Origin of the sequence: Sphingomonas sp. Leaf22 (genome assembly GCF_001421715.1) — a bacterium.
Taxonomy (GTDB): Bacteria; Pseudomonadota; Alphaproteobacteria; order Sphingomonadales; family Sphingomonadaceae; genus Sphingomonas.
The window spans coordinates 1-56,669 of record NZ_LMKP01000002.1 but is presented as its reverse complement, the minus strand read 5'-3'; the positions used below and the strand labels follow the sequence as shown (position 1 = coordinate 56,669).

63 protein-coding genes and 1 tRNA gene (1 of these 64 running past the window's edge) are annotated in these 56,669 nt (G+C 64.6%); 20 read left to right on the top strand and 44 right to left on the bottom strand.

Translation table 11 applies throughout. The annotated features are described in order from the left end of the window. Together ASE70_RS02200 and eno are read right to left on the bottom strand one after the other, a co-directional pair. Positions 1-242 carry the beginning of a hypothetical protein gene (locus tag ASE70_RS02200; protein ID WP_156355917.1) on the bottom strand. Its footprint begins 640 nt before the window's first position, so only the first 242 of its 882 coding nucleotides appear in the window; the start codon lies at positions 240-242; the stop codon falls past the left edge of the window. 149 nt (positions 243-391) lie between these two features. Further along, complete coding sequence (eno, locus tag ASE70_RS02195) at positions 392-1,666, bottom strand: phosphopyruvate hydratase (RefSeq protein ID WP_056500977.1); 1,275 nt, start codon at positions 1,664-1,666, stop codon at positions 392-394. 145 nt (positions 1,667-1,811) lie between these two features. Here eno and ASE70_RS02190 point away from each other — a divergent pair, with 145 nt between their 5' ends. The 5 genes from ASE70_RS02190 to ASE70_RS02170 all read left to right on the top strand — a co-directional run bounded on the left by ASE70_RS02190 (position 1,812) and on the right by ASE70_RS02170 (position 3,792). Beyond that, positions 1,812-2,348, top strand: a complete 537-nt coding sequence (locus ASE70_RS02190; RefSeq protein ID WP_056400566.1) for a hypothetical protein — start codon at positions 1,812-1,814, stop codon at positions 2,346-2,348. Between the two features lie 8 nt (positions 2,349-2,356). Then, a complete protein-coding gene (locus tag ASE70_RS02185) occupies positions 2,357-2,689 on the top strand; it encodes a phage holin family protein (protein ID WP_056500975.1) in 333 nt (110 codons plus the stop codon). Further along, a complete protein-coding gene (locus tag ASE70_RS02180; protein ID WP_056500972.1) occupies positions 2,689-2,994 on the top strand; it encodes a hypothetical protein in 306 nt (101 codons plus the stop codon). The genes ASE70_RS02185 and ASE70_RS02180 overlap by 1 nt, the downstream gene beginning before the upstream one ends. A gap of 4 nt (positions 2,995-2,998) precedes the next feature. Next, positions 2,999-3,478: a DUF883 family protein gene (locus tag ASE70_RS19035; protein ID WP_082450541.1), complete on the top strand. Its 480-nt coding sequence runs from the start codon at positions 2,999-3,001 to the stop codon at positions 3,476-3,478. Between the two features lie 92 nt (positions 3,479-3,570). Next, positions 3,571-3,792: a DUF4170 domain-containing protein gene (locus ASE70_RS02170; protein WP_056004110.1), complete on the top strand. Its 222-nt coding sequence runs from the start codon at positions 3,571-3,573 to the stop codon at positions 3,790-3,792. 181 nt (positions 3,793-3,973) lie between these two features. On the opposite strand, the gene ASE70_RS02165 is transcribed toward ASE70_RS02170, so the two are convergent. The 5 genes from ASE70_RS02165 to carA all read right to left on the bottom strand — a co-directional run bounded on the left by ASE70_RS02165 (position 3,974) and on the right by carA (position 10,122). After that, positions 3,974-4,633 (bottom strand): rhomboid family intramembrane serine protease, encoded by a 660-nt coding sequence (locus ASE70_RS02165; RefSeq protein WP_056500969.1) that lies wholly within the window; start codon positions 4,631-4,633, stop codon positions 3,974-3,976. Positions 4,634-4,639: 6 nt separating this feature from the next. After that, positions 4,640-5,116 carry a transcription elongation factor GreA gene (greA, locus tag ASE70_RS02160; protein WP_056500965.1) on the bottom strand — a complete coding sequence of 159 codons (477 nt, stop codon included), beginning with the start codon at positions 5,114-5,116 and terminating at the stop codon, positions 4,640-4,642. 97 nt (positions 5,117-5,213) lie between these two features. Next, entirely contained in the window at positions 5,214-8,534 is a 3,321-nt protein-coding gene (gene carB, locus ASE70_RS02155) for a carbamoyl-phosphate synthase large subunit (RefSeq protein ID WP_056400578.1), read from the bottom strand. Then, a complete protein-coding gene (locus tag ASE70_RS02150; protein ID WP_056500963.1) occupies positions 8,534-8,926 on the bottom strand; it encodes a hypothetical protein in 393 nt (130 codons plus the stop codon). Before ASE70_RS02150 ends, carB begins: the two co-directional genes overlap by 1 nt. Beyond that, on the bottom strand, positions 8,923-10,122 hold the full coding sequence (carA, locus tag ASE70_RS02145) for a glutamine-hydrolyzing carbamoyl-phosphate synthase small subunit (RefSeq protein ID WP_056500959.1): 1,200 nt from the start codon (positions 10,120-10,122) through the stop codon (positions 8,923-8,925). Before carA ends, ASE70_RS02150 begins: the two co-directional genes overlap by 4 nt. 145 nt (positions 10,123-10,267) lie before the next feature. On the opposite strand from carA, the gene ASE70_RS02140 reads away from it, so the two are divergent. From ASE70_RS02140 to ASE70_RS02105, 8 genes are all read left to right on the top strand, one after another. Continuing rightward, positions 10,268-10,720, top strand: a complete 453-nt coding sequence (locus ASE70_RS02140; protein ID WP_056400590.1) for a GatB/YqeY domain-containing protein — start codon at positions 10,268-10,270, stop codon at positions 10,718-10,720. A gap of 46 nt (positions 10,721-10,766) precedes the next feature. Next, positions 10,767-12,572, top strand: coding sequence for a DNA primase (gene dnaG / locus ASE70_RS02135; RefSeq protein WP_056500956.1), 1,806 nt, complete (start codon positions 10,767-10,769; stop codon positions 12,570-12,572). A gap of 164 nt (positions 12,573-12,736) precedes the next feature. Beyond that, complete coding sequence (gene rpoD / locus ASE70_RS02130) at positions 12,737-14,776, top strand: RNA polymerase sigma factor RpoD (protein WP_056004133.1); 2,040 nt, start codon at positions 12,737-12,739, stop codon at positions 14,774-14,776. 187 nt (positions 14,777-14,963) lie between these two features. Then, positions 14,964-15,623, top strand: coding sequence for a DUF6975 family protein (locus ASE70_RS02125; protein ID WP_235519523.1), 660 nt, complete (start codon positions 14,964-14,966; stop codon positions 15,621-15,623). A 50-nt stretch (positions 15,624-15,673) separates the two neighbouring features. Continuing rightward, positions 15,674-16,519: an AAA family ATPase gene (locus ASE70_RS02120; protein ID WP_056501137.1), complete on the top strand. Its 846-nt coding sequence runs from the start codon at positions 15,674-15,676 to the stop codon at positions 16,517-16,519. Between the two features lie 85 nt (positions 16,520-16,604). Further along, on the top strand, positions 16,605-17,147 hold the full coding sequence (locus tag ASE70_RS02115; RefSeq protein ID WP_056500953.1) for a CHAP domain-containing protein: 543 nt from the start codon (positions 16,605-16,607) through the stop codon (positions 17,145-17,147). 43 nt (positions 17,148-17,190) lie between these two features. Further along, entirely contained in the window at positions 17,191-18,558 is a 1,368-nt protein-coding gene (locus ASE70_RS02110) for a hypothetical protein (protein ID WP_056500950.1), read from the top strand. 198 nt (positions 18,559-18,756) lie between these two features. Beyond that, a complete protein-coding gene (locus tag ASE70_RS02105; RefSeq protein WP_056500947.1) occupies positions 18,757-19,935 on the top strand; it encodes a vWA domain-containing protein in 1,179 nt (392 codons plus the stop codon). Between the two features lie 475 nt (positions 19,936-20,410). Here ASE70_RS02105 and ASE70_RS02100 read toward each other — a convergent pair whose 3' ends face one another. Continuing rightward, complete coding sequence (locus tag ASE70_RS02100; protein WP_056400608.1) at positions 20,411-20,701, bottom strand: hypothetical protein; 291 nt, start codon at positions 20,699-20,701, stop codon at positions 20,411-20,413. 97 nt (positions 20,702-20,798) lie between these two features. On the opposite strand from ASE70_RS02100, the gene ASE70_RS02095 reads away from it, so the two are divergent. Together ASE70_RS02095 and ASE70_RS20270 are read left to right on the top strand one after the other, a co-directional pair. Further along, complete coding sequence (locus ASE70_RS02095; RefSeq protein WP_056500944.1) at positions 20,799-23,072, top strand: hypothetical protein; 2,274 nt, start codon at positions 20,799-20,801, stop codon at positions 23,070-23,072. A gap of 131 nt (positions 23,073-23,203) precedes the next feature. After that, positions 23,204-23,476: an AAA family ATPase gene (locus tag ASE70_RS20270; RefSeq protein WP_200925585.1), complete on the top strand. Its 273-nt coding sequence runs from the start codon at positions 23,204-23,206 to the stop codon at positions 23,474-23,476. A gap of 221 nt (positions 23,477-23,697) precedes the next feature. Here ASE70_RS20270 and ASE70_RS02090 read toward each other — a convergent pair whose 3' ends face one another. The 32 genes from ASE70_RS02090 to tkt form a co-directional block, all read right to left on the bottom strand. Then, the gene (locus ASE70_RS02090; protein ID WP_056500941.1) at positions 23,698-23,958 is read right to left on the bottom strand and encodes a DUF1467 family protein; all 261 of its coding nucleotides are present in this window, start codon (positions 23,956-23,958) and stop codon (positions 23,698-23,700) included. Positions 23,959-23,968: 10 nt separating this feature from the next. Then, on the bottom strand, positions 23,969-25,609 hold the full coding sequence (locus ASE70_RS02085) for a ribonuclease J (protein WP_056500939.1): 1,641 nt from the start codon (positions 25,607-25,609) through the stop codon (positions 23,969-23,971). 45 nt (positions 25,610-25,654) lie between these two features. Then, the gene (locus ASE70_RS02080; protein ID WP_056500936.1) at positions 25,655-26,446 is read right to left on the bottom strand and encodes a type III pantothenate kinase; all 792 of its coding nucleotides are present in this window, start codon (positions 26,444-26,446) and stop codon (positions 25,655-25,657) included. A 107-nt stretch (positions 26,447-26,553) separates the two neighbouring features. After that, the gene (locus ASE70_RS02075) at positions 26,554-27,282 is read right to left on the bottom strand and encodes a biotin--[acetyl-CoA-carboxylase] ligase (RefSeq protein WP_235519522.1); all 729 of its coding nucleotides are present in this window, start codon (positions 27,280-27,282) and stop codon (positions 26,554-26,556) included. Further along, a complete protein-coding gene (gene nuoN / locus ASE70_RS02070) occupies positions 27,249-28,694 on the bottom strand; it encodes an NADH-quinone oxidoreductase subunit NuoN (protein ID WP_056500934.1) in 1,446 nt (481 codons plus the stop codon). Before nuoN ends, ASE70_RS02075 begins: the two co-directional genes overlap by 34 nt. Then, positions 28,694-30,262 (bottom strand): NADH-quinone oxidoreductase subunit M, encoded by a 1,569-nt coding sequence (locus ASE70_RS02065; protein ID WP_056500931.1) that lies wholly within the window; start codon positions 30,260-30,262, stop codon positions 28,694-28,696. The genes nuoN and ASE70_RS02065 overlap by 1 nt, the downstream gene beginning before the upstream one ends. A 37-nt stretch (positions 30,263-30,299) precedes the next feature. Further along, entirely contained in the window at positions 30,300-32,387 is a 2,088-nt protein-coding gene (nuoL, locus tag ASE70_RS02060; protein WP_056500928.1) for an NADH-quinone oxidoreductase subunit L, read from the bottom strand. A gap of 34 nt (positions 32,388-32,421) precedes the next feature. Continuing rightward, positions 32,422-32,727: an NADH-quinone oxidoreductase subunit NuoK gene (gene nuoK, locus ASE70_RS02055; protein ID WP_055755914.1), complete on the bottom strand. Its 306-nt coding sequence runs from the start codon at positions 32,725-32,727 to the stop codon at positions 32,422-32,424. Next, entirely contained in the window at positions 32,724-33,335 is a 612-nt protein-coding gene (locus tag ASE70_RS02050) for an NADH-quinone oxidoreductase subunit J (protein WP_056400637.1), read from the bottom strand. Before ASE70_RS02050 ends, nuoK begins: the two co-directional genes overlap by 4 nt. A 112-nt stretch (positions 33,336-33,447) precedes the next feature. Beyond that, on the bottom strand, positions 33,448-33,933 hold the full coding sequence (nuoI, locus tag ASE70_RS02045) for an NADH-quinone oxidoreductase subunit NuoI (RefSeq protein WP_055999366.1): 486 nt from the start codon (positions 33,931-33,933) through the stop codon (positions 33,448-33,450). Beyond that, a complete protein-coding gene (gene nuoH, locus ASE70_RS02040; protein WP_414882173.1) occupies positions 33,930-34,955 on the bottom strand; it encodes an NADH-quinone oxidoreductase subunit NuoH in 1,026 nt (341 codons plus the stop codon). Before nuoH ends, nuoI begins: the two co-directional genes overlap by 4 nt. A 26-nt stretch (positions 34,956-34,981) precedes the next feature. Continuing rightward, positions 34,982-36,997, bottom strand: coding sequence for an NADH-quinone oxidoreductase subunit NuoG (gene nuoG / locus ASE70_RS02035; RefSeq protein WP_056400640.1), 2,016 nt, complete (start codon positions 36,995-36,997; stop codon positions 34,982-34,984). Beyond that, positions 36,997-38,301 carry an NADH-quinone oxidoreductase subunit NuoF gene (gene nuoF, locus ASE70_RS02030; RefSeq protein ID WP_056500923.1) on the bottom strand — a complete coding sequence of 435 codons (1,305 nt, stop codon included), beginning with the start codon at positions 38,299-38,301 and terminating at the stop codon, positions 36,997-36,999. The genes nuoG and nuoF overlap by 1 nt, the downstream gene beginning before the upstream one ends. 2 nt (positions 38,302-38,303) lie before the next feature. Further along, positions 38,304-38,474 carry a hypothetical protein gene (locus ASE70_RS02025; protein ID WP_156355915.1) on the bottom strand — a complete coding sequence of 57 codons (171 nt, stop codon included), beginning with the start codon at positions 38,472-38,474 and terminating at the stop codon, positions 38,304-38,306. Continuing rightward, a complete protein-coding gene (locus tag ASE70_RS02020) occupies positions 38,471-39,151 on the bottom strand; it encodes a complex I 24 kDa subunit family protein (protein WP_056500920.1) in 681 nt (226 codons plus the stop codon). Before ASE70_RS02020 ends, ASE70_RS02025 begins: the two co-directional genes overlap by 4 nt. After that, a complete protein-coding gene (locus tag ASE70_RS02015) occupies positions 39,151-39,492 on the bottom strand; it encodes a nuclear transport factor 2 family protein (RefSeq protein ID WP_443024821.1) in 342 nt (113 codons plus the stop codon). The genes ASE70_RS02020 and ASE70_RS02015 overlap by 1 nt, the downstream gene beginning before the upstream one ends. Next, positions 39,480-40,703, bottom strand: a complete 1,224-nt coding sequence (locus ASE70_RS02010) for an NADH-quinone oxidoreductase subunit D (protein ID WP_056500919.1) — start codon at positions 40,701-40,703, stop codon at positions 39,480-39,482. Before ASE70_RS02010 ends, ASE70_RS02015 begins: the two co-directional genes overlap by 13 nt. Beyond that, positions 40,703-41,560, bottom strand: a complete 858-nt coding sequence (locus ASE70_RS02005; protein ID WP_056500918.1) for an NADH-quinone oxidoreductase subunit C — start codon at positions 41,558-41,560, stop codon at positions 40,703-40,705. The genes ASE70_RS02010 and ASE70_RS02005 overlap by 1 nt, the downstream gene beginning before the upstream one ends. Further along, positions 41,557-42,126: a NuoB/complex I 20 kDa subunit family protein gene (locus ASE70_RS02000; RefSeq protein WP_055999390.1), complete on the bottom strand. Its 570-nt coding sequence runs from the start codon at positions 42,124-42,126 to the stop codon at positions 41,557-41,559. The genes ASE70_RS02005 and ASE70_RS02000 overlap by 4 nt, the downstream gene beginning before the upstream one ends. After that, positions 42,117-42,491, bottom strand: a complete 375-nt coding sequence (locus tag ASE70_RS01995) for an NADH-quinone oxidoreductase subunit A (protein ID WP_055999393.1) — start codon at positions 42,489-42,491, stop codon at positions 42,117-42,119. Before ASE70_RS01995 ends, ASE70_RS02000 begins: the two co-directional genes overlap by 10 nt. 206 nt (positions 42,492-42,697) lie before the next feature. Then, complete coding sequence (locus tag ASE70_RS01990; protein ID WP_056500917.1) at positions 42,698-43,513, bottom strand: inositol monophosphatase family protein; 816 nt, start codon at positions 43,511-43,513, stop codon at positions 42,698-42,700. A 132-nt stretch (positions 43,514-43,645) separates the two neighbouring features. After that, positions 43,646-44,209 carry an elongation factor P gene (efp, locus tag ASE70_RS01985; RefSeq protein WP_056400666.1) on the bottom strand — a complete coding sequence of 188 codons (564 nt, stop codon included), beginning with the start codon at positions 44,207-44,209 and terminating at the stop codon, positions 43,646-43,648. 38 nt (positions 44,210-44,247) lie between these two features. Then, positions 44,248-44,832: a M23 family metallopeptidase gene (locus ASE70_RS01980; RefSeq protein ID WP_056500915.1), complete on the bottom strand. Its 585-nt coding sequence runs from the start codon at positions 44,830-44,832 to the stop codon at positions 44,248-44,250. A gap of 12 nt (positions 44,833-44,844) precedes the next feature. After that, on the bottom strand, positions 44,845-45,870 hold the full coding sequence (locus tag ASE70_RS01975) for a L,D-transpeptidase family protein (protein ID WP_056500913.1): 1,026 nt from the start codon (positions 45,868-45,870) through the stop codon (positions 44,845-44,847). 58 nt (positions 45,871-45,928) lie between these two features. Beyond that, on the bottom strand, positions 45,929-46,612 hold the full coding sequence (gene thiE / locus ASE70_RS01970; protein WP_056500911.1) for a thiamine phosphate synthase: 684 nt from the start codon (positions 46,610-46,612) through the stop codon (positions 45,929-45,931). A gap of 301 nt (positions 46,613-46,913) precedes the next feature. Further along, positions 46,914-47,819, bottom strand: coding sequence for a fructose bisphosphate aldolase (locus ASE70_RS01965; RefSeq protein WP_056500908.1), 906 nt, complete (start codon positions 47,817-47,819; stop codon positions 46,914-46,916). Positions 47,820-47,847: 28 nt separating this feature from the next. Further along, positions 47,848-48,180 (bottom strand): type II toxin-antitoxin system PemK/MazF family toxin, encoded by a 333-nt coding sequence (locus ASE70_RS01960; RefSeq protein ID WP_235512322.1) that lies wholly within the window; start codon positions 48,178-48,180, stop codon positions 47,848-47,850. After that, positions 48,171-48,407 carry a ribbon-helix-helix protein, CopG family gene (locus ASE70_RS01955; protein ID WP_055755911.1) on the bottom strand — a complete coding sequence of 79 codons (237 nt, stop codon included), beginning with the start codon at positions 48,405-48,407 and terminating at the stop codon, positions 48,171-48,173. Before ASE70_RS01955 ends, ASE70_RS01960 begins: the two co-directional genes overlap by 10 nt. A 387-nt stretch (positions 48,408-48,794) precedes the next feature. Continuing rightward, entirely contained in the window at positions 48,795-49,985 is a 1,191-nt protein-coding gene (locus ASE70_RS01950; RefSeq protein ID WP_056500905.1) for a phosphoglycerate kinase, read from the bottom strand. An 88-nt stretch (positions 49,986-50,073) separates the two neighbouring features. Beyond that, entirely contained in the window at positions 50,074-50,535 is a 462-nt protein-coding gene (locus tag ASE70_RS01945; protein ID WP_056500903.1) for an MOSC domain-containing protein, read from the bottom strand. A gap of 4 nt (positions 50,536-50,539) precedes the next feature. Next, entirely contained in the window at positions 50,540-51,547 is a 1,008-nt protein-coding gene (gene gap, locus ASE70_RS01940; RefSeq protein WP_056500901.1) for a type I glyceraldehyde-3-phosphate dehydrogenase, read from the bottom strand. A 13-nt stretch (positions 51,548-51,560) separates the two neighbouring features. Beyond that, positions 51,561-53,540, bottom strand: coding sequence for a transketolase (gene tkt / locus ASE70_RS01935; RefSeq protein ID WP_056501134.1), 1,980 nt, complete (start codon positions 53,538-53,540; stop codon positions 51,561-51,563). Positions 53,541-53,662: 122 nt separating this feature from the next. Here tkt and ASE70_RS01930 point away from each other — a divergent pair, with 122 nt between their 5' ends. The 4 genes from ASE70_RS01930 (at position 53,663) to ASE70_RS01915 (ending at position 55,104) form a co-directional block, all read left to right on the top strand. Then, entirely contained in the window at positions 53,663-53,854 is a 192-nt protein-coding gene (locus ASE70_RS01930) for a hypothetical protein (protein ID WP_056400694.1), read from the top strand. Then, positions 53,854-54,153 (top strand): cell division protein ZapA, encoded by a 300-nt coding sequence (locus tag ASE70_RS01925; protein ID WP_056400696.1) that lies wholly within the window; start codon positions 53,854-53,856, stop codon positions 54,151-54,153. The genes ASE70_RS01930 and ASE70_RS01925 overlap by 1 nt, the downstream gene beginning before the upstream one ends. 184 nt (positions 54,154-54,337) lie before the next feature. Continuing rightward, a complete protein-coding gene (locus ASE70_RS01920; protein WP_235519520.1) occupies positions 54,338-54,892 on the top strand; it encodes a 5-formyltetrahydrofolate cyclo-ligase in 555 nt (184 codons plus the stop codon). Then, positions 54,889-55,104: a DUF2842 domain-containing protein gene (locus tag ASE70_RS01915; protein WP_056500896.1), complete on the top strand. Its 216-nt coding sequence runs from the start codon at positions 54,889-54,891 to the stop codon at positions 55,102-55,104. The genes ASE70_RS01920 and ASE70_RS01915 overlap by 4 nt, the downstream gene beginning before the upstream one ends. A 21-nt stretch (positions 55,105-55,125) precedes the next feature. Here ASE70_RS01915 and ASE70_RS01910 read toward each other — a convergent pair. Next, positions 55,126-55,202: transfer RNA gene (locus ASE70_RS01910), tRNA-Asp, on the bottom strand. Positions 55,203-55,293: 91 nt separating this feature from the next. Continuing rightward, positions 55,294-55,755 carry a carbohydrate porin gene (locus ASE70_RS01905; protein ID WP_235519528.1) on the bottom strand — a complete coding sequence of 154 codons (462 nt, stop codon included), beginning with the start codon at positions 55,753-55,755 and terminating at the stop codon, positions 55,294-55,296. Between ASE70_RS01905 and ASE70_RS20495 the strand changes: the two genes are divergently transcribed. Beyond that, a complete protein-coding gene (locus ASE70_RS20495) occupies positions 55,669-55,851 on the top strand; it encodes a hypothetical protein (RefSeq protein WP_056500890.1) in 183 nt (60 codons plus the stop codon). The two genes, ASE70_RS01905 and ASE70_RS20495, sit on opposite strands and share 87 nt — an antisense overlap. 31 nt (positions 55,852-55,882) lie before the next feature. Here the strand turns inward: ASE70_RS20495 and ASE70_RS01895 are convergent, their stop codons facing one another. Then, on the bottom strand, positions 55,883-56,299 hold the full coding sequence (locus ASE70_RS01895; protein WP_268795534.1) for a carbohydrate porin: 417 nt from the start codon (positions 56,297-56,299) through the stop codon (positions 55,883-55,885). 33 nt (positions 56,300-56,332) lie between these two features. Next, positions 56,333-56,518, bottom strand: coding sequence for a hypothetical protein (locus ASE70_RS01890; protein WP_056500884.1), 186 nt, complete (start codon positions 56,516-56,518; stop codon positions 56,333-56,335). Between the last annotated feature and the right edge of the window lie 151 nt (positions 56,519-56,669).

The following is a 56,669-nucleotide window of genomic DNA, read 5'->3' as shown; positions in this document are numbered from 1 at the left end:
GCCGCCTGGAAAGCAGCATCTGCTCTCGCGCTCAGTTCGACCGCAACTAGCACTCGCTCGCCTCGCTTCGCCAGCGCACAAGCGAAATTGCCGACAAAGGCCGGAGACTCCCTTGATCCGTGAATTTCACCGAAGACCACGTAGCGTGGATTACGCTGGAGGACCTGCTGCCACCCTTTAGGAAGCGAACATTGCTCGCCGGCTAACGCCGGAGCGGAAAAAGCCAGCACGGAGGCCGCCAAGGCGAATCGAATAGTGCGCATGGCCCGATGGTATTCGCAGGCACATTGGCGACAAGTCCTGTTCGACTAATCCGATAGAACGACACAAGCGATAAACGACAAGGAGCGCCGGCTCGCACCGACGCTCCCTTCCCCGACCGACGATTAGCTCAGCGCAGAATCGAACGCCCCGCATAGCGCGCGGCTCCTGCCAGTTCTTCCTCGATCCGGATGAGCTGGTTGTACTTGGCAAGCCGGTCCGACCGCGCCAGCGAGCCGGTCTTGATCTGGCCGCAGTTGGTCGCGACCGCGAGGTCGGCGATCGTCGCGTCCTCGGTCTCGCCCGACCGGTGCGACATGACCGCGGTATAGCGGTTGCGCTGCGCCAGGTTCACCGCCTCCAGCGTTTCGGTCAGCGTGCCGATCTGGTTGACCTTCACCAGCAGCGAATTGGCGAGGCCCTGTTCCAGACCCATCGCCAGCCGCTTCGGATTGGTCACGAACAGATCGTCGCCGACCAGCTGGACCTTGTCGCCGATCTTGTCGGTCAGCGCCTTCCAGCCTTCGAAATCGTCCTCGCCCATGCCGTCCTCGATCGACAGGATCGGATAGCGCGCGGCGAGATCGGCGAGGTAATCGGCCATTTCGTGCGGGGAGAGCGACTTGCCCTCGCCGACCATCTCGTACCGGCCGCCCTTGAAGAATTCGGTCGCGGCGCAATCGAGCGCCAGCATGACGTCCTCGCCCGGCTTGTACCCGGCGCGCTCGATGCTCTGCATGATGAAGTCGAGCGCGTCGATCGTGCTGTTGAGCGCCGGGGCAAAGCCGCCTTCGTCGCCGACCGAGGTGGCGAGGCCCTTTTCGGACAGGCCCTTCTTCAGCGTGTGGAAGATTTCCGAGCCGCACCGGACCGCTTCGGCGATGCTGTCGGCACCGACCGGCATGACCATGAATTCCTGGAAATCGATCGGGTTGTCGGCATGTTCGCCGCCGTTGATGATGTTCATCATCGGCACCGGCAGCAGATGCGCCGACACGCCGCCGACATAGCGGTACAGCGGCAGGCCACGGGCATCCGTCGCCGCCTTCGCCACGGCGAGGCTGACGCCGAGGATCGCGTTCGCGCCCAGCCGGCCCTTGTTCTCGGTACCGTCGAGTTGGATCATCGCCTCATCGATGTCACTCTGGTCCTCTGCATCCATGCCCAGCACCGCTTCGGCGATGTCGCCGTTCACCGCTTCGACCGCGCCCAGCACGCCCTTGCCCAGATAGACGCTCTTGTCGCCATCGCGCTTCTCGACGGCTTCGTGCGCGCCGGTCGACGCGCCCGACGGGACCGCGGCACGGCCGAAGCTGCCATCCTCCAGCAGCACATCGACCTCGACGGTCGGATTGCCGCGGCTGTCGAGGATCTGGCGGCCATGCACCTGAATGATTGCGGTCACGTAACGACTCCTTTGATATCCGTGCGGGACGGCGTGGTCGCCGCCCCTCTATCCATTCGGCCCGCCGCTCGCAAATCCTTGCGTGCCGCACGGAACCCGACCTGTGCGACATGGTTTTCCTACCGAAACGAAGAAAGGATTCGTTATGACCGACTTCAATCGGCCCGGCAGTTCGCCGGCCACCAGCGATACCGCTGTCGACTTCAACGCCGATATCAACCCGACCACCGGCGGCACCGTCGAGTTCTCCCCGGCCGCCACGACGTCGTTCGATTCGGAAGCGAGCGCGACCGGCAGCACCACCCAGACGCTGAAGGACGAGGCATCGAAGCTGTCGGCCAAGGCGACCGAAAAGGCACGCGGCCTCGCCGATGAAGGCAAGGCACGCGCGACCGGGGCGCTCGACGAATTCTCGAAGTTGATGGAAGATGCCGCCGGCACCGTCGATGAGAAGCTGGGCGAGCAATATGGCCAATATGCTCGCTCGGCCGCCAAGGCGATTTCGGGCTTCTCGGACAATCTGCGCGGCAAGGAAGTCGACGATCTGATCGCCGACGCCAGCGATTTCGTCCGCAAGAGTCCGGCCGTCGCCATCGGCACCGCTGCAGCCCTCGGCTTCCTGCTGGCGCGCATCGTGAAGGCCGGCACCGATGCCGACACCCTCCCCGTGGTAAAGGGCTGATCCCGATCATGGGGGACGAGGGGCTGGGAACGGTTGTCGGCCGGGTCGTCGAGGACGCAAAGGCCTATGCCAAGGCCGAGGTGACGCTGTGGAAGATGGTGGCCAGCACGCGCGGGTCGCAGGCCGGCATCGCCATCGGCCTCGCGGCCGGCGCGGTGGTCATCGCCTTGTCGGCGGTTACCGCCCTGCTGATCGGTGCAATCCTGTCGCTGCGGCCGATCATGGGGCCGGGCTGGGCTACATTGCTGGTCGTCGTCGTGGCGCTGGTCGTCGCCGCGATCCTCGCCAAGGTTGCGTTGTCGAGCTTCAAGCGCGTCGTCGCACCGTTGGGAGACAGCTGATGATCCCGCCGACCCTCGCCGCCGCCCGTGCCGATGCGCTGATAAAGCGTGCCCGGTTGCAGGCCAGCGTTGCCGAAGCAAAGCATCGCCTGTCGCCGTCGACCATCGCCTCGGGCGTCGCCGACGACCTGCGCGACAAGGCGGAGGACGGCGTCGCGATCGTGATGGAACGGCCGGGTGTCGCCGCCGGCATCGCGACCGGCGTCGTCGCCCTGCTCGCCCGCAAGCGCATCGCCCGGCTGTTCCGCAAGGCGCCACCCCCGCCCCCCATCGCCCCGCCCCCGCCCGTCCCGAACAAGGAATGACATCATGAGCGAACTCAAGACCGTCCCGCACGAAACCGCGGGCACCATCGACACGCTGAAGGAAAAGGCGTCGACCGCCGCCCACGCGACCAGCGACGCCGCCCACGACGCCGCCAAGCGTGCGTCGGACGCCGCACACGAAGCCGCCCAGCGTGCGTCGGAAGCGGCGCACGAGGCCGCCAAGCGCGCATCGGACACGATCGAGACCAATCCGCTCGCGGTCCTCGCCGGCGGCCTTGCGCTCGGTGCCGTCGTCGGTGCCTTGCTGCCGCGCACCGCGCAGGAAACGAAGACGCTCGCCCCGCTCGGCAAGAAGCTGGCCGCAGCCGCCACCGCCGCTGCCGCGACGGCACGCGACGTCGGCAAGGAGCAGCTGACCGCCGCGCTGCCGAGCAAGGACGGTGCCAAGGAACAGATCCGCGCCGCCTTCGGCACGGTGGTGCAGGCGGCCAAGGACAGCGGCAAGGCTGCCGTCAAGGGCTGACCTCCGCCACGAATCCGAGTTTATGGGTTGAAGGGTACGCTCCGTCCGCTATGCGACGGGGCGTATCTTTTTTTTGCACTGCGGGAGCGATCATGAGCAAACTCCACCTCGTCTTCGGCGGCCGCGTCGCCGATCCGCGCACGCTCGATTTCGCCGACCTGAAGGCGATCGACGTCGTCGGCATCTTCGGCGACTATGCCAGCGCCGAAAAGGCATGGCGCGCCGCTGCACAGCGGACCGTCGACGATGCCGAGATGAAGTATGTGGTGGTCCATCTCCACCGCCTGCTCGAACCGGAACTGCCGGCGGCATAAGGCCCCCGATCCCGAACGGCTCCCTGTACCCCGTTCGGTTCGAGCAGCTTCGAGCCTGTCGAGAAGCGTCCGTCGAGAACTTGGTCGTTTGGGGCACTGCCTTCTCGACTACCGTTCTCGACAGGCTCGAACCTCCGCTCGAAGCAAATGGGGAGGTGTGGACAGGGAACGGTGCCGCGGATCAGTCGGCCCGAGCCACCCGCACCCCCCAGCGCCACCGCAACAAGGGCCGCAGCAACACCATTCCGGCAATGAACCCGCCGGCATGTGCCGCCCCCGCGACCGGCATGCCGCTGCCCGCACTCGCCCAGCCGATCGCCAGATTCAGCAGCGTCCAGCTGACCCCCAGCCATATCGCATGGACGACATGCGCCGGCACCGGTCCGATCGCCTTCGCCTTGCCGCCGCCGAACAGCAGCGCATAGGCCCCGATCAGCGCCGAGATCGCCCCACTCGCCCCGATCATCGGCGCGGGCGAAGTCGGTCCGGCCAGCCACTGCGCCGCCACCGACGCATAGGCGCCGACCAGCAACAGTACCAATACTCCGCGCAATCCGACCGCGCGCTGCGTCGGGGTGCCGACGATGGCGAGGGTCAGCAGATTGAAGCCGAGATGCAACCACCCGTCATGGATGAATGCGGCGGTAATCGGGGTCAGCCATACCGGCACGAACGGCGCAAACCCCTCGATCGATGCGACATTGCTGGTCATCCGCAACGGCACGAAGCCCGCCGCGATCGCCGCGCTCCATACGCCACCGGTCAGGATCAGCCACGCGCTGACGCACACGATCAACCCGCCGATCACCACGATCGACGGGGAAGGACGCCGTTCGAACATGGGCGTTTAGATGAACTCGATCTTCGAGATCTGGTAATACCGGTCGCCCGACGGCACGGTCACCTCGACATCGTCATCGATCTTGCGCCCGATCAGCGCGCGGCCCATCGGCGAATTGTACGAAATGCGGCCCGACTTGGCATCGGCCTCGGTCTGGCCGACGATCTGGTAGGTGACCGCCTTGTCATCCTCGTCGAGCAGGGTGACGGTCGCGCCGAACACGACCTTGTCGCCCGACAGCTCTTTCGGATCGATCACCTGTGCGCGGGACAGCTTGTCCTCGATATCGGCGATCGACGCCTCGATCTGGCCCTGCCGTTCCTTCGCAGCATGATATTCGGCGTTTTCCGACAGATCGCCATGCGCGCGCGCTTCCTCGATCGCGTCGATGATCTGTGGCCGTTCGACCTTCAGTTGCTTGAGATGCACCGTCAGGCGATCATAGCCCTCTTGCAACATCGGCATCTTTTCGACCGTCGCCATCGCGCGCGCGTCCCTTTTCGTAAGTAGCCCCCTCACACGGCCGGGCCTCCCTGCCCGTCCGTGCGCAACTATTCGTTGATGGGGATCAGTTGTGCGATCAAGAATAATAGGACTGCAACGGCCGCACTTCAAGGGAGCGGGCGGCCAGTGCCTGAATGGCCTGTGCCACCGCCACGCTGGCCGGGGCGGTCGTGAAATACGGGACCTTCTGCGACTGCGCCGACGCGCGGATCGATTCGGAGTCCTTCAGCGACTGCCAGCCTTCGGTCGTGTTGAAGATCATCGCGATCGCACCGTCGAAAATCTTGTCGACGATATGCGGACGGCCCTGCGCCACCTTGTTCACGCGTTCGACCGGCACGCCATGTTCGGCCAGATAATCGGCGGTGCCGGCGGTCGCGACGATCCTGAACCCCATCTCGACCAGCAACTGCACGCCGGGCAGGATCACCGGCTTGTCGCCCGACTTGACCGAGACGAACACCGTGCCACCGGTCGGCAGGACGATGCTCGCGCCCATCTGTGCCTTGGCAAACGCGGTCGCGAAATCGCTATCGATTCCCATGACTTCGCCGGTCGACTTCATTTCCGGTGACAGCACCGGATCGACACCGGGGAAGCGGCCCCATGGGAACACCGCTTCCTTGACCGCGACATGGTCTATGTGGCGGTCGATCATCGGCAGGTCGGCCAGCTTCTCGCCCGCCATCACCCGCGCCGCGATCTTGGCGACCGGCGTGCCGATCGCCTTGGCGACGAACGGCACCGTGCGGCTGGCGCGCGGATTGACCTCGATCAGATAGACCTTGCCGTCCTTGACCGCGAACTGGATGTTCATCAGCCCCTTGACGTTCAGTGCCTTGGCCAGCGCCACCGTCTGCCGCTCGATCTCGGCGATGACGTCGGCGGTCAGCGAATAAGGCGGCATCGAACACGCGCTGTCGCCCGAATGGACGCCCGCTTCCTCGATATGCTGCAACACGCCCGCGACGACGACATCGTCGCCATCGGCGATCGCATCGACATCCACCTCGATCGCGTCGCGCAGATACTGGTCGATCAGCACCGGCGAATCGCCCGACACCTGCACCGCCGTCTGGATATAATCGTCGAGCTGCCCCAGCGAATCGACTATCTCCATTGCGCGCCCGCCCAGCACATAGCTCGGCCGCATCAGCACCGGATAGCCGATCCGCTCGGCGATCACCGCCGCTTCGTCGCGGCTGCGCGCCAGACCATTGGCCGGCTGGAGCAGGCCAAGCGAGGTGACCAGATCGGCGAACCGCTCACGATCCTCGGCCAGATCGATCGAGTCCGGCGTGGTGCCGAGGATCGGGATACCGGCCGCTTCGAGTGCGCGGGCGAGGTTCAGCGGCGTCTGCCCGCCAAACTGCACGATCACCCCGACCAGTTCGCCCTGCGACGCTTCGACGTGCAGGATTTCCAGCACGTCCTCGGCGGTCAGCGGCTCGAAATACAGCCGGTCCGACGTGTCGTAATCGGTCGACACCGTTTCGGGATTGCAGTTGACCATGATGGTTTCATAGCCGGCGTCGCTCAACGCAAAGCAGGCATGGCAGCAGCAATAATCGAACTCGATCCCCTGCCCGATCCGGTTCGGACCGCCGCCGAGGATGACGATTTTCCGCGCGTCCGACGGCGCGCTTTCATCCTCCGGCTCGCCGAACGTCGGCGCTTCGTAGGTCGAATACATGTACGGCGTCTTCGCCTCGAACTCGGCCGCACAAGTATCGATCCGCTTGAAGACCGGCCGCACGCCCAGCTTGTGGCGATGCGCGCGCACTTCTTCCTCAGTCACGCCGCCAGTCATCATCTTGACGACCTCGTGGATCAGGCCCGAGCCACGCGCGATGCCACGCTCCATGCCGCGCAGATTGGCCGATTGCAGCGCCAGCCATGCCAGCCGCTTGTCGCTGAATCCCATCGACTTCAGCCGGCGCATCCCCGCGGCGTCCTGCGGCAGGCCGTTGGTGCAGACTTCGGTTTCCGCCGCGACGATTTCGGCAATGCGTTCGAGGAACCACGGATCGTACTTCGCGATGGCGTGGACTTCGGCGACGCTGAAGCCTTCGCGCAGCGCCTGTGCCGCGACCAGCAGCCGGTCGGGGGTCGCCACGGCCAGCGCCGCCTCGATTTCCGCACGCGGCGCACCGGCAAGGCGCTCGACGGTGTTGAAGCCCGACAGCCCGGTTTCCAGACCACGCAGTGCCTTCTGCATCGACTCATGAATATTACGGCCGATCGCCATGACCTCGCCGACCGACTTCATCGCGGTCGACAGCACCGCCTGCGACCCCTTGAACTTTTCGAAGGCGAAGCGCGGAATCTTGGTGACGACATAGTCGATCGTCGGTTCGAACGACGCCGGCGTGGCGCCGGTGATGTCGTTGGTGATCTCGTCGAGCGTATAGCCGACCGCCAGCTTCGCCGCGACCTTTGCGATCGGGAAGCCGGTCGCCTTCGACGCCAGTGCCGACGACCGCGACACGCGCGGGTTCATCTCGATGACGATCAGGCGGCCGTCCTTCGGATTGACCGCGAACTGTACGTTCGAACCGCCTGTTTCGACACCGATTTCTCGGAGTACCGCGATCGATGCATTGCGCATGATCTGATATTCCTTGTCTGTCAGCGTCAGCGCGGGGGCGACGGTAATCGAATCGCCGGTGTGGACGCCCATCGGATCGATATTCTCGATCGAACACACGATGATGGCATTGTCCGCGCGGTCGCGGACGACTTCCATCTCATATTCCTTCCACCCGAGCAGCGATTCCTCGATCAGCACCTCGGTGGTCGGCGACGCGTCCAGCCCTTCGCGAACGATCTTCAGAAATTCGTCACGGTTATAGGCGACGCCGCCGCCGGTCCCGCCCAGCGTGAAGGACGGGCGGATGATCGCCGGCAGCCCGACATGTTCGAGGCCCGCCAGCGCCTCCGCCTCGCTGTGCGCGATATGGCTGCGCGCCGATTCGAGGCCGATCTTGTCCATCGCGACCTTGAACTTCTGACGGTCCTCGGCCTTGTCGATCGCCTCGGCATCGGCGCCGATCATGGTCACGCCGAACTTTTCGAGCGTCCCGTCATTCGCCAGCGCCAGCGCAGTGTTCAGCGCGGTCTGCCCGCCCATCGTCGGCAGCACCGCATCGGGGCGCTCCTTCTCGATGATCTTGGCGACGACCGCCGGGGTGATCGGCTCGACATAGGTCGCGTCGGCCAGGTCCGGATCGGTCATGATCGTCGCGGGGTTGGAGTTGACGAGGACGATGCGATAGCCCTCCTCCTTCAACGCCTTGATCGCCTGCACGCCCGAGTAATCGAACTCGCAAGCCTGACCGATGACGATCGGCCCCGCGCCGATGACGAGGATGGACGAAATGTCGGTGCGTTTTGGCATCAGCGTTCCTGAACAACTTGTATCGGGTTGCCGAAGCAACTTGAGTTCTGAGCGATCACATCCGCGGCTGGCGCGTTATGCGTAATTTTCAGGCCGCCATCACTACGCGGATCTAGGCGTAGCTGCGGCTGGCCCCGTAATGCCAGGGCGTGGCATTCGCGATCCCACAGTCCAGGCTTGGTGACGATGACCACACGGGAAAAGCCGGTGGTGGCGCCGCAATCCGTCATCTGGACCCGAGCGATCGCGCCGTTCGAAAGGCGCGCATGCTGGTAATAGGTCGTTTCGCAACTACCGCCTCCCGCCATCCAGATTAACAGCCACAAACCACCGCCGATCAGGACGGCCAGAACGATCACGAGGATCGCGAACCCTTTGAGGGCTCGCTTCAATTCGATCCCCGCATCATCCCCACAAACCGCTCGAACAGATAGAAGCTGTCCTGCGGTCCGGGCGATGCCTCGGGATGATACTGGACCGAAAACGCGCGACCGCCGTCCACTTCGATGCCGGCATTCGATCCGTCGAACAGCGACACATGCGTTTCGCGGACATTCGCCGGCAGGCTGTCGCGTTCGACCGCGAAGCCATGGTTCATGCTGGTGATCTCGACCGCGCCATCCGACAGCCGCTTGACCGGATGGTTCGCGCCGCGATGGCCCTGATGCATCTTGCTGGTGGTCGCGCCCAGCGCGAGGCCGAGCAACTGGTGCCCCAGGCAGATGCCGAACAGCGGTTTGCCCGTCTCCAGCAACTGCCGGATCACCGGCACCGCATAGTCGCCGGTCGCGGCGGGATCGCCCGGACCGTTCGACAGGAAGATGCCGTCGGGGTTGGCCGCCATGACCTCGTCATAGGTCGCGGTAGCTGGTAGCACGGTTACTTCGGCACCCGCATGAACAAGATTGCGGAAGATATTGCGTTTGCTACCATAATCGATCGCAACGACATGCGGACGCGCGTTCGCCTGCGTGGTACCTTCGCCAACTTCGACACCGGTGCTGTCATCATAGCCCTTGCCCAGATGCCATGCCCCGCCGGCCCAGCCATAATGGGTCTCGCACGACACGGTCTTGGCAAGGTCCATGCCCTCCAGCCCCGGCCACGCCTGCGCCTGTGCCAGCAACACGGGAATATCGAACTCGCCGGTCGCCGAATGCGCGATGACGCCGTTCGGCGCGCCGCCCTGCCGGATGCGGCGGGTCAGCGCGCGGGTGTCGATTCCCGCGAGGCCGATCCGGTTGTGCCGCGCCATCCACGCATCGAGATGCTCGTTCGACCGGAAATTCGACGGCTCGGTCACATCCTCACGGACGATCATGCCCAGCGCATGCGGATCGTTCGCCTCGACGTCGTCGACATTGGTGCCGACATTGCCGATGTGCGGAAAGGTGAAGGTGATGATCTGCCCGGCAAAGGACGGATCGGTCATGATTTCCTGATACCCGGTCATCGCGGTGTGGAAGCACACCTCGCCCACCGCTGCGCCTTCGGCACCGAAGCCACGGCCCCACAGCACGTCGCCATTGGCAAGGACCAGAACACCCGTAGCTCCGTCGGGCATGGCGAATGGCTTGGCGTCGGCCATGATGGGCGGGCACTCCTGGGTAAATCTGATGATGTCGCTAAGCGGTGGCGGCTAGTCCCAACCCCGGCCCCCGTCAATCCTGTGATCGTCGGACGATTGCGGCTAAGGGTGATCGCTTATCCGAACGAACGACATTGGAACCCGCATGATTCGCGACACCATCAAGGACGCGCTGGTCACCGCCATGAAGGGCGGCGACAAGGAAGGCACGGCCACGATCCGGCTGATCCAGTCCTCGATCAAGAACCGCGATATCGAGGCGCGCACCGGCAAGGCTCCCGACAGCGACGACGCGCTGGTCGTCGAAGTGCTCCAGAAAATGGTCAAGCAGCGCCGCGAATCGATCGAGATGTATGAAAAGGGCAATCGCCCCGAACTGGCCGCCGCCGAGGCGCGCGAAGTCACCGTCATCGAACGCTTCCTCCCGCAACAGATGGACGAAGCACAGACGGCCGCCGCGATCGAGGCGATCAAGGCCGATCTGGGCGCGACGGGCATGAAGGACATGGGCCGGGTGATGGCCGAGCTGAAGTCGCGCCACGGCAGCGAGCTCGACATGAGCAAGGCCAGCGCGGCGGTGAAGGCGGCGCTGGGCTGACGCATAAGCGGTTGCCGACCCCGTTCCGTTCGGGGCATATGGTCCCATGACCCTTTCGCCCCAGTTCCTCGACGAGTTGCGCACCCGCACGACGCTGTCGGCGCTGGTCGGCAAGTCGGTGAAGCTCCAGCGGTCGGGCAATGAGCACAAGGCGTGCTGCCCGTTCCATACCGAGAAGACGCCGAGCTTCTGGGTCAATGACGACAAGGGCTTCTACCATTGCTTCGGCTGCGGCGCGCATGGCGATGCGATCCGCTGGATGACCGACCAGCGCGGCCTGCCCTTCATCGACGCGGTGAAGGAACTGGCCGCCGCCGCCGGCCTCGAAATGCCGGCGCAGGATGCACGCTCGGCCAAACAGGCGGAGCGCGCCAAGGGCCTGCACGACTTGATGGCCGACGCGCAGACCTGGTTCGCCGACCGGCTCGGCGACGAAGGCGGCATCGCCCGCGACGCGCTGGCCAAGCGCGGCATCAAGGCGGAAACGGCGCGCGCCTTCGGCATGGGCTTCGCACCCGATGCGCGCGGGCGGTTGAAGGCGGCACTGGCGTCGTACGGCGATCCGATGCTGGTCGAATCGGGGATGCTGATCTCGGTCGAGGGCAAGGAGCCCTATGACCGGTTCCGCGGACGGCTGATCATCCCGATCCGCGATGCACGCGGCCGGACGATGGCGTTCGGCGGGCGCATCCTTGGCGATGGCGAACCGAAATATCTGAACTCGCCCGAAACCCCGCTCTTCGACAAGGGGCGGACGCTCTACAATATCGACCGGGCCCAGACCGCTGCGCGTAAGGCGAAGCGGGTGATCGCGGTCGAGGGTTATATGGACGTCATCGCGCTGGCGCAGGCCGGTTTCGATGAGGTCGTCGCACCGCTCGGCACCGCGCTGACCGAGCATCAGCTCGAACGGCTGTGGCGGATGGCGGACGTGCCGATCCTGTGTTTCGACGGGGATGCCGCGGGGATCAAGGCGGCCCGGCGTGCGGCCGAACGCGCACTGCCGTTGCTGCAACCGGGCAAGAGCATTTCGATCGTCACCATTCCCGACGGCATGGACCCCGACGATCTGGTCCGCGCGGAAGGACCGCAGGCGTTCGAGGATTTGCTCGCACGCCGCGAATCGCTGTCCGATTTTCTGTGGCGGCTGGAACTGGCGACGCTGCCGCCCGGGGCCGGTCCCGATGAGCGGGCCGCGTTCGAGCATGAGCTCGCGCGCCTTGCGGGTACGATCACCCATGAAGGCATTCGCCGCGAATATTTCCGGACGTTCAAGGACCAGTTCTTCGCGCTGTTCGGTGCCAAGGACCGGCGGCTGCGCATCGTCGCCAACGACATGGCGGCGGCGGCGGACGTCAAGGAAGTCGATCTGGTCTTCGCGTTCCAGCGGGCGGTGCTGATGGGGCTGATGCAGCATGTCGACGTGCTCACCCGCCACTGCGAGCTGATCGCGCAGCTGCCGATCAAGAACCAGCAGTTGCAGCGTTGGCGCAACCACCTGATCGACCTTGCCATCTATCGCAGCGACCTGAGCGAAAGCCTGCTGACCGACACGATCGCCGCCGACCGGCAGCTGGTCGACATGGCGCGGCGGAACAAGGAAACCGACCTCGCCTTCACCTTCTGGCTGCGCGACGCCGAGCGGGAAACGGCCGAGACCGACCTGTTGCGCGTGATCCAGATCCTGGTCGACGAACAGGCCTGTCGCCGCGCCGAGAATGCGGCCGCCGAACGGTGCCGTCAGGAAACGACCGAACGGACCTTTGCCGAGTATCAACAGGCCCGGTCCGACCATGCCGCCGTGCAGGCGCGTATCCGCAGCTGGATGGAGGAACTGGACGAGGCGGCTTGATCCCTCGCCGCCGTTTCCCATATCGCCGTCTTAGAATTGCCCGAAATCCACGATCGAACCGCCGGAATGCGCGCTCTTGGCTTGCAAAAGGTACGGTGTCGGACGAAGACGACGGGTAAAATAGCGCTGGGCAGACGCGCTGCGTAAATTTCTGAGGGTTATTGATGGCCAAGGCGAATGGTGGCGGCGACGACACGATCGATACCGGCGACGCGCCGCTGATCGACCTGAACGAAGGGTCGATCAAGAAGCTGGTCGCCCGCGCGAAGAAGCGCGGCTACATCACCGTCGACCAGCTGAACGAAATGCTGCCGCAGGATCAGATGACCTCGGAGCAGATCGAGGACATCATGTCGGCGCTGAACGACATGGGCGTCAACGTCGTCGAGAATGAGGACGCGGGCGAGGACGGCGAAGGCGAGGAACGCGCGAAGCAGGAAGACGACGACGCCGACGACAGCGCCGCCGAACAGGACGAGGCGTCCGCAGCTTTCGAACCGGTCAAGAAGAAGGAAACCGTCGACCGCACCGATGATCCGGTGCGGATGTATCTGCGCGAGATGGGCGCGGTCGAACTGCTGAGCCGCGAGGGCGAAATCGCCATCGCCAAGCGGATCGAGGCCGGTCGCGACACGATGATCTTCGGCCTGTGTGAATCGCCGATCACCTTCAACGCGATTATCGGCTGGTCGACGGCACTGAACGAAGGCACGATGCAGCTGCGCGAGATTCTCGATCTCGACGCGATGCTGTCGAAGGACCCTGCGCCGGAATCGCTGTCCGACGACGAGGACGCCGACGACAATGGCGAGATTTCGTCGAAGAACGCTGGTCCCAGCTTCAAGGAAGAGGAAGAGCCCGAGGAACCGTCGGTCGACGAGGACGAGGATGGCGAACGCCGTGCGCCCCGTCCGAGCGACGACGATGAGGAGGACAACACCCTCAGCCTCGCGCAGATGGAAGAACAGCTCAAGCCGCAGGCGCTGGAGAAGTTCGCCAACATCACCGCGATCTTCAAGAAGTTCTCGAAAATGCAGTCGCAGCGTCTCGACGCGATGGCGACCGGCGATGGCCTGAGCAATGCCGAGGAGCGCAAGTATCAGAAGCTGCGCGAGGAGCTGACGGCCGAGGTCGAAAGCGTCCAGTTCCATCAGGCGAAGATCGAATATCTGGTCGATCAGCTATACGCCTATAACCGGCGCCTGACCGCGCTGGGCGGGCAGATGCTGCGTCTGGCCGAGCGTCACAAGGTGCCGCGCAAGGCGTTCCTCGACAGCTATGTCGATCACGAGCTGGACGAACAGTGGCTGACCTCGGTCGCGACGATCGACAAGAAGTGGAAGGCGTTCGTCGATAACGAAGGCGCTGCAGTCGATCGCATCCGCACCGAGATCGCCGAGATCGCGCAGCAGACCGGCATGGCGCTGGGCGAGTTCCGGCGCATCGTCAACATGGTCCAGAAGGGCGAGCGCGAGGCGCGGATCGCCAAGAAGGAAATGGTCGAGGCCAATCTGCGCCTCGTCATCTCGATCGCCAAGAAATACACCAATCGCGGCCTGCAATTCCTCGACCTGATCCAAGAGGGGAATATCGGGTTGATGAAGGCGGTCGATAAGTTCGAATATCGTCGCGGTTACAAGTTCAGCACCTATGCGACGTGGTGGATCCGGCAGGCGATCACCCGCTCGATCGCCGATCAGGCGCGGACGATCCGCATCCCGGTGCATATGATCGAGACGATCAACAAGCTGGTCCGCACCAGCCGCCAGTTCCTGCACGAACAGGGCCGCGAACCGACGCCGGAGGAAATGGCCGAACGGCTGTCGATGCCGCTCGAAAAGGTTCGCAAGGTGATGAAGATCGCCAAGGAGCCGATCAGCCTCGAAACGCCGATCGGCGACGAGGAAGATTCGCATCTCGGCGACTTCATCGAGGACAAGAACGCGATCATCCCGGTCGATGCCGCGATCCAGGCGAATTTGAAGGAAACGGTCACCCGCGTCCTTGCCAGCCTGACTCCGCGCGAAGAACGCGTGCTGCGCATGCGCTTCGGCATCGGCATGAACACCGACCACACGCTCGAAGAAGTCGGACAGCAGTTCAGCGTGACCCGCGAGCGTATTCGCCAGATCGAGGCGAAGGCGCTGCGTAAGCTGAAACATCCGAGCCGCAGCCGGAAAATGCGGTCCTTCCTCGACCAGTAGGTTTCTCCGCCCCGACGCTTCACCAGCGCCGGGGCGTTTCGTTTCGGCGGCAGACCGAAGCCCGAATAGCGGCGTTAAGCGCGGTTAAAGTGCTGGAAACCCTGTTCCTACGCGCTTGAGTTATCTCTTGCGGGCATACCATCGGTCGAGCGGGGATTACCCGGTCAGACGAAAATGGGGGCCGTCGGTGATAGTTGCGATTGCGAACGACACGAATGACAGCGGGGTAGCCGACAGGCTGGCGCAGATCGTTCATGCCGATGGAAGCGGCACACACGCCACACCGGAACGGCTGGCCCATGCCGGCGTCGCCGTGCGCGACATCGCCGATGCGCTGCATCAGCTATGTACGTTGCACGGACGCCATCCGGGCGTGGTCGATCTGGCGAGCAGCGCCACCAACAATCCGGCGGCAGAAGACTGGCTGGCCCGTGCCGGTGCCGCGTTCGTCGAGGAACGCGCCTATCTGATCCGGGTCGCCGCCGCGGCGGGACCGCCGCCGGGCACCCCCGGGCAGGCCGCGACGGAAGCGGCGCTGGCGACGCAACGCAATGCCATCGACCTGCTGTCGCGCTCGGTGCGACCCGGCTGCGCGCTGGGTGCAGCGATTGCGGTGACCCTCGACTGGCCGGTGATCCGCCGCCCTCTCGATGCCGCCGCCGAGCGGATGGGGATCGACGTCATCCCCTGCACCCTGCCCTCGCCTGCGCAAACCCGGCAGCTGATCGCAGCGGTCGCCATGAACGCAGCGGTCGAACGCGCGATGACCTTCGGCATCCAGCAGTTGCTGGCCCAGCATCGCGGCCTGTGGGACCTGATCGCCGCGCGCGCCGAAAGCCGCGGCTAGCGTTCGGCAGAATCTGTCCGTATCGCTTGGCCATGAGTCAGGAACAGGCGATGCGGTTCGAGGGAACCAGGGGCTATGTCGCGACCGACGACCTGAAGGTCGCGGTCAATGCCGCGGTGACGCTGCGCCGCCCGTTGCTGGTCAAGGGCGAACCGGGCACCGGCAAGACGGTATTGGCGCAGGAGATCGCCCGCGCGATCGGTGCCCCCCTGATCGAATGGAACGTCAAATCGACCACGCGCGCGCAGCAGGGCCTGTACGAATATGACGCGGTGGCGCGGCTGCGCGACGGACAATTGGGCGATCCCCGCGTCCACGACATCGCCAACTATATCCGCCAGGGGAAATTATGGGAGGCGTTCGTCAGCCCGACCCTGCCGGTGCTGTTGATCGATGAGGTCGACAAGGCCGATATCGAATTCCCCAACGATCTGCTCCATGAACTCGATCGGATGGCGTTCGACGTGTACGAGACCGGCGAGCGGGTGACGGCCCGCGAACGGCCGATCGTGGTCATCACGTCGAACAACGAGAAGGAGCTGCCCGACGCGTTCCTGCGCCGCTGCTTCTTCCACTATATCCGCTTTCCCGACCGCGCGACGATGCAGGCGATCATCGACGTGCATTTCCCCGGCATCCAGACGTTGCTGGTCAACCGCGCGCTCGACCTGTTCTTCGCGGTGCGCGAGACGCCGGGGCTGAAGAAGAAACCGTCGACCAGCGAACTGCTCGACTGGCTGAAACTGCTGCTGCACGACGACATGCCGCTGGAGGTGCTGGCGTCGCACGATCCGGCCAAGGCGATCCCGCCGCTGCATGGCGCGCTGCTCAAGAACGAACAGGATGTGATGCTGTTCGAACGGCTGGCGTTTCTGCATCGGCGCAAGGGCGGCTGATAGCGCAGGGGGTTGCGTGGACTTTACGATCCGGTAACCATGTTCGCTCATCAATTGGCGACCATCGTTCGGCAGGATCGTCATCATGTTCGGTTCGCTTCTCCGGGGCACGCTGCTCCTCGCCTTTGCCGCTATCGTCAGCGTGCCGGTCGGCGCGCGTTCGCTGCTCGACTATGTCGGGCAATGCGTTCCGTTTGCGCGCGCGGCGTCGGGCGTCGAGATCTATGGCGACGCGTGGACGTGGTGGGATCAGGCGGACGGCCGCTATCCGCGCGGGCACAGGCCGAAGGTCGGTGCCGTTCTCGCCTTTGCCAAAACCGATCGCCTGCCGCTCGGCCATGTCCTCGTCATCAGCCACGTCGTCGAACCGCGCGTCGCGATGGTCACCCACGCGAACTGGTCGCGGATCAACGGGGTGCGCGGCGGCGTCGAGCAGGACGTCACTGTATTCGACGTCTCGGCGAAGGGCGACTGGACGCGGGTGAAGGTCTGGTATCGCGATACGCAGGGGCTGGGCGGTTCGGAATATCCGACGCACGGCTTCATCTACGGCCCCCGCCCCGCTGCCGAACTGGGTGGCAAGGCACCCGATTATGTCGGGTCGCTGATCGACGCCTACGGCCGTTGAGCGCGTCGCACCCGCCCGCCACCGTTCTTTAGGGACTGTCGCGATGACGACCGGGAAGCAGCGCGGCGTCTGGACGGCGGTCGCGCTCATCACGATTGCCGGCCTGATCCTGCGCATTCTCGCCGCGCGGGGCGGCTTGTGGCTCGACGAGGCATGGTCGGCGGTGACCGCGCAGGACGTGGGGACCCCCGCCGGGGTGTTCGTCGGGATTAATCACGACAACAACCACCATCTCAACAGCCTGTGGCTGCAATGGGTAGGTAGCGGTGCCCCGCCACTGCTGCAGCGCGCGCTGTCGATCGCCACCGGCAGCGCGACCATCCCGCTGGCCGCCACGATCGCGCTACGACGGGGGAAAGCGGCGGCGATCCTTGCCGCCATTACCTTCGCCGTTTCGCCGTTTCTGGTGACCTTCGGATCGGAAGCGCGCGGCTATGCGCCGATGCTGTTTGCCTGGGTCGCCGCGATCGGCGTGGCTGACCGCTGGCTTGCCGATCCTGCCGCCCGATCACCGGCGACCGCCATCGCGCTGGCTGCAATCTTCGGGTGCCTGTCACAGGCGACGATGGTCTTTGCCCTTGCAGCACTCGGTCCATGGGTTGCGATCCAGCGATGGCGCGCGGCGGGCTGGCGATCTGCGGTACGCGACACCGCCCGCCTGTTCGTCCCGGCCGCCATCGCGGTCATGCTGCTGATCGCCATCGCGTGGACGGCGGCCGCGACCAGCAAGGCCGGGTTCCAGTTCGGTGCGCGCGAACCGCATGACGACTGGAGAATGCTGCTCGGCCTCGAACAGTTGTGGACATGGAGTTGCGGGCTGTGGGTCATCGCCCCGGCAGTCGCCATCGCCGGCTGGTTCGTCCGCGACCGGTTCACCGGCCTCGTCCTGCTGACGGCAGTCGCGCTACCGTTGATGGTCGCGCTGCTCGCGCTGCCGAACAGCGGCGCGTCCCGTTACTATATCGTCGCCGTTCCGCCCTTGCTCCTGTCGGCCGCGTGCATCCTGCCCGTCCTGTGGGCGAGGCGGGGCGTCTGGCGTCTGCCTGTGCTGATTGCCGGCACGGTCTTCGTCTGGACTGCGGTCGAACGCGACGGAGCATTGGTGACCAATTTGCGGGGAGACCCCGGTCAGGCGATTTCGAAGCTGACCGAAGTGGCACCGGACGGCGCACGGGTCTCCGTCGCGCTGTCGCGTTCGACCGCGATCCTGATCGCCGCCGCACGGTCGCGCGGCTATCGACTGACCATCGACGACAGCCGCTGCGCGCCGTTTCGCTTTATCGAACGCGACGGCGGCAATCGCTTCCCCGATCCGCTCGTCCATTGCGGCCGGCAATTCGAGGAGATCGCGCGCGGCGACCCGAACGGCCTGTCGGGCAGCCACTGGCGCCTCTACGCCCGATCGCGCTAGAGCATGACCGGACCATGTTGGATCATCGGCACGGCGGTGATTTCGGCGTGCGGCAAGGCGCGAGGAGGGAGCGATGCCGAAGCATCGTAACCGACGAGCAACGCAGCATCACGTCGACAGCAGCCCGCCGCGCAGCGGTCGCCCGCAGGGCGATGACGGTGGTTCAACATGGTCCGGTCATGCTCTAAGACATCGGCCATGTTCCATTCGTTCGTCGAGGCGCTGCGCACCGCCGGCATCGCGGTCAGCATCCGCGAGCATCTGGTCCTGCTCGAAGCGATCGAGCGTGGCGTGATCGACCGGACGCTGGACAGCTTCTATCATTTAGCCCGTACGACCTTCGTCAAGGACGAGAGCCTGATCGACCGGTTCGACCGGGTGTTCGGACAGGCCTTTGCCGGCATCGACGGCACGGCGGGCGTCGATCCGGTCTCCATGCCCGACGAATGGCTGCGTCGCATCGCCGAACGCTATCTCTCACCCGACGACATGGCGAAGGTCGCGGCGACGGGCGATTGGGACGCACTCATGGACCGGTTGCGGCAACGGCTGGCCGAACAGCATGACCGGCATGAAGGCGGATCGAAATGGATCGGTACCGGCGGCACCAGTCCGTTCGGCCATGGCGGCTATAATCCCGAAGGCGTCCGGATCGGCGGAGAGAGCCGCCATCGCCGCGCGGTCAAGGTCTGGGAACAGCGCGCGTTTCGCAACCTCGACAACCAGCGCGAACTCGGCACCCGCAACCTGAAGGTCGCGCTGCGTCGCCTGCGACGCTTCGCCCGCGAAGGGGCCGCCGACGAACTCGATCTCGACGCGACGATCGCGGGAACGGCGCGACGCGGCTTTCTCGACGTTGCGATGCGGCCGGAACGGCGCAATGCCGTCAAGCTGCTGCTGTTCCTCGATGTCGGTGGATCGATGGACCCGTTCGTCGAGCAGGTCGAGGAGTTGTTCTCCGCCGCCACTGCCGAATTCCGGCATCTCGACTTCTTCTATTTCCACAACTGCATTTACGAAGGCGTCTGGCGCGATAACCGCCGTCGCTGGACCGAACGGACCCCGACTGCCGACCTGCTGCGGACCTATGGTCCGGACTACCGCCTTGTCCTGGTCGGCGACGCGGCGATGAGCCCCTACGAGATCCTGCAGCCCGGCGGATCGGTCGAACATGGCAATGCCGAAGCCGGCGCGGTCTGGCTGCAACGCCTGACCGCCCATTGGCGATCGGCGGCGTGGATCAATCCCGCGCCGCCGGACCATTGGCAATGGTCGCACTCGACGCAGTTGATCCGCGACCTGTTCGCCGATCGGATGTACCCGCTGACCCTCGACGGGCTGGACGCCGCCATGCGCGAATTATCGCGCCGGCGATAAGCGTGAGATGCTGTTTGAAAACGCGCCGAAGCGCGTTTCCAAACGAACTCCCAGGACCGATCGACAGTCAGGTGTCAGGCCAGCAAACTGCTCCCCTCCCTGACAAGGGAGGGGCTGGGGGTGGGTAGGTTTGGGGCTGGCGGTACGCTCCCTCGCGGGCCAACCCACCCCCGACCCAGCTTCGGGTAAACAGTGCCCCGCACTGTTTAGGTCATGCCGGGGGCATGACCGGCCCGACGCTCTTGTAAGGGAGGGGAGAAGTTGAAACCTTACCGAATGTCGATCGGCCCTAGGCGGGATCGACATTCAGTTCGTTGGGCGCAGGAATCGTGTTCCATCCCCTCTCGTCACTTCCGCGCAGGCGGGAGTCCATATACGCCAGCGTCGCGGATAGAGCCCAACCGTCGGCGTCTATGGATTCCCGCCTGCGCGGGAATGACGAAATTCCGTGGTTATCGCTGAATGTCGACCGGCCTTAAAGATCGTCGATCGCCTCGTGCAGCTTCGCCAGCACGACCGTATCGCCGGCCGGAGCCGCCGCAGCCGCCGCCGACAGCCCCATCAGGTCGACCGCGCCGAAGCTCGCCGCCAGTCCCTTCAGCCGGAGTGCCGCCGGCTGCCACCCTTCGGCATCGGCGGCATCCAACGCGCTGAGCGCCTTCTTCGCGCTTTCGGTAAAGGCACGGCGAAGCTCCGCGATCAGTTGGGGTTCGTCGCCCAACGCCGCCGCCAGCGCCGCATCGATTGCTCCGGGATCATAGACCATGGGTTAAGAATACGCCCCAAAAGGTTAAAAGAAGGTTACCGGGCCACCGGTTCGACCGCTCTGTCGTTCGGATGACGACCATGATAGACGGTCAGTTATGAATGGGGGTTCGATCACGGAGCTGCAACAGCACCACCAGCATTCCGACGGCGAACATGTCGCGCAGGACGAGGCGCAACACTGGTTGGCGGAGGCTGTCCCCGAACCCGAACCGATCCGGCGCAACTGGATCGGACCGACGCTTGCCGGCATCGCGGTGCTCGGCTGGACCGGCGGGATGCTGGCATGGAGCGCGCCGTCGCTGCCGGCGCTGGGGCCGATCGGGCTGGTATCGTTCATTGCCGCGCTGTGCGTGCCGCCGATGCTGCTCGGCGTCGGCTGGCTGCTGCTTCGTCGGAACAGCCGGGCGGAGGCACGGCGGTTCGCCGCAACCGCGCAGGCGATGCGGGCCGAGGCACAAGCCTTGGAGGTCGTGATCGCCCGCGTTCGACAGACATTGTCGGAATCGCGCAGGGAACTGGCCGAACAGACGCAATCGCTGCTGACGCTGGGCGACAGTGCGACCGATCGGCTGCGCGGCGTCAGTGCCGGGATGGGCGAACAGGTCGAGGCGATCGGCATGACCGCCGGCCGGCTCGATCGGGTGGCCGATGCCACGCAACAGCGGCTGGCGACGGTGCTGTCCTCCCTGCCCCGCGCCCGTGCCGAAGCAGCGGAAATGGCCGCGCTGGTCGAGGCCACCGGCCTGTCGGCCAGCGAACGGGTTGCGGCGCTCGACGCGCAACTGGTCGTCGTCGCGCAACGCTCGCGGGAGGCCGATCAACTGGCCGGGGGCGCGGCGCAGCGGCTGGCGGCGCATATGAACCGGATGGAAGCGACCAGCGAAAGTGCCGGCGTCCGCCTCGAATCGGTCATCGCCACCATGTCCGAAGCGATCGACGCGGTGCTCGAACGCGCTGCCGCCGCCATCGACGAATCGCGCAAGGCGATCACCGCGCAGGGCGATGCGACGATCGCGATGATCGAGGCGAATGGATCGGCGATCGAACGCGCCGGACGCGAGGGTGCCGAACAGCTCGCCGATCGTGTCGGCAGGATCGACGCCGCCATCCACCTGCTCGCCGAACGGCTAGACGATCGGCGTCGCGACGGCGAGGCGCTGCTGACCCTGCTGAACGACGGGCTGGCGGGGGTCGATGATCGCTTCGAACGCTTGCGGGTGACGGGGGTCGAACGGACTCAGGCGGTGGCCGGATCGGTCGCTGCCCTGACGCAGGTGGCCGATGCCCTTGCCGACGCGCTGGCCAATGGCGACGGTACCGCCCGCCGCGTGATCGCCAGTGCCGAGGAAGTCCTGACCGCGCTCGACGCGGCGGCGCGCGAGATGGACGAAACGCTGCCAGGTGCGCTCGACCGGCTCGACAGTCGCATCGCTGCCAGTCGCGCCGTCGTCGCCCAGTCCAAGCCCGAACTGCTCGCGCTGGTCACCGCCGCCGAAAGCACGCACGACGCGATCGAGGCGATTGCCGGGGTCGTGGCGATGCAGCGCGACACGCTGTCGACGGTGCAGCAATCGCTGCTCGACACGCTCGACCGTGGTGCCGACCGGATCGAGAATGTCCGTACCATCGTCGACGAGACCATCGCGACGACGATCCACTTCGCCGAAGACGCCGCGCCGCGCCTGACCGAAGCGATGCTCCGCATTCGCGATACCGCCGAAGCGGCGAGCGAACAGGCTCGCGAGACGCTGGCGAAGGTCCTGCCCGATGCTGCCCGCGATCTGGAAATACGCGGTGCGCGCGCGCTCGCCAACGCCGTCGACAGCGCGGTGACGGGACAGGTCGCGGAATTGTCCGCCATCGCCAATCACGCCGTCGCCTCGGCGATCGAGGCATCGGAACGGCTGTCGCGGCAGATGCTCGACATCGTCGACAACAGTAAACAATTTGACGAACGCATGGCCACGGCCCGCGCCGAACAAGAAACCGCCAACAGCGACCAATTTTCGCGCCGCGTTTCGCTGTTGATCGAGGCAATGAACTCGGCCGCGATCGACATCGCACGGTCGCTGTCGACCGATGTCTCCGATACGGCATGGGCCGCTTATCTAAAGGGTGATCGCGGCGTCTTCACCCGGCGTGCGGTGCGGCTGGTCGACGGGACGCAGGCACGCGAGATCGCCGCCTTGTACGATGCCGATCCCGGCTTCCGCGATCAGGTGAACCGATACATTCACGATTTCGAGACGATGCTGCGTCAGATCCTCGGCTTGCGCGACGGATCGCCGATGGGTGTGACCCTGTTGTCGTCGGACATGGGCAAGCTGTACGTCGTGCTGGCGCAGGCGATCGAGCGGTTGCGGAACTAACGGTTTTGCCGGGGACGTGATGGCACGCCGAACGTGCGTGTCTGGCTGACCGACGATGCGCTGGCGGCACAGGACCCGAGCGCCTATCCCTTTTCGCTGCCGATCATGTTCGACGGCGGCTTCGAGGTTGTTTGAAAACTCGTGGTAAAGCGAGTTTCGCAGGCGGTGCCTTTTCAAACGGACTCTTCGATCTGACGTTCGAAAAACCGATCACCATTCTCGTCGACGAGAATGGTTCGGGAAAGTCGACGCTGCTCGAAGCGATCGCGACGATGGCCGGTTTTGGCGAAGGCGGCGGTGCGCAGGGCACGACGAAGGCTTCCTCTATGTCTTCGAGGAACGATTGTGCGAAGGGGGACTGTTCCTTCTCGACGAACCGGACTCCAGGCAGTTCGATTTCCTGAAGCTGCTCCGTACCCTGCAACGCGGGGGCACCTGTCAGGTCATCATGGCGACCCACTCGCCGATCTTGATGGTACTGCCCGACGCCGATCCATGAGCAAGCCAAGCACTTCGGCGTGCGCCCGACGACGCTGGAGGAAACCAGCCATTTTCGCCTGTATCGTGAAATCACTTGCGACCCGCACGCACGACCTGGTCGAAACCATGATCGATTGGACGTCGCCTAATTGTAGAGATTCAGCATGTCGGCGGTCACCCAACCATAAACGTAGTTGAGGTAGAAGCCGCCGAACAGCACTGCGGATACCAATGTCGTCCGCCACGCCATCTGCCCGAAGTGGAACCCCGATGGTGCGCTGTCGGCCTGTCCCGGCACCGGGGGTTCGCCCGCTTCCTGCGTCGTGCGAACCCCGAACGGCAACACCAGAAACATCGCCAGCACCCAGAACAGCAGGTAGATGGCGAGCGCCGATTGCCAGGTCATGCGTCGCTCGTCAGGCCGGAATGATCAGCACGTCGACGACCGGCTTCTTGCCGGTCCAGCGCGTTGCGACGCGGCGAACCGCAAGGCGGATCGCTTCCGGCAGCTTGGACCGCTCCCGCCCCTTGGCCGCGACCGTCTCTGCCGCTGCATCGACCGCTTCCTCGAGGAAGGGTTCGCGGTCTTCTTCGACCGGTACGCCCTGTACCCGGATCTGCGGCTGACCGATCAACTGCCCGCGCCGGTCAATCGCGACCGCTACCGACATATGGCCGAACGCCGCCAGTTTGCGGCGTTCGTTGATCGTCGTGCCGTCCGCCGGCAGAATGACGTCGCCATCCAGCGCCAGTCGCCCAACGGCCGCCTGTCCGACCTTGGTCGGATTGCCCGGCGCGAGACGTACGATATCGCCATTGGTCTGAACCAGCGTCTGACCGATGCCCTGCGACAGGGCGAACCGGGCATGCTCCATCAGGTGGCGCATCTCGCCATGGACTGGCACGAGAACCTTCGGACGCAGCCAGCCATAGAGCTTGGCCAGTTCCGGCCGACCGGGATGGCCCGAGACATGGACATGCGCCTGCCGATCGGTGACCATTTCGATCCCGGCCGCAGCAAGCTGGTTCTGGATGCGACCGATCGCGACTTCGTTGCCGGGGATCTGCTTCGACGAGAAGATGACCCGGTCGCCGGACTGGAGGCTGAGCTGATGTTCCCGATTGGCGATCCGGGCCAGCGCCGCGCGCTGTTCGCCCTGCCCACCGGTCGCGATGATCAGGACCTGATCGCGTGGCAGCCGCATCGCCGTGTCGAAATCGACGGTCTGCGGGAAACTCTTCAGATAGCCCGTCGCCTTGGCGACCTTCAGAATGCGGTCGAGCGAACGGCCCGCCACGCAAACCTTGCGGTTGGTGTCGCGTGCGACCTCGCCCAGCGTATGCAGTCGCGCGGCATTGGACGCGAAGCTGGTGACCATCACCCGCCGCCCTTCGGCAGAGGCGATCTGTTCGAACAGCCCCTTGCGAACGTCGGCTTCCGATCCCGATGCCTCGGTATTGAAGACATTCGTCGAATCGCACACTAGCGCGAGGATGCCCTCATCGCCGATCGCGGTGAGTTCGGCCGGGCTGGCCGGCGTCGCGACCATCGGTTGATCGTCGAGCTTCCAGTCGCCCGAATGGAATACCTTGCCGTGCGGCGTGGAAATGACCAGCGAGGTCGACTCGGGGATCGAATGCGCCATCGGTACGAAGCGGACGCCGAACGGACCGACATTAACGTCACCACCCAGCTGCACGATCTTCAGCTTCACCCGATCGGCAATGCCTTCTTCGTCCAGCTTGCCGCGGATCAGACCGGCCGTGAACGGCGTCGCATAGATCGGCACGCCGAGATCGGCGGCCAGATAGGGCAGCGCGCCGATATGGTCCTCATGGCCATGGGTGATGACGATGCCGAGCAGCTGATCGCCGCGTTCCTCGATGAATTGCAGGTCGGGCAGCATCACGTCGATGCCGGGATAGCCCGGATCGGCGAACGTCACGCCGCAATCGACCATCAGCCATTTGCCGGCGGTCCCGTACAGGTTGACGTTCATGCCGATTTCGCCCGACCCGCCAAGCGCGACGAACAACAGTTCTTTCTTTGGTGTCACTCAATCTCTTTCAATGCCCGCGCCCATTCGCGGGTTGGGTTTCGTTCAGTACGTTGCTGCAGAAATATGGGTGCGGCGCCACAGCATCGCCAGTCCCGTGATCGTCAGGTCTTGTTCGATCGAATCGAAGACCTGCGTATGTTTCTCGAACAGGATCGCCAGCCCGCCGGTGGCGATCACACGAACCGGGCGGCCGATTTCCGCCTTCATCCGCGCGACCAGCCCCTCGATCATCGCGATATAGCCCCAATAAATGCCGATGTGCATCTGATCGGCGGTATTGCGGCCGATCACCGTCTTCGACGCTGGCGCTTCGATCGCAATGCGCGGCAGCTTGGCCGCCGCCGTCACCAGCGCATCGAGCGACAGGTTGATACCCGGCGCGATGATCCCGCCTTTATACGCTCCGGTATAAGCAACTACGTCGAACGTCGCGGCCGTGCCGAAATCGACGACGATCAGATCGCCCGGATGGGCCGCATGCGCCGCGATCGCATTCAACGCGCGATCGGCACCGACCGTATGCGGCTCTTCGACATCGAGCGCGATGCCGAATGTCGCCGCGCCGCGCCCGGCAACGAGGGCCTCGACTCCGAAATACTTGCTGGCGAGCACTTCGAGGTTATGCAGCGCGCGCGGGACGACCGTGCCGATAATCACTGCCTCTACCACCGACCGGTCACGACCGCCCAATGCCAGCAGCTGGCTCAGCCATACCGCATATTCGTCCGCCGTCCGTCGCGGATCAGTCGCGATGCGCCAGCGCGCGACGATCACCTCGCCATCGACCAGTGCGAAGACGATGTTGGTATTGCCGGCATCGATCGCAAGCAGCATCGAACTTCCCCGTCACGCCCGACCGGCGTGGTTCTCCTTCCCGCTAGAGCGTGCGGCGGGCCACGACAAGCGCTCCGCAAGGCCGCACACGCATTGTAACGATCGCGTCACGCCGAAACATCGCCGGCGTGGACGATCACCGGCTTGCCGCCCTCATCGATCAGCCGCAACGCTCCATCGGCTTGGAGGCCGTCGAACCGTCCCGACTGCTGACGACCGTCGGGCAAGCGTACCCGAAGCACAGTGCCGGCGGGATGGGCCATTTTTTCCCAGGCGATGCGGACAATCGACGGATCGTCCGTCCGCCATAGTGCGACCCAGGCCGAAAAACGGTCGCGCAGTTCCGCGAGCAACGCGTCCGACCCAACGCTTAAACCTTCCGCCGCGAGACAAGTCGTCGGACGATCGTGAAGCATCGGATGCGAGGAAAGATTGACGCCGAAGCCGATGACCACCGCATTGCCGGACCGTTCGAGCAGGATACCCGACAGCTTCGCATCGCCAACCATCAGATCATTCGGCCATTTGATCGTCGCGATCCCCGGCGCAAACGCCGCAACCGCTTCGGCCAGCGCGACCGCGGCGACCAGCGTCAGGGTATGCGCTGGCGGGTCATGCGGGCGCAACCGGACGATCGTGCTGGCGAACAAATTGCCCGCACCGTCCGCCCATTTCCGCCCCAACCGCCCTCGTCCGGCCGATTGACGTTCGGCCCGCAACCAGAGGCCTTCCTCCGCCCCGGTCGCGGCAGCGGCGATCAGGTCGGCATTGGTCGACCCGGTCTCGCCGACAACGCGGATCGTCAGAACAGTGCCCGAGCCGCCGTCAGCGACCACGCCGACAGTGCCGGGATCAGGAACAGGCTGACCGGCGAGATCACGACCGCCGCCGCAAGCGTCAAGCCTCCCTCGACCAGTGCCGGTTCACGCAGGAACTCGGGTGCCGGCTCATCGAAGTACATCGTCTTGACGACGCGGAGATAATAATAGGCACCGATCGTCGACGCCGCGATACCGATGACCGCCAGCGGGAACAGGCCGGCCTGCACCGCCGCATCGAACACCGCGTATTTGGCCCAGAAGCCGAACAGCGGCGGGATACCGGCGAGCGAGAACATGAAGATCGCCAGCGCCAGCGCGAGCGCCGGACGCGTCCGCGACAGACCCGAAAGGCTGGCCAGCGTTTCCAGCGGCTGCCCATCGCTGCCCCGCATCTGCAGGACGACGAGAAACGAGCCCAGCGTCATGACGACATAAACCGCCAGATAGAACAACACACCCGCCACGCCCTGCGACGACCCCGCGGCCAGGCCGATCAGCGCGAAGCCGACATTGTTGATCGACGAATAGGCCAGCAGCCGCTTGACGTTCGTCTGACCGATCGCGCCGACCGCACCGAGCACGATCGAGGCGAGTGCCGCAAAGACCACAATCTGCCGCCACTGGTCCACCGCCGGGCCCATCGCCTCAACCGCAACGCGCAACGCCATCGCCATCGCCGCGACCTTGGGTGCCGACGCGAAGAACGCGGTCACCGGGGTCGGTGCGCCCTCATACACGTCCGGCGTCCACATGTGGAACGGCACCGCCGCCAGCTTGAAGGCAATCCCGGCGAACACGAATACCAGCCCGAACAGCAGGCCCATGTTCCGCGGCCCGGCATAGGCCGTCGCGATATCGGTGAACAACGTTGTGCCGGAGAAGCCATACACCAGGCTGATGCCATAGAGCAGGATGCCCGACGCCAGCGCACCCAGCACGAAATACTTCAGGCCCGCCTCGGCCGAACGCGTGTCCCGGCGCATGAAGCTGGCCAGCACATAGGCCGCAAGGCTCTGCAGTTCGAGCCCGACATACAGCAGCAGCAGATCCGACGCCGACACCATCATGCCCATGCCGCAGGCCGACAACAGGATCAGCACCGGATATTCAGGCTTCAGGTCGTCGCCGCTGGTCCGTTCGAAAAAGCGGGGCGCGATGATGATCGCGACGGCCGATGCGAAATAGATCAGTACCTTGGCAAACGCGGCAAAGGCATCGGCGCGATACATGCCATCAAAGGCCGTACCACCCGACGATCCGTTACCGATCAGCGCGACGCCGGCCCCCGCCAGTACGAAGACCGCCGCGATGCTGACGCCGCGCGTTGCCGCCTGTTTGCCCCATGCCGATACGAGCATCAGGACGATCGCCCCGACCGCGAGCACCAGCTCGGGCAGGGTCATCGAAAGTTGTTCGGCGTAGCTCATCAGTGCGATTCCCCGTGCGCCGCTTCACCGCCGCCCGTTCCATGTTCCGCGGCCTTCGCCGCCGCCGCCGCCGGGTTGCCCGGGGTCGGCCGTGAGTCCGAAGCCGGCGCCGCGCGTTCGATCCGCGCCAGCAACAGCGTCACGTCGTTGCGCATCGGGGCAATGAAGCTTTCCGGGTACACGCCCATCCACAACACCACCGCCGCGATCGGGGCCAGCATCGCCAGCTCGCGCATCGACACATCGGGCATCGCCTTCACATCGTCATGGACGAGGTCGCCCAGCGCGATCCGGCGATACAGGTACAGCGAATAGGCCGCGCCCAGAATGATGCCGGTCGTGCAGATCAGCGCCGCCCAGGTCGACACCCGATAGGTGCCGGCAAGGCTCAGAAACTCGCCGACAAACCCTGACGTCCCCGGCAGACCGATCGACGCCATGGTGAACAGCAGGAAGAACACTGCATAGCGCGGCATGTTGATCACCAGACCGCCATAGCGCGCGATCTCCCGCGTGTGCAGTCGGTCGTAGATGATGCCGACGCACAGGAACAGCGCGCCCGATACCAGCCCGTGGCTGAGCATCACGATCATCGCGCCTTCGATGCCCTGCTGGTTAAAGGCGAACAGACCTATGGTCACGATCGCCATGTGCGCGACCGACGAGTAGGCGATCAGCTTCTTCATGTCCGACTGCACCAGCGCAACGAGCGACGTGTAGACCACCGCGATCGCTGACAGCGTCAGGATCAGCCAAGTTAGCTGACCCGAGGCCTCCGGGAACATCGGCAGCGAGAAGCGCAGGAAGCCATATCCGCCGAGCTTCAGCAACACGCCCGCCAGAATGACCGAACCGGCGGTCGGTGCCTGCACGTGCGCGTCGGGCAACCAGGTGTGGACCGGCCACATCGGCATCTTGACCGCGAACGACGCGAAGAAGGCGAGCCACAGCCACGTCTGCACCTGCACCGGGAAATCATACGCCATTAGCGTCGGAATATCCGAGGTACCGGCCGTGCGGATCATGTAGATCATTGCGATCAGCATCAGCAGCGAGCCGAGCAGCGTGTACAGGAAGAACTTGTACGATGCGTAGATGCGGTTCGCCCCGCCCCAAATCCCGATGATCAGGTACATCGGGATCAGGCCGGCTTCGAAGAACACGTAGAACAGCAGCAGATCCTGCGCCGCGAAGGTGCCGATCATCAGCACCTCGACGCTCAGGAACAGCGCCATATATTCGGGTACGCGATTGGTCACCGACTTCCACGATGCGCCGATACAGATCGGCATCAGGAAGACGCTAAGCATGATCAGCATCAACGCGAAACCGTCGATCCCCAGCGCGTAGCGGAATACGCCGAAGTCACCGAGCGCCGGTGCCTCGACAAACTGCCACTGCGCGCCGCCGATATCGTAACTGGCCCAAAGTAGGACGCCCAACACGAAGTTGACCAGCGTGGCGATTAGCGCCGTCCAGCGTGCTCCGTTCGCCGATACGAACAGGCACAGCATCGCTGCGACCGCCGGTACCAGCAGCATCACCGACAGGATCGGGAAGCCGTTCACGAGTTATTCCCCCGAACCAATTGCTTGAAACCGCGCATCACGACGCGATCGCCCAGGTAACTGCCGCCGTCAGGCCGATCAGCATGACGAAGGCATAGGTGTAGAGATAGCCGGTCTGCATCCGGACCGTGAGGCGGCTCGAAAAGCCGACCAGCGCCGCCGAACCATCTGGACCGAAGCGGTTGATCGTCTGTTCGTCGCCACGCTTCCAGAAGAAACGGCCAAACGCAAAGGCCGGGCGGACGAACAGCAGATGATACAGCTCGTCGAAATACCATTTGTTGAGCAGGAAGCGGTGCAGCACGCGGAACGTGTCTGCAATCGCCGCCGCCGTGCCCGGCCGCAGGATATAGACGTAAAATGCACTCGCCAGACCGATCAGCATCACGATCGTCGCGGCCAGCTTCACCAGCAACGGCACCTGGTGCATCGCGTGCATCAGATGCTCGTTGTAGAACAGGCTGCCCTTCCAGAAGGCCTCGCCGGCGTCACCGCCGATGAACCAATGGTTGAACACATAACCGGCAGCGACCGCGCCGACCGTCAGCACGATCAGCGGGATGAGCATCACGATCGGGCTCTCATGCGGATGATAGCCCGCCGTACCTTCGACGACATCGGTGGCATGGGCGTCGTGCGTCGACGGGGCATGACCCGCGTCTTCGGCTGCCGGATGCGCATCGTGATGGGCATGATCGTCATGCCCATGATGACCGTGCGCATCATGGACCGCATGCTGGATATGTTCCGACCCGGCCCAGCGCGGTTTGCCGAAGAAGGTCAGGAACATCAGCCGCCACGAATAGAAGCTGGTGAGCAACGCTGCGAAGGTACCGACATAGAAGGCACCATAGCCGCGCGGACCCGCCGCCCACGCCGCTTCGAGGATCGCGTCCTTCGAGTGATAGCCGGCAAAACCGCCCACTTCGTAGATGCCGACACCGGTGATCGCGAGTGTGCCCGCCATCATCGCCCAGAAGGTCAGCGGAATATGCTTCCGCAGGCCCCCGTAATAGCGCATGTCCTGTTCGTGGTGCATCGCATGGATAACCGAGCCGGCACCGAGGAACAGCAACGCCTTGAAAAAGGCGTGCGTGAATAGGTGAAACATCGCCGCGCCGTAAGCCCCGACACCCGCCGCAAAGAACATATAGCCGAGCTGCGAGCAGGTCGAATAGGCGATGACCCGCTTGATGTCGGTCTGGACCAACCCGATCGTCGCCGCGAACAGGCAGGTCGCGGCACCGACACCGGTTACTACGGCCAGCGCGGTCGGCGAGGTTTCGAACATCGGCGACAGACGGCACACCATGAACACGCCGGCGGTAACCATCGTCGCGGCGTGGATCAGCGCCGACACCGGGGTCGGACCTTCCATCGCGTCCGGCAACCAAGTGTGAAGTCCGAGCTGTGCCGACTTGCCCATCGCGCCGACGAACAGCAGCAGGCAGAGCACCGTCATCGTGTCGGCGCGGAACCACAGGAAACCGATCGTCGAGCCGGCCATCGACGGCGCGGCCTCGAGGATCGCCGGGATCGAGATCGTGCCGAACACCAGATAAGTGCCGAAGATGCCGAGCATGAAGCCCAGATCGCCGACGCGGTTGACAACGAACGCCTTGATCGCCGCGGCATTTGCCGATGGCTTGCGGAACCAGAAACCGATCAGCAGGTACGATGCCAGACCGACACCTTCCCAACCGAAGAACATCTGTACCAGGTTGTTCGCGGTCACCAGCATCAGCATCGCGAAGGTGAACAGCGAGAGATAGGCAAAAAAGCGCGGCTGATCGGGGTCCTCGCTCATATAGCCCCAGCTATAGAGGTGGACGAGCGCCGACACGCTGGTGATGACGACCAGCATAACCGCGGTCAGCGGATCGACCCGCAATTCCCACGCGATGTCCATGCCGCCCGACAGAATCCAGGTCGACACCTGCGCGACGTTCGCCTGCGCCGCGCCGGTCAGGAACGGAATGAAGATCGACCACGACAGCGCGGCCGCGATCAACAGTCCGGCGGTCGTGATGATTTTCGGCACCGCGATACCGAAGGCGCGGTTGGCCAGCCCCGCGACGATCGACGCCAGCAGCGGCAGGAACACGACGATATGGATGGCGCTCACGAAAGCACCCCCGAAAACCGAAAAGCCACCGGCATCACCCCTTCATCCGGTTGACGTCGTCGACCGCGATGGAACCGCGACCACGGAAATAGATGACCATGATGGCCAGACCGATCGCGCTCTCCCCCGCGGCGACCGCCAGCACGAACATCGCGAAAATCTGACCGACGAGGTCGCCCAACTGCGCCGAGAAGGCCACGAAATTGATGTTCACCGCCAGCAGGATCAACTCGATCGACATCAGGATGACGATCAGATTTTTGCGGTTCAGGAAGATGCCGAGCACCCCCAGCGTAAACAGGATCGCCGCGACGACCAGATAATGGGTCAGTCCGATCACAGCTCCACCCCCTGCCCGATGGGCTGATTGACGTTGCGGATGGCATCCTTCGCCCGACGATTGATCTGGCGATTGATGTTCTGCGCCTTGGCATCCGCCCGCTTGCGCTGGGTCAGGACGATCGCACCGATCATCGCGACCAGCAGCACCAGCCCGACGCCTTCGAAGACGTAGAGATATCGCGAATAGAGCAGCCGCCCGATCGCCTCGATATTCGGCACCGCCGCTTCGGTGGGCGCGATGCGCCGCGCAAGGTCGATCCGGGCGGCCGTCCACGCATAGGCACCGACGATGAGTTCGACCGCAAGCAGCACCGCCAGCGCAAGGCCCGCTGGCAGATAGCGGACGAAGCCGGCGCGCAGTTCGGTGAAGTCGATGTCGAGCATCATGACCACGAACAGAAACAGGACAGCGACCGCGCCGACATAGACGATGACGAGGAGCATCGCGATGAATTCAGCCCCGCAAAGGACCATCAGGCCCGCCGCGTTGAAGAAGGCGAGGATCAGCCACAGCACCGAATGGACCGGGTTGCGCGACGTGATCGTCAGCGCAGCCGATGCCACCACGACCGTGGCGAACAGATAGAAGGCGAGTGTCTGGATCACGAGCGCTGCTCTTCCCCCTGCCCGCCCCGCGTGATGCTGCGGGACGAAACGCTAATCGATTGGCCGGCGAAGCGAGGTCTCTCGTCCCCGCCGGTACGGAATATGCGCGCCATTACCGATAGGGCGCGTCGCTCGCAAGGTTCGCAGCAATCGCGCGTTCCCAACGGTCACCATTCGCGAGCAGCTTGTCCTTGTGATAGATCAACTCTTCGCGCGTTTCGGTAGCGAATTCGAAATTCGGGCCTTCTACGATCGCGTCGACCGGGCAGGCCTCCTGACACAAGCCGCAATAGATGCACTTGGTCATGTCGATGTCGTAGCGGGTCGTCCGGCGGCTGCCGTCCTGACGCGGTTCAGCCTCGATCGTGATCGCCAGCGCGGGACAAACCGCCTCACACAGCTTGCACGCGATGCAACGCTCTTCGCCATTGGGATAGCGACGCAGCGCATGCTCGCCGCGGAAGCGGGGCGAGATCGGATTCTTCTCGTACGGATAGTTGATCGTTGCCTTGGCCTTGAAGAAGTACCGCAGCGTCAGCGCGTGCGCCTTCACGAACTCCCACAGGGTGAACGATCGGATGGTCTGGGCGATACTCATGCTGGCAATCCTACGCGCTGGATCATCAGCCAGCCCGACACGAGGAAAACGAAGGTCAGCGACAGCGGCAGGAAAATCTTCCAGCCCAGCCGCATCAGCTGGTCATAGCGGTACCGGGGCACCGTCGCCTTGATCCAGCTGAACACGAAGAAGAAGAAGAACGTCTTGGCAAGGAACCAGATGATGCCCGGCACGAAATAGAGCGGAGCCCAATCGACCGGCGGCAGCCAACCGCCCCAGAACAGCAGCGCGTTGAGCGCGCACATCAGAATGACGTTGGCATATTCGCCGAGCCAGAACAGCGCGAACGCCATCGACGAATATTCGGTCTGATAGCCCGCGACCAGTTCCGATTCCGCCTCGGTCAGATCGAACGGCGCGCGCGCCGTCTCGGCAAGCGAGGAAATCAGGAACACGACCGCCATTGGAAACAGCAACGGGTTGAAACCGAAGCCATTGATGAAGCCGAAGATATGTGCCCGCTGTTCGAGGACGATCGTCGTCAGGTTGAACGATCCGGCCCACAACACTACAGAAAGCAGCACGAAGCCGATCGCGACCTCATAGCTGACCATCTGCGCGGCGGCACGCAGCGCCGAATAGAACGGGTATTTCGAGTTCGACGCCCAACCCGAAATGATGACGCCGTACACCCCCAGCGACGATGCGGCGAGAATGTAGAGCAGACCGACATTGATGTCGGCGACCACCACGCCGACATCGAACGGGATCACTGCCCACACGATCAGCGCGACGGTGAAGGTGATGATTGGTGCCAGCAGGAACAGGCCACGATTGGCCGACGACGGGACGATCGTCTCCTGCAGGAACACCTTCAGGCCGTCGGCAAACGACTGGAGAAGGCCGAACGGGCCGACGACGTTGGGACCGCGACGCAGCGCCATCGCCGCCCAGATCTTGCGATCGGCGTAAATGATCATCGCCACCGCCAGCATCAGCGGCAAGGCGATGACCAGAATGCCAATCAGCGTCGCGACGGTCCAGGCCCAGCCATAGGGCATGCCGACGGTAGTTTCGAAAAACGAGGTCACTCGGCGGCCTCCGCGAAATCCTGGCCATGGACAAGTTCGGCCGAACAACGCTGCATCGTCGGACTGGCCCGGCAGATCGCGTTGGTCAGATAGAAGTCGGTCACCGGATAGGTCACCGTCCCCGAGCCCTTAGCGTCGAGTACCGGCGGGTTCCAGTCAAACCGTACCAGACCCTCCCGACCCAGTTCGGGTACGGCCAATGCCATCGCCGCCCGCACGCCGTTGAAATCATCGAACGGCAGCGTCACGCCGAGCACTTCCGCCAGTGCGCGGAAAATCGTCCAGTCCTCGCGCGCGTCGCCCGGCGGGAACACCGCACGGTCGCCACGCTGCACACGGCCTTCCATATTGACATAGGTGCCGGCCTTTTCCGCGTAGCTCGCCCCCGGCAGGACGATATCGGCCGCCACAGCACCCTTGTCGCCATGATGGCCGATATACACCTTCATCGCGCCAGCGAACTTGGCGAAGTCCACTTCGTCGGCACCGAGGAAGAATACCAGCTTCGGGTTCGCGGCGACGATATCGGCGATGCCACCCGGCTGCGCATAGCCGAGCATCAAGGCACCCATGCGGGCGGCAGCGAGGTGGACGACGTTGAAGCCGTTCCACGTCGTGCCATCCTCGAGCGTCCGGACCAGATTGCCGTCCTGCGCAAGCTTCAACGCCGCGCCGTGACCGTTCCGGAGCGCCGCGGGACCGACGATGACCATCGGCCGCTTGGCCGCATCCATCGCTTCGGCCGCACGGTCGGGCAGGCCGCCGAGCAGACCGAGATCGTCGCCCAGCCACTCCGCCTTGTAGGTCAGATCGACATTGGGGCCGATCGCGAACACGCGTGCGCCCTTCTTGATCGCCTTGCGGACACGCGTGTTGATGAGGGGTGCTTCGTGGCGCAGGTCGGTCCCGACCAGCAGGATCGCATCGGCATCCTCGACACCGGCGATCGTCGAGTTGAACGCGACGGCCCCGAGATTGGTGACGTCATAATCCATGCCCGTCTGCCGCCCTTCGAGCAGCGACGAACCCAGCGCGTTCACCAGCGCCTTGGCCGCGAACATGGTCTCGCAATCGAGCAGGTCGCCCGCGATCGCCGCAACCGACGATCCCGCATTGGCCGCCGCGATGGCAGCGAAGGCGTCGTCCCATTCGGCCGCGACCAGCTTGCCGTCCTTGCGGACATAAGGCTTGTCGAGACGGCGACGGACGAGACCATCGACGGCGTGGCGCGTCTTGTCGTGCGCCCATTCCTCGTTCACGTCTTCGTTGATCCGCGGAACACAACGCAACACCTGTCGGCCACGGCTGTCGAGACGGATGTTGGTGCCGACCGCGTCCATCACGTCGATAGCGAGCGTCTTCTTGAGCTCCCACGGACGCGCCTCGAACGCATAGGGCTTCGACGTCAGCGCACCGACCGGGCACAGATCGACGATGTTGCCCGACAGCTCGCTCGATACCGCCTGCTCGAGATAGCTGGTGATCTGCATATTCTCGCCGCGATAGATCGCGCCGATTTCCTCGACCCCGGCGACTTCCTCGGCAAAGCGGATGCAGCGCGTGCACTGGATGCAGCGCGTCATCACCGTCTTGACGATCGGTCCCATATATTTTTCGGTGACGGCGCGCTTGTTCTCGTCATAGCGCGAATGGCCACGACCGTACGCGACCGACTGGTCCTGCAGGTCGCATTCGCCACCCTGATCGCAGATCGGGCAGTCGAGCGGATGGTTGATGAGCAGGAATTCCATCACACCTTCGCGCGCGGCCTTCACCATCGCGCTGTCGGTGCGGATTTCCTGATTGTCGGCAGCGGGCAGTGCGCAGGAGGCCTGCGGCTTGGGCGGCCCCGGCTTCACCTCGACCAGACACATCCGGCAATTGCCGGCGATCGACAGCCGCTCGTGATAGCAGAAGCGTGGAATTTCCTTCCCCGCCGCTTCGCATGCCTGAAGTACGGTAGCGCCTTGCGGCACTTCGACTTCGACCCCGTCTACTTTTACCTTCGGCATTATTCGGCCGCTTCCATCATGGGCGACATGCCGCCGCCGCGCTTCTCGTTGATCCGCCGTTCGATTTCCGGACGGAAATTCTTGATCAGGCCCTGGATCGGCCACGCCGCCGCGTCGCCGAGCGCGCAGATGGTATGACCTTCGACCTGCTTCGTAACCTGTTGCAGCATGTCGATCTCGGAGATGTCGGCATCGCCGGTGCGCAGCCGTTCCATCACTCGCCACATCCAGCCCGTACCTTCGCGGCACGGCGTGCACTGACCGCAGCTCTCATGCTTGTAGAAGTAGCTGAGCCGGCTGATCGCGCGGACGACGTCGGTCGACTTGTCCATGACGATCACCGCCGCAGTGCCGAGACCCGAACCGACCGCCTTGAGGCCATCGAAATCCATCGGTGCGTCGATGATATGCTCGGCCTTGACCAGCGGCACCGACGATCCGCCAGGAATGACGCAAAGCAGATTGTCCCAGCCACCGCGGATGCCGCCGCAATGCTTGTCGATCAGCTCGCGGAACGGGATGCTCATCGATTCCTCGACGACGCACGGCCGGTTAACATGCCCGCTGATCTGGAACAGCTTGGTCCCGCGGTTGTTCTCCGCGCCGAAGCTGGCGAACCATTCGGGACTGCGGCGCAGGATCGTCGGCACCACTGCAATCGATTCGACATTGTTGACCGTCGTCGGGCAACCATAGAGACCTGCGCCCGCCGGGAAGGGCGGTTTCAGCCGGGGCTGGCCCTTCTTGCCTTCCAGCGACTCCAGCATCGCGGTCTCTTCGCCGCAGATGTAGGCGCCAGCACCACGGTGCGCGAAGACGTCGAAATCATAACCCGAGCCACAGGCATTCTTGCCCAGCAGCCCCTTGGCATAGGCTTCGGCGATCGCAGCGAACAGCGTTTCGGCCTCGCGGATATATTCGCCGCGAATGTAGATATAGGCAGCCCGCGCGCGCATCGCGAAGCCCGCGACCAGTGCGCCCTCGATCAGCTTGTGCGGATCGTGGCGGATGATCTCGCGGTCCTTGCACGACCCCGGCTCGGACTCGTCGGCGTTGATGACGAGGAAGTTCGGCCGGTCGGGCTTGGGCGCCTTCGGCATGAACGACCATTTGGTGCCGGTCGGAAACCCTGCCCCGCCGCGACCGCGCAGGCCCGATGCCTTGATCCGGTCGATGATCGTGTCGGGACCAAGCTGCAACAGCGCCTTGGTATTGTCCCAGTCGCCCCGCATCACGGCGGCGTCGAGGTTCCATGGCTGGAACCCGTACACGTTGGTGAAGATGCGATCCTTGTCGGCCAGCATCCTTATCGTCCCTTCCCGATCGCCTTTTCGGCGACAAAATAAACGGCAACCATCGCCGCGATGCCGATGGCGACGCCGAGAAGTTTCAGCGCGCCGACGAACAGTTCGAGCGCGATCCACAACACGACGACGCCGACCAGCGCCGCAATCAACAGGCTGCCCAGCGCCCTCACGAAGCCGTTCCCCATTCGGGTCGGTAATCGTGATTCTCGGTCATCATCGCGGCCAGATTGGTCGGCTCGCCGACCGGTTCGACGGTGTGTCGGCCCGGCTCCTGCGTACCTGGCTTGGGCAGTTCACCCTTGCCCAGCGCCTCGAGGATCGCGGTCATGCGATCATAGTCTAGATCTTCGTAATTGTCGTCGTTGATCTGGACCATCGGTGCCGATGCACAATTGCCCATGCATTCGACCTCGGTCAGCGTGAACAACCCGTCGGGCGTCGTTTTGCCCTTCGTCAGGCCACGATTCTTGCACGCCGCGAACACGTCGTCGGAGCCGCGCAGCATGCACGGCGTCGTGCCGCACACCTGCACATGGTAACGGCCGACCGGTGCGAGGTTGAACATCGTGTAGAAAGTCGCAACCTCAAACACCCGCATATACGGCATGCCGAGTTCGCGCGCGATGAACTCGATGACCGGCACCGGCAACCAGCCCTGCGTATGCGTTTCTGCACCGACCTGACGCTGGGCAAGGTCGAGAAACGGGATGGTGCATGATTGCTGCCGCCCTTCGGGATAGCGCGCGACGATCTCACGCGCCTTCTCGGCATTGGCGGGGTTCCAGGCGAAATTGCCCCAACGCGCGCGGACCTCGGCTTCGTCGGGGATGTTGGGGGCGTCGGCCATCAGCGAATAAACTCCACGCGGCTGACCTTGTCGCCGCTGAACGAATAGACGGTCATCACGTCGAACGGTTCGGCATGGGGCGAGCGACGGACGCGTTCGTGTAAAGCGACACGATCGCCCAGTTCGAATGACTGCAGGACTTCCGCATGATTCTGCGGAAACTCGGCGAACACCGCCGCCATGCCGCTTTCCACACCCGCGCGCCCGTCACGCACCACGTCGCCACGATACTGCGCTTCGCAGCCGTCATCGGCGAAGAACGCGGCATAGCCCGTAGCGTCGCGCGCGTTATAGCGTTCCATCATCGCGGTCACGGTATCCAGACGGCTCAACGGTCGCACTCGCCGAACACGATATCCATCGCACCCAGAATGGCGGTGATGTCGGCGAGCATATGACCCTTCGCCATGAAGTCCATCGCCTGAAGATGGCTGAACGCGGTCGGCCGGATCTTCACCCGGTACGGCTTGTTGCTGCCGTCCGACACCATGTAGATCCCGAATTCGCCCTTGGGGCTTTCGGTCGCGACATAGACCTCGCCAGCGGGCACGTGATAGCCCTCAGTATACAGCTTGAAGTGATGGATCAGCGCTTCCATCGACTGCTTCATCTCGCCACGCTTCGGCGGCACGACCTTGCGGTCGTCGCTGGCGATCGGCCCTTCGGGCATCTGCGCCAGACACTGCTTCATGATGCGCGCCGACTGATACACTTCCTCGACGCGAACCATGAACCGGTCATAGCAGTCGCCGCGCGTGCCGACCGGCACGTCGAACTCGACCCGGTCATAGGCGTCGTACGGCTGCGCCTTGCGGATGTCCCACGGAATACCCGCGCCCCGGATCATCGGACCCGAAAAGCCCCAGCGCACCGCGTCTTCACGGCTGACGATCGCGATGTCGACATTGCGCTGCTTGAAGATGCGGTTTTCCGCGACCAGGCTGATCGCATCGCCGAACAAACGCGGCAGGCGCGTGTCGAGCCATTCGGCGATATCGGTCAGCAGCTTGAGCGGAACGTCCTGACGGATGCCACCCACGCGCAGGAAGTTCGCGTGCATCCGCGCACCCGATGCCCGCTCGTAAAAGTTCATCGTGTCTTCACGAAGCTCGAACATCCACAGGTTCGGCGTCATCGCGCCAACGTCCATGACATGCGAACCAAGGTTCAGCATGTGGTTCATGATGCGGGTCAGTTCGGCAAAGAACACGCGCATATACTGGGCGCGCAGCGGCACCTCGATATCCAGCAGCTTTTCGACCGCGAGGACGTAGCTGTGTTCCATGCACATCGGCGAGCAGTAATCGAGCCGGTCCATGTACGGCAGCGCCTGCGCATACGTCTTGTACTCGATCAGCTTCTCGGTGCCGCGATGAAGCAAGCCGACATGCGGATCGATCCGTTCGATGATCTCGCCATCCAGTTCGGTGACGAGGCGCAACACGCCGTGCGCTGCAGGATGCTGCGGGCCGAAATTAATTGTGTAGTTCTGGATCTCGACGTCACCCGGGGTCGGGTTGGAGCCGTCGATCTGAGCATCGTAATCGGCCATTACTTGTTCTCCGCCGACTTGGTCGTCGCATCCGGCGACGGCACGTCGGGATCGACCGGCTTAGATCCGGGCTGGTTGCCAGGATGCGGTTTCCCCGCACCCGACTGCGCCGTGCTGTCGGTCGTCTTGGGCTTGTCGACCTGCGGCTCGGCAGCCTTTACATTGTCGTCGGCGCGCTTGACCTGATCGGCGGTCACCGGCGACGGCGCGCCGGGTGCCTGCGCGACCGCGGGCTTGGGTGCTGCCGCCTTCTCGTCACCGGGCAGGACATATTCGGCCCCTTCCCACGGACTCATGAAGTCGAAGGTGCGGAAGTCCTGCGCCAGCTTCACCGGCTCATAGACCACGCGCTTGGCTTCTTCCGAATAGCGCATCTCGACATAGCCGGTCAGCGGAAAATCCTTGCGCAGCGGATGGCCGCGAAAGCCATAATCGGTCAGGATTCGACGCAGGTCGGCATTGCCCGAAAAGAGCACGCCATACAGGTCGTACACTTCGCGTTCGAGCCAACCGGCATTGTACCAGATGCCAGTCACCGACGGCACCGGCAGTTCCTCATCGGTCGTCACGCGCACGCGGATGCGATGGTTCCGGGTCATCGACAGCAAATGGTACACGACATCGAACCGCTCGGCCCGCTCGGGATAGTCGACGCCGGCAATCTCGGCCAGCATCTCGTATTTCAGCCCCGGCGTATCGCGCAACGTTTCCATCGCAATCACCAGACGATCGCGATCGACAGTCAGCGATACTTCGCCGACCAGATCATGCGCGTCGATCAGCATATCACCCAACGCCGCCGTCGCCGTGTCGATCACGCCGTCATTCGGCGCATAACGCGGTGCAGGTGCCTTCACCGTTCGATGCTCCCCGACCGGCGGATCTTTCGCTGCAACTGCATCACGCCATACAGCAATGCTTCGGCGGTCGGCGGGCAACCGGGAACGTAGATGTCGACCGGCACCACGCGATCGCACCCACGCACGACGCTGTAGCTGTAATGATAATAGCCGCCGCCATTGGCGCAGCTGCCCATCGAGATGACGTATTTCGGTTCCGACATCTGGTCGTAGACGCGACGCAGCGCCGGGGCCATCTTGTTGCACAGCGTACCGGCGACGATCATCACGTCCGACTGGCGCGGCGACGCGCGCGGGGCAGCGCCAAACCGCTCCATGTCATAGCGCGGCATGTTGACGTGAATCATCTCGACCGCGCAGCAGGCGAGCCCGAACGTCATCCACCACAGCGAACCGGTGCGCGCCCACTGAAACAGGTCCTCGGCCGACGTGACCAGAAAACCCTTGTCGGTCAGTTCGCCGTTCAGGTCGTTGAAGAAACCCTGATCGGGAGCCTGCACCGGCACGCCGGCCGCGTTGCCCGCGCCGAATCCATGCGGCGGGGTCGTCAGTTCTACTCCCATTCGAGAGCTCCCATCTTCCAAGCGTATACGAGACCCAGCGCCAATTCGCCGATGAAGACCATCATCGACACCCACGCGGTCCAGCCGAGGTCAAAAACCGAGACTGCCCAAGGATATAGGAAGGCTGCTTCGAGATCGAAGATGATGAACAGGATCGCGACCAGATAAAAGCGCACGTCATATTGGCTGCGCGAATCCTCGAACGCGGGAAAGCCGCATTCATATTCGGTCAGCTTTTCCGGGGTCGGCTTATGCGAACCGGTGAAACGCGATGCCACCATCGGCAGTACGACGAACGCCGTCGACAGGACCAGGGCTATGCCCAGGAACATTAGGATCGGCAGATATTGCGACAGGTCGACCAAGGCAGGGTCTCTCGCGGTTGCGGTATGGATGGAGCCGGCTTTAGGCCGATGCCGCGGGGGCATCAAGGGCGGAACAGGGTGAGAATCACTCTCATTTCCGCCGATGCCGGATACGGTACGGTTCACGCCCCCGCGCAGGTGCCGCGCGGGGAGCGATGCGATTGCCGTCGGTGCCCGACCACGCGGTCGGGCAGATCATTATCGGCTCAGCGAAGGGCGCTAGCGACCAGCTTGTGCAGACGCGTCTGCATCTGTTCGTTGCTGGCCAGCACCTCACCCTTTTCATAGGCGCGGTCAGCGCCGCGATAGTCGGTGACGAAGCCACCCGCCTCGCGCACCAGCAACATGCCGGCGGCGATATCCCACTTCTGCAAGCCCGATTCCCAGAAGCCGTCGAAACGGCCCGCTGCGACATAGGCGAGATCCAGCGCGGCGGCCCCGAAGCGGCGGATACCGGCGACTTCCGGAGCGACCGCGCCGAAGATGCGGGTCCACTCGGTGAAATTGCCATGGCCGAGGAACGGGATGCCGGTCGCGATCAGCGCTTCCGACAGGTCGCGACGCGACGACACGCGCAACCGCTGCCCCTGCAACCAGGCGCCCCGGCCCTTTTCGGCCCAGAAGCCTTCATCGGTGATCGGGTTATAGACCATCGCGGTCGTAATCTCGGGCCTGCCGCCCGCGCCGTTCGGCTCCTCGACCGCGACGGAGATCGCAAAATGGGGGATACCGTGCAGGAAGTTGGTGGTGCCATCGAGCGGATCGACGATCCAGCGCGGCTTGGTCGGGTCGCCCGCGACCTCGCCACCTTCCTCCAGCAACATGCCCCAGTCGGGCCGCGCCTTGCGCAGTTCCTCGACCAGCGTTTCCTCGGCGCGCTTGTCGGCCATCGACACGAAATCGGCCGGCCCCTTGCGGCTGACCTGCAGATGCTGGACCTCGCCGAAATCGCGGCGCAGGCGCGGGCCGGTCTTGCGGACGGCGCGTTCGATGACGGTGATGAGACCGGACTGGGCGGACATTTCTTCTGATCCTGCTTGTTTCTACTTGGCAGCGCCGCGGGCGAAGCCCGCGTCGTCGGTCGCGCGTTCGCGCGCCGGCCGGGCTTGCGGCTCGGCGGAATAGCTGCTGCTATTCCGTCCGGCCGCTGCGCCTCAATCCGCCCGCCTTACATACGTCTGCTCATACACATCGACCACGATCCGCGTACCGGCCGCGATGTGCGGCGGGACCATCACGCGGACGCCGTTGTCGAGGACGGCCGGCTTGTAGGACGACGAAGCCGTCTGCCCCTTCACCACCGCATCGGCCTCGACGATCGTCGCCTCGATCGTGTCGGGCAACTGGACGCTGATCGCTTCCTCGTCATACATTTCCATCACGACGTCCATGCCGTCCTGCAGGAACGCGGCAGCGTCGCCCAGCAGGTCGCGCGCCAGCGACACCTGATCGTAGGTGATCTTGTCCATGAACACGAGCGTGTCGCCTTCGGGATACAGGAACTGGAAGTCCTTGGTATCGAGGCGGATGCGCTCGACGCTTTCGGCGGAGCGGAAACGGACGTTGTTCTTGCGGCCGTCGCGCAGGTTCTTGAGCTCGACCTGCATATAGGCGCCGCCCTTGCCCGGCTGCGTATGCTGGATCTTCACCGCGCGCCAGATGCCGCCTTCATACTCGATGATGTTGCCGGGGCGAATGTCGACGCCGCTGATCTTCATGACGAACCATACCTGTTGGAAAGAGCGAAGCAGCGCCCTTACCGCTCAGGCCGTCCGCGGGCAAGCAGCGGATAAGGATCCATCGCGCGACCCTGATGCCAAGCTTCGTCGGGCAACAGCCGTTCGATGCCGAAATGCAGATGGGTATTGCCCGCGCCGGCGTTGCCGGTGTCGCCGACCGTCCCGATCAGCTGGCCGGCGCGTACCTGCATGCCTTCGCGCAGGCCCGGCGCGTAATTGGCGAGGTGCGCATAATAATAGGATAGCCGCCGGTTGGGCGCGCGGACATAGGCGGTGATGCCGCCGCCCCCGTCGCTGTAGAACAGCTTCTCGACGACGCCGTCCGCCGCCGCAACGACGGGGGTGCCGCCGGCGGCCATGATGTCGGTGCCGGTATGGCCACGCGATCCGCCGCCGCGGCTGTCGCCCCAACTGTCCCGGATATCGGTCCAGCGCGCACCCCGTACCGGCAGGACCAGCGTTCCCGCCGAAGTCTTTTCGACCGGGACCGGCGCTATCGCGGCCCGCCGCGGTGCCGCCGCTCCGCCGAAATCGACCAGCAAGGCGACAAGCGCGCCGAACGCGACGAAGAGACCGAGGAACGTCCAGCCGATCCGGTTCATGGCCCCCCGCCCTTATGGCTGGAAGATCGCCGGGGTACCCGGCTTGACCATCAGCGACAGGCGGGCAGCGTCCCAATTGGTCAGGCGGATACAGCCATTGCTTTCGGTCTTGCCGATATTCTCCGGCTCGGGCGTGCCGTGAATGCCGTAATGCTCCTTCGACAGGTCGATCCAGACCACGCCGACCGGATTGTTCGGGCCGGGGGGCACGATCTCCTTGCTGTCCGACTTGTCGGCATGGCGCAGGATCGCCGGATTATATTGCCAGTCGGGATTGGGAGCGACGCCCTGAATCGTCCATTTTCCGATCGGCAGCGGATCGTGCGACGACCCCATCGTCGCGGGGAACTGCGCGAGGATGCGGTCGCCGGCATAGGCGCGCAGCCACCCTTCCGACTTGTCGACGACGACGCGGTCGGCCTGCGGTTGATTCGCATCGACGTTCAGATTGGCGAGCGTCTGGCGATAGTCGGGCGACCAGGTGTCGGGATAGGCGCGCGAGGCGGGAAGAATGTTGGGGAAGACGACGCGGGTGCCAGGGCTCAGCATCGTCTCACGGCTGTTGAGCGCGACCAGCGTGGCGGGGGTGGTGTGGAACATCTCGGCCAGCTTTTCGAGCGGCGAGCGATAGCCGAGCGTGGTCAGCTTCGCCTGATCGGCATATTCCTTCGGGATCGGGTTGGTGTACGGACCGGCGAGCGCGCGTTCGGACAGGGTCAGCGTGACCGTCGCCGGGCGCATGCCGGGGTTGAGCGCACGCAGGGTCGCAGGGTCGAGCTTGCCGGTGACGGGCAGGTCGCGGGCCGACTGGAAACCGCGCAGTGCCTTGGCGAAGGCCGGGCTGTTTCGTCCGTCGATCGTGCCGACGGTAAAGCCGTGCCGGTCGAGCAGGACCTGCGCGTGCAGGACATTGCGATCGATCGCCGGCAGCCCCTGCGCTGCCGGCTTCGGTGTCGCGGACGATGACGGAGCGGGCGTCGGTGCCTGCGCCATCGCCGCGCCGCCCATCAGGATCGCCGCCCATGCCAGTCGCTTCATCACCCGTCCCCAAAGTCGTTGAGGCTGGATAACGAACGGACGGCAAAGACGTTTCCGACTATCCGAGAACCTCGGCAAACGCCCGGACGGCGGCGGCTTCGTCGCCGCCCCACACCGCGCCCGACACCGCGAGGAAGTCCGCGCCGGCAGCGACCAGCGGCGCGGCGTTGGCGGGGGTGATGCCGCCGATCGCGACGCTGGGCAGTTCGAACACCGCCGACCACCATGACAGGATCACCGGTTCGGCGACGTGACGCACGTCCTTGGTCGTGGTCGGGTAGAAGGCACCGAAGGCGACATAGTCGGCACCGGCCTCCCCCGCCTCCATCGCGAGGTGGCGGCTGTCATGCGCGGTCACGCCGATCTGTGCGTTGAGGCCGAGCACGTCGCGCGCCTCGCGCGGGTCGCCATCCTCCTGTCCCAGATGGACGCCGTCGGCACCCAGCCGCTTGGCGAGGCTGATGCTGTCGTTGACGAGGAACGCGACGTCCCGGTCGGCGCAGATGCGCTGGAGCGGTTCGGCCAGACGCGCGGCGGCGTGCTGGTCGATGTCCTTCACCCGGAACTGGAAGGCGGCGACCGGACCCGCGTCGAGCGCGCGGGCAAGCCGGTCGGGAAAGGTGCCGGTCACCTCGAGCGGCGAAACCAGATACAGCTGGCACGGCGGACGGCGCACGTCGCGGACGAACTGCTTCGCGAAATCGGGGGACAGCGGGCCGAGCGGATCTTCGTCAAGGGTCATGCCCCCTCACTGCCCCAGCCGCGCGGCGGGTGGAAGGGCGCGTGGAGGCCAAAGGTCACAAAAGTCACACTCGCGGGCGGTTGGCGCGGATGACGATTGCGGGGCAAAGGTCACGAAGGTCACACTTGCACATGGTTGGTGCGGGTTTTGCAGTGCCGGGCCGATTGGTGATCGTCATCTTGGGTTCCGGATCAAGTCCGGGGTGACGGTGTGGCACCGCGTCTGGCTATAATCGTAAAGAGCATCGGACGCGCGAACGTCCGATGCTCTTTTGTCACGGTTCGCGATCGGTAGGAAAGCGTTACGCGGCGACCAGCGTCTTTTCGGTCGAGGCGCAGTGGATTTCGTCGATCGCTTCACCCAGTGCCGCGTCGAATTCGGCATCGCTCATCCGGTGACGCAGGTCCGAAAGCAGCGCGCGGCTGAAGCTGGCGATGATGCCGGGATTCCTGGCCAGTTCGGCGCAGGCTTCGGTGCGGCCGAACCCGCCCGATAGTGCCACGACGCGCAGGACGCGCGAATGGTCGACCAACGGCTGGAACAGGCCGGGCGTGGCCGGCAGCGACAGCTTCAGCATGACCTTGTCGTCACCGGGCATCGCGTCGAGCGCCTTCAGCGTCTCGTCGAGCAGGATCGCGTCGGCTTCCGCACGCTCGGCGCTTTTGATGTTCACTTCGGGTTCGATGATCGGCATCAGCCCGGCGGCAAGGACCTGCTGCGCGACCTTGAACTGCTGTGCGACGACGGCGGCGATGCCTTCGCGGTTGGCGAGATTGATGACCGAGCGTTCCTTGGTGCCGAAGATGCCGAGCGCGGCTGCGCGGGCAAGCAGTTCGTCGAGACCGGGGTTCGGCTTCATCAGCTGAACGCCGTTCGCTTCGTCCTCCAACCCCTTGTCGATCTTCAGGAACGGCACGACGCCCTTGTCGGCCAGCGCCTGCGGGACGGGCTTGCCGCCCGCCTGCCCGTTCATGGTGCGTTCGAACAGGATCGCGCCGATCACCTTGTCGCCGGTGAAGGCGTCGGACAGGATGATGCGGGCGCGCATGTCATGGATCAGGCCAAACATTTCCTCTTCGGTGGTCCACGCATCGTCCTCGACACCATAGCCTTTCAGCGCCTTCGGCGTCGAACCGCCGCTCTGGTCGAGCGCGGCGATGAAACCCTGTCCGTCGGCAATCTTCGCAGTCATGTCAGCGGTGTTCATGTCGATCCCCTTGGGTTCTCAAGAAATATCAGAGGGCGAGCCAGCGCCGCAGCGCCTGATCCACCTGCTCCATCGATGTTGCCGTCGCCTGACCGAGGACGCGGACGATGCGGCTGCGGCGCAATGTCTTGATCTTGTCGACCTGCGCCTCGCTCTCGACCGAGATGCCGGTCGCGTCGGAGGGGGCGAAGGGCACGCGGAACAGCGTCTCGCCGCCGGTCAGGCTGGTCATCGGGATGAGCGTGACCGAGGCATGCGCTTCGTTGAACAGGTCGGATTGCACGACCAGAAAGGGTCGGCGCTTGTTCGCCAATGCCTCGGGTCCTTCGACCAGCACGATCATGCCACGGCCTATTTCCACCGGCCGTCCTCCGCTTCGACGCGATCGAAAAACGCCCAGTCGGCACCGTCGTCGCGGGCAGCGGCGCGTTCGGACTGGCGACGGGCTTCGGCACGAAAGGCTTCGTCATGGAGCTCGACGTACCGACGGACGGCATCGCGGGCGATGTCGCTCTTGGAACGGCCCTGCGACCGGGCGACGTTGGCCAGCCGCTCTTCCAGCTCGGTATCGAGTCGTACGCCTAGCACCCGGTGCCACCTCCCGTTTAACGTGTTGAACGGGTACGGCAGGTTGCGGTTGGGATCAAGCGGGTTGTTTTGCGGGTGGGCGTTTCAGAAAAAGTCGGTTCGCGCGAAGGTGCAAAGAGAAGAATTGGTTCGCGCAGAGGCGCGGAGGCGCGGAGGAGTTGCGGTCGCGGTACCGTCTCGCGTCAGCGAGACCTTCATTCTTTCGGCAACAAACAGATCGAAGGCCGCTGGCGCGGTGGGGGGCAACGCCCTCTGCGCCTCCGCGCCTCTGCGCGAACCCTCTTCTCTTTGAACCTTGTGCCTTCGCGTGAACCAATTCCTGCCTGAAACCGAACGGCGCAGCCGTCGCCCCGGCAACAATCCGGGGCGACGGCCGGCCGACCATCGTCAGCGCGTCAGTGCGGCGACACCGGGCAGTTCCTTGCCTTCCATCCACTCCAGAAACGCGCCACCGGCGGTCGACACGAAGCTGAACTGATCGGCGACACCTGCCTGATTGAGCGCCGCAACGGTATCGCCGCCGCCCGCGACCGACACCAGCGAGCCGTCGGCGGTCAGTGCCGCCGCCGTCTTTGCCAGCGCGACGGTGGCGACGTCGAAGGGCGGGGTTTCGAACGCGCCCATCGGCCCGTTCCATACCAGCGTGCGGCAATTCTTGAGCACGTCGCCCAGTGCCTCGGTCGCGGCGGGGCCGACGTCGAGGATCATTTCGTCGGCAGCGACTTCGTGGACGTTGACGGTCCGGGTCGCGGGGTTCGGCCGGAATTCGGTCGCGACGACGACGTCATAGGGCAGGTGGATGGTGCAGCCGGCCTTTTCCGCCGCTTCGAAGATCGCTTCCGCCGTGCCGGTCAGATCGTGTTCGCACAGCGACTTGCCGACATTCACCCCGCGCGCGGCGAGGAAGGTGTTGGCCATGCCGCCGCCGATGATGAGGTGATCGACGCGGGTGACCAGATGGCGCAGCACGTCGAGCTTCGACGACACCTTGGCACCGCCGACGACCGCCGCGACCGGATGCTGCGGGTTGCCGAGCGCCTTGTCGAGCGCATCGAGTTCGGCCTCCATCTGCCGTCCGGCAAAGGCGGGGAGCTTGTGGGCCAGCCCCTCGGTCGAGGCATGGGCGCGGTGCGCGGCGGAGAAGGCGTCGTTGACGTAATAGTCGCCCAGCGCGGCGAACCGGTCGATCACCGCCGCGTCGTTCGTTTCCTCGCCGGCAAAGAAGCGGGTGTTTTCGAGAACGGCGATGTCGCCGGGGTTGAGCGTCGCGACATTCGCCTCGGCCCCTTCCCAATCGACATAGCGGACTTCGCGGCCGAGCACCGCCGACAGCGGACGGACGACCTGCGACAGCGAGAATTCGGGGCTGGGTTGGCCCTTGGGACGGCCGAAATGGGCAAGGATCAGCACGATCGCGCCCCGATCCGACAGGTCGGTGACGGTGCCGATGGTGGCACGCAGGCGGGTGTCGTCGGTGACCGCGCCATCGGCCATCGGCACGTTCAGGTCCTCGCGGACCAGCACGCGCTTGCCGGTGAGGTCGCCCATGTCGTCGAGCGTCTTGAAATTGCGGCTCATGTCTTCGCTCCCTAATGCCGTTCGGTTCGAGCAGCGTACGAAGCGAGCGAGAGGCGTCCGTCGGAAACGGTTCTCGACAAGCTCGAACCTAACGCGTTGTTTCCAGTGTAATCCGATCGCCGACGGTGAGGACGCCGCCCTCGATCACCCGCGCCAGCGCGCCACCGCGCCAGTCGGGGATCAGCGCGCCGCGCAACCCCTCGACGATCGTCTCCATGCGGCTGCATGGATCGCATTCCTTGGTAATTTCGAGCAGCACCGACCCGACACGGACCATGCTGCCACGCGTCTGCGGCAGGTCGAAATCCTCGACCAGCAGGTTCGCGCGGCGTTCCCACCATGGCAGGTCGTGGCCGACCTCGCGCATCGCCTGCGCCCAGTCGCCGACTTCCATCAGCGAGACCTGCCGGTTGTTGCGGCCCGGTTTCAGCGCGCCGCGGAAATCGCCGTCGAGCCCGGTTTCGACGGTGACGCGCACCGTCTGCACCAGTTCGATCGGCCCGCGCGAAAAGGCGTGGCGGGCGATGCCCTTCAGGATACCGCCCGCCACCGGGTCAGCCCAGCTTCGCCATCGCGGTCGCGGTGTCGACCATGCGGTTCGAGAAGCCCCATTCGTTATCGTACCACGACACGACGCGGACCAGCTTGCCATCAAGCACGGCGGTTTCGAGGCTGTCGACGGTCGACGATGCCGGGGTGTGGACGATGTCGATCGAGACCAGCGGGTCCTCCGAATAGACCAGCACGCCCTTCAGCGGACCCGATTCCGACGCCGCCTTCAGAATCGCATTGACCTCGTCCTTCGTCGTGTCGCGCTTCGGCGTGAAGGTCAGGTCGACGAGGCTGCCATCGGGCACGGGGACGCGCACCGCCGAACCGTCGAGACGGCCCTTCAGTTCGGGCAGGACTTCGCCGACCGCGCGGGCGGCACCGGTGGTGGTCGGGATCATCGACATGGCGGCGGCACGGGCGCGGCGCAGATCGGGGTGGATCTGGTCGAGGATCTTCTGATCGTTGGTATAGGCGTGGATCGTGGTCATCAGACCGCGTTCGATGCCGATCGAATCGTTCAGCACCTTCGCGACCGGGGCGAGGCAGTTGGTGGTGCACGATGCGTTCGACACGATCGTGTGACCGGCCTCCAGCTTGTCGTGGTTCACGCCATAGACGACGGTCAGGTCGACATTCTTGCCGGGTGCCGAGATCAGCACGCGCTTGGCGCCGGCGTCGATATGCTTCTGGCACGACGTCCGGTCGGTGAAGAAGCCGGTGCATTCGAGGACCAGCTCGACGCCCAGTTCCTTGTGCGGCAGGTTGGCCGGATCACGCTCGGCGGTGACGCGGATGCGCTTGCCGTCGATGACCAGATCGTCGCCCTCGGCGGCAACATCGCCCGGATATTTGCCATGGACCGAATCGCGGCTGAACAGCCATGCGTTCGACTTGGCATCGGCGAGGTCGTTGATCGTGACCAGTTCGAGGCCGCAGTCAGGGCGTTCGAGGATCGCGCGCGCCACCAGGCGACCGATGCGCCCGAATCCGTTGATCGCTACTTTCGTCATATCCGCGTCTCCCTCAATGTCCGAGCCGTGCCAGCACCTTCGCGGTGACGGCATCGGTGGTCAGGCCGAAATATTCATAGAGCTTGTCGGCCGGGGCGGACGCCCCGAACCGGTCGATGCCGAAGCGCAGGCCATCGACCATCGTATAGCGTTCCCAGCCGATCGTCGTCCCGGCCTCGATCGAGACGCGCAGGAGTTCATCGGGGCGGGCATACGGCAGCACGTCCTCGCGATAGGCGGCGTCCTGCGCATCGAAACGCGACCAGCAGGGCATCGACACGACATCTGCACCGATCCCCTGCCCTTCCAGCTTCGCGGCGACGCCGAGCGCGATCTCGACCTCCGAACCGGTGGCGAGCAGGATCACGCGGCGGTCGCCTTCGGCGGCCTTCAGTCGATACGCGCCCTTCGCGCTGCGATTCTCGGTGGCGTCGGTGCGGACCTGCGGCAGATTCTGACGCGACAGCGCGAGCAGCGACGGACCGTCGCGGCGCTGTACCGCCAGTTCCCAGCATTCCGCCGTCTCGACCGCATCGGCCGGACGATAGACGTCGAGACCGGGGATCAGGCGCAGGCTCATGACATGCTCGATCGGCTGATGCGTCGGGCCGTCCTCGCCCAGACCGATCGAGTCGTGGGTCATGACATAGACGACACCGGCATTCTGCAGCGCCGACAGCCGGATCGCCGGCCGCGCATAGTCGGCGAATACGAGGAAGGTCCCGCCATAGGCGAGCACGCCGCCATGCAGCGCCATGCCGTTCATCGCCGCCGACATGCCGAATTCGCGGATACCGTAATGAATGTAGCGGCCCGCATAATCGTCGGCGGTCAGCGGCGCCAATGCCTTGGTCTGGGTATTGTTCGACGGGGTGAGATCGGCCGAACCGCCGATGGTTTCGGGTAGCGAAGCGTTGATCGCTTCGAGCGCGAGCGACGACGCGACGCGGGTCGCGATCTTCTTCGGCTCGGCCAGCAGCGCGTCGACATGGGCCTTGAGCGACCAACCATCGGGCAGCTTGTTGGCCATGCGGCGTTCGAATTCGGGACGATCGGAATGGCTTGCGAGGCGATCCTGCCATTCGGCGCGAACCGACCCACCCTTGGCACCGACCGCCTTCCACGCATCGGTTAGTGCTTCGGGCAGATGAAACGCCTCATGCTCCCACAGCAATGCGGCGCGGGTGGCGAGGATTTCGTCGGCACCGAGGGGCGAGCCATGAACCTTGTGGCTGCCGCCCTTGTTCGGTGCGCCCTTGCCAATGACGGTCCGGCAGCAGACCAGCGACGGACGGGGATCGGCAGCAGCTTCGGCAAGCGCGCGATCGATATCGGCGAAGTCGTGACCGTCGCAGGCGACGACGTGCCAGCCGGTCGCCGCATAGCGGGCCGCGACGTCCTCGCTGGTCGACAGGTCGGTCGAACCGTCGATGGTGATGCGGTTGTCATCCCACAGCACGTTCAGGCGGCCGAGCTTCAGATGCCCGGCAAGGCCGATCGCTTCGTGGTTGATCCCTTCCATCAGGCAGCCGTCGCCGGCGATCACCCAGGTGCGGTGGTCGACCAGATCGTCGCCGAACACGGTGTTCAGGTGGCGCTCGGCGGTCGCCATGCCGACCGCCATTGCCAGCCCCTGCCCCAGCGGACCGGTGGTGCATTCGATGCCGGGCAGCTCGAAATTCTCAGGGTGACCGGCGCACGGGCTGCCCAGCTTGCGGAAATTCGCAATGTCCCCGATCGTCGGCTGCGCATAGCCGGTCAGATGGAGGAGCGAATAGATCAGCATCGACCCATGGCCCGCCGACAGGACGAAGCGGTCGCGATCGGCCCAGTTCGGGTCGGTCGGATCGAACTTCAGATAGTTCGACCACAATACCGTCGCGACGTCGGCCATGCCCATCGGCATGCCCGGATGGCCGGAATTGGCGGCCTCTACCGCATCCATCGACAAAACGCGGATGGCGTTGGCGAGTTCAAGCTGGGATATGGTCACGCGCACTCCTGTTGGGCGCCAGAGTACTAAGGTTCGGGCGAGCCTTTGGAACCGTCACGCCCCGCAGTCAACCGCCCAGACGAAGGGTTGTTTAACATGTATAGCAAGCAGGGGTTTATCCGATGAACGACGACGCCCAAGACGCCGCCATCGCGCGCATCGAACAGGCACTGGTGCGGATCGAGCGCGCGTCGGAGTCGCAGGCGGTCAGGAATCGGACGCTCGCGACCCGCCACACCGCGTTGCGATCAAGGATCGGCGATGCGATCGGCGCGATCGATTCGGTCATCGCACGCGAAACGGAGACGGATTGATGGGACAGATCGCGCTGAACGTCGCCGGACGCGAATATCAGGTCGGATGCCGCGACGGGGAGGAACCCAAGCTGCGCGCGCTGGCGGCGATGCTGGAAAGTCATGCCGCCCCCGCCCAGCGTGCGGCGGGCGGGTCGACCGAGCGGACGCTGCTGTACATCGCGCTGATGATCGCCGACGAGCTGGCCGATCGCGATGCCAGTCCCGGGAACGGGCAGGCCGCACAGATACTCACTCAAATCGCCGACCGGCTGGAGAAGGTCGCATCGGCCCTTGAGGAACGTCCGCAGAACCCTTAAATAGGGATTGGCGGGAACTGCCCGGTGCGAGCCATGCATAATCCCTGAGGCTATTTCTTCATCCATGGGGGTTGTCCCTGCGCAGATCCTGGTCTGACGTACATGATCCCCACCTGACGTACCGTGCGTCAGTGGATAACGCGGCAAACGGCCCATGGTGGTCCCGCCACCCCATGTTTCGCCCGTGACGATCGACAAGCCCGTCCTGCGGGGCGAACTCCGCCGCGTTCGGCAGATGTTCGTCGCCGGTGGACCGCCGGCGGTGTTGCCGCCGAACCTTTTCCTGAATGCGCTGCGCAAAGGGATGATCGTCGCGAGCTATGTCCCGATCGGCAGCGAGGCCGATCCGTCCCGTTTCGAGGCGGCGGCGCTTTATGCCGGTGCGACCCTTGCCTGGCCGGTGGTCACCGACCGGGAGTCGCCGATCGCCTTTCACCCCGCACCGGGGGGCCGGATGGTCGACGGACCGTACGGGCTGAAACAACCGCCGGGCGACACCGCGCCGGTCGTGCCGGATATCATCCTGACGCCGCTGCTCGGCTTCGATTCGCGGTGCAATCGGCTGGGTCAGGGCGCGGGCCATTACGACCGGGCGTTTGCGTCGTGGCCGGAGGCGCTGCGGATCGGTATCGCATGGTCGGTGCAGCAGGTCGCCGACCTCCCCTGCGACGCGTGGGACATGCCGTTGGACGCGATCGTCACCGAAACCGAACTGATCCTGCCGGGAGCCGTACGATGAACGAACCGACATGGCGCAAGCCGGCCGGGGTGCTCGCGATCCTCGGCATGCTGATCTTGTGGGCGATCGGCGTCGCTATGCTGTCCGACACGGTCGGCGGCTGGCACTGGCTGTTGCAGCTCGGATTCTACCTGACTGCCGGTATCGCATGGCTATGGGTGTTGCCGATGCGGGCGATGTTGCGTTGGATGGAGACCGGCCAGTGGCGGTAGAACGCATCGCTTCGTAAGCGATGGCGCGAGTGACGGGGCTCGAACCCGCGACCTCCGGCGTGACAGGCCGGCGCTCTAACCAACTGAGCTACACCCGCTCTCTAGCGAGGAAGCGGCGTCTAGGTCAGCGAATCGTTGCTGTAAAGCGGGTATTTGCGGCGGGTACGATTTTGTCGCCCGATGCCGTTTCTAACGGGCGACCGTGCCGGTCAGACGGAGGCCGAGGACCAGCGCGTCGTCGACGGTCGGGTCGAGGCCGGGATCGAGGACATATTGGACATGCGGCTGGACGCCGAGCCAGTCGGTCACCGCGATGCGGTGGGTCACCTCGATCGTGGTTTCGCCATGTACGGCCCTGCCGTAGCGCGCCAGCGTCAGGTCGCGGCTGGCGCTGCCGGCACCGGCATAGGCGACCGCGAACCCGCTATCGTCGGCGGGACGACCGGGCAGCAGCCCGTGCCAGACGAAGCCGCTCGATGCGAAACGACCGAAGAGATTGGCGCGGCCGCTTGCCGTGCCGAACCGTACGAAACTCCGCAGCCCGCGATCGCGGTTGCCGGCGAGTTGCACTTCGCCACGGACGTACAGGCCGTCGCTGCGGACATGCCGGACAGTCGCAGCATCCGTGCCCGCATCGAACCGGTCGTCGATCCGCGCGGTATAGGCCCAGGCACCGGCGAGCAGGCGGATGCTACCGAATTCGAGGTCGCCCTCCCCGATCAGGAATGCGCCGTTGCCATGGTGTAGCCCGACCAGCAGGCGGCGGAGACCGGCCGGGTCATTGGGGACGCCATCGGTGACCGCGGCGCAGCGTCAGCGCGCGCCCGAGTCGCGCCTGCCCGCGTATCGCAAGCCCGGTACCGGGAAAGGTCGACGGACCGTTGCGGCCGCTGGTGCCGAGGTCGCTGCCCATTCCGAAGGCGCTGTTGACGAACAGCAGCGACGTCTGGAGCGCGTCGAACTCGCTGTTGATGTCGTACAGACCAGCCTTCGCCGACCAGCGGTCGTCGCGCCCGACATGTTCGACCCATGCCTCCAGCACGCGCAGCAGCGGCATGCCGGTTTCAATGCTGGAAACGACCTGCGCATCGCCGACCACCGTGCCGCTGAAGCTCGCGCCGTTATTGTAGAAGCCATGGACCAGCGCGGTCGTTCGCGGCAGTCCGGCGATCTGGTCGAGGTCGGCGGTCGCGATGACGCTGGCATGGTGGATCCAGCGCGTGCCCCGTCAGGTGCCGCCGGCGACCGATGACAGGATGTCACCGGTATAGGCGAATTGTACGAGCAGCGGATCGCGACGTTCGACGGTAGGCACGTCGACATTGCTGGGCGCGCGATCGACGCTGGGCGCGGCAACCTGCGCAGTTGCCGACGCGGTCGACAGGCAGGCGATCGTCAGCAGGCCGCCTGCCATACCGGTTCGTATCGCCCTGCCCCATGCCGCGATCATGTCGTCCCCCGAAACTACGGGACTGTTTACACGAGGCGCGTTTTGGATTCTTCTGTGTTCCTTTGATTTGGGACGGGGAGGATAGGATGCGTTGTCCAGCGTGTGAGGGGACCGA

Bases quoted from the DNA above. Each gene is read 5' to 3' on its own strand.
- ASE70_RS02190 (WP_056400566.1), top strand. From the start codon at position 1,812: ATGACCGACTTCAATCGGCCCGGCAGTTCGCCGGCCACCAGCGATACC.
- ASE70_RS02185 (WP_056500975.1), top strand. From the start codon at position 2,357: ATGGGGGACGAGGGGCTGGGAACGGTTGTCGGCCGGGTCGTCGAGGAC.
- ASE70_RS02180 (WP_056500972.1), top strand. From the start codon at position 2,689: ATGATCCCGCCGACCCTCGCCGCCGCCCGTGCCGATGCGCTGATAAAG.
- ASE70_RS19035 (WP_082450541.1), top strand. From the start codon at position 2,999: ATGAGCGAACTCAAGACCGTCCCGCACGAAACCGCGGGCACCATCGAC.
- ASE70_RS02170 (WP_056004110.1), top strand. From the start codon at position 3,571: ATGAGCAAACTCCACCTCGTCTTCGGCGGCCGCGTCGCCGATCCGCGC.
- ASE70_RS02165 (WP_056500969.1), bottom strand. From the start codon at position 4,633: ATGTTCGAACGGCGTCCTTCCCCGTCGATCGTGGTGATCGGCGGGTTG.
- greA (WP_056500965.1), bottom strand. From the start codon at position 5,116: ATGGCGACGGTCGAAAAGATGCCGATGTTGCAAGAGGGCTATGATCGC.
- carB (WP_056400578.1), bottom strand. From the start codon at position 8,534: ATGCCAAAACGCACCGACATTTCGTCCATCCTCGTCATCGGCGCGGGG.
- carA (WP_056500959.1), bottom strand. From the start codon at position 10,122: ATGGCCGACGCCAAGCCATTCGCCATGCCCGACGGAGCTACGGGTGTT.
- ASE70_RS02140 (WP_056400590.1), top strand. From the start codon at position 10,268: ATGATTCGCGACACCATCAAGGACGCGCTGGTCACCGCCATGAAGGGC.
- dnaG (WP_056500956.1), top strand. From the start codon at position 10,767: ATGACCCTTTCGCCCCAGTTCCTCGACGAGTTGCGCACCCGCACGACG.
- rpoD (WP_056004133.1), top strand. From the start codon at position 12,737: ATGGCCAAGGCGAATGGTGGCGGCGACGACACGATCGATACCGGCGAC.
- ASE70_RS02120 (WP_056501137.1), top strand. From the start codon at position 15,674: ATGCGGTTCGAGGGAACCAGGGGCTATGTCGCGACCGACGACCTGAAG.
- ASE70_RS02115 (WP_056500953.1), top strand. From the start codon at position 16,605: ATGTTCGGTTCGCTTCTCCGGGGCACGCTGCTCCTCGCCTTTGCCGCT.
- ASE70_RS02110 (WP_056500950.1), top strand. From the start codon at position 17,191: ATGACGACCGGGAAGCAGCGCGGCGTCTGGACGGCGGTCGCGCTCATC.
- ASE70_RS02105 (WP_056500947.1), top strand. From the start codon at position 18,757: ATGTTCCATTCGTTCGTCGAGGCGCTGCGCACCGCCGGCATCGCGGTC.
- ASE70_RS02100 (WP_056400608.1), bottom strand. From the start codon at position 20,701: ATGGTCTATGATCCCGGAGCAATCGATGCGGCGCTGGCGGCGGCGTTG.
- ASE70_RS02095 (WP_056500944.1), top strand. From the start codon at position 20,799: ATGAATGGGGGTTCGATCACGGAGCTGCAACAGCACCACCAGCATTCC.
- ASE70_RS02090 (WP_056500941.1), bottom strand. From the start codon at position 23,958: ATGACCTGGCAATCGGCGCTCGCCATCTACCTGCTGTTCTGGGTGCTG.
- ASE70_RS02080 (WP_056500936.1), bottom strand. From the start codon at position 26,446: ATGCTGCTTGCGATCGATGCCGGCAATACCAACATCGTCTTCGCACTG.
- nuoN (WP_056500934.1), bottom strand. From the start codon at position 28,694: ATGAGCTACGCCGAACAACTTTCGATGACCCTGCCCGAGCTGGTGCTC.
- nuoI (WP_055999366.1), bottom strand. From the start codon at position 33,933: ATGAGTATCGCCCAGACCATCCGATCGTTCACCCTGTGGGAGTTCGTG.
- nuoH (WP_414882173.1), bottom strand. From the start codon at position 34,955: ATGCCCTATGGCTGGGCCTGGACCGTCGCGACGCTGATTGGCATTCTG.
- nuoG (WP_056400640.1), bottom strand. From the start codon at position 36,997: ATGCCGAAGGTAAAAGTAGACGGGGTCGAAGTCGAAGTGCCGCAAGGC.
- nuoF (WP_056500923.1), bottom strand. From the start codon at position 38,301: ATGCTGGCCGACAAGGATCGCATCTTCACCAACGTGTACGGGTTCCAG.
- ASE70_RS02020 (WP_056500920.1), bottom strand. From the start codon at position 39,151: ATGGCCGACGCCCCCAACATCCCCGACGAAGCCGAGGTCCGCGCGCGT.
- ASE70_RS02010 (WP_056500919.1), bottom strand. From the start codon at position 40,703: ATGGCCGATTACGATGCTCAGATCGACGGCTCCAACCCGACCCCGGGT.
- ASE70_RS02000 (WP_055999390.1), bottom strand. From the start codon at position 42,126: ATGGGAGTAGAACTGACGACCCCGCCGCATGGATTCGGCGCGGGCAAC.
- ASE70_RS01990 (WP_056500917.1), bottom strand. From the start codon at position 43,513: ATGTCCGCCCAGTCCGGTCTCATCACCGTCATCGAACGCGCCGTCCGC.
- efp (WP_056400666.1), bottom strand. From the start codon at position 44,209: ATGAAGATCAGCGGCGTCGACATTCGCCCCGGCAACATCATCGAGTAT.
- ASE70_RS01980 (WP_056500915.1), bottom strand. From the start codon at position 44,832: ATGAACCGGATCGGCTGGACGTTCCTCGGTCTCTTCGTCGCGTTCGGC.
- ASE70_RS01975 (WP_056500913.1), bottom strand. From the start codon at position 45,870: ATGAAGCGACTGGCATGGGCGGCGATCCTGATGGGCGGCGCGGCGATG.
- thiE (WP_056500911.1), bottom strand. From the start codon at position 46,612: ATGACCCTTGACGAAGATCCGCTCGGCCCGCTGTCCCCCGATTTCGCG.
- ASE70_RS01965 (WP_056500908.1), bottom strand. From the start codon at position 47,819: ATGAACACCGCTGACATGACTGCGAAGATTGCCGACGGACAGGGTTTC.
- ASE70_RS01950 (WP_056500905.1), bottom strand. From the start codon at position 49,985: ATGAGCCGCAATTTCAAGACGCTCGACGACATGGGCGACCTCACCGGC.
- gap (WP_056500901.1), bottom strand. From the start codon at position 51,547: ATGACGAAAGTAGCGATCAACGGATTCGGGCGCATCGGTCGCCTGGTG.
- ASE70_RS01930 (WP_056400694.1), top strand. From the start codon at position 53,663: ATGAACGACGACGCCCAAGACGCCGCCATCGCGCGCATCGAACAGGCA.
- ASE70_RS01925 (WP_056400696.1), top strand. From the start codon at position 53,854: ATGGGACAGATCGCGCTGAACGTCGCCGGACGCGAATATCAGGTCGGA.
- ASE70_RS01915 (WP_056500896.1), top strand. From the start codon at position 54,889: ATGAACGAACCGACATGGCGCAAGCCGGCCGGGGTGCTCGCGATCCTC.
- ASE70_RS01890 (WP_056500884.1), bottom strand. From the start codon at position 56,518: ATGGCAGGCGGCCTGCTGACGATCGCCTGCCTGTCGACCGCGTCGGCA.